This is a genomic window from Segetibacter aerophilus, assembly GCF_007991655.1.
Classification (GTDB): Bacteria; Bacteroidota; Bacteroidia; order Chitinophagales; family Chitinophagaceae; genus Segetibacter; species Segetibacter aerophilus.
Genome location: NZ_BJYT01000026.1, coordinates 1 through 57,671 on the forward strand (window position 1 = coordinate 1; position 57,671 = coordinate 57,671).

The window sequence follows — 57,671 nt, forward strand, 5'->3', positions numbered from 1 at the left end:
AGTCCCGTTGCAAGAACGAAGCCCAGCGGCTTGAGCGATAATAGGAGCTTAAACGAATTGAAAGAAACATAAACAAAACACTTCGTACGAGAAAGCCATCACAAAGAACGAAGCCCAGCGGCTTGACCAATTCAAGTTTGCTTTTCTTTTTTTTTGATAAAAAAAGAAACAAAAAAATCAAGACTGCACAGCAAAGGCTAAATATTAGGTAGACATGCTAAATGAAATAAGTCACAACAGGAGAATATAAGGCAGGCATTAGTAGGACTTACAAACTGAGAATACTGCCAAACATTCTTAACGCCTGTACACCTAATTTTCTTCATGCCTTTTCTATTAGGTCGTAGCAAAAAAAGGAGACAGTAAAGCTGAACAGATATTGTTCGCTAACTAACAACAGTTCTTGCAAAAGGGACATCAGCGGGTTTGGTGTCAAGCGAAGCGAAGGCATTTTGAAACATGCGTAGCAGTTTCAAAAAAAAGCCGGTGGAGTCGCGCAAGAACGAAGTCCCGCGGCTCGAGCGATAAATGGAGCTGAAGAGGCAACTAAAAAAATGAATCAAGATAAATTTTCAAAAAATGAAAAGTTCATTCAAAAACCTTCTAAGTATACTTCTTCTCTTTTCATCAACAGCTCACGCCCAATCCAACACAGATAATTTATTAAGAACTTTTGTTACTCCGCCCAACAGCGCCAGGCCGCGTGTGTGGTGGCATTGGATGAATGGCAACATCACTAAAACCGGTATTAGAAAAGATCTTCAATGGATGCATCGTGCAGGCATTGGCGGCTTTCAAAACTTTGATGCTGCATTTGCAACTCCTCAAATCGTAGAGAAGCGCCTCGTATATATGACACCTGATTGGAAAGAAGCCTTTCAGCTGGCAACAAAGCTTGCAGATTCGCTTCATCTTGAAATGGCTATCGCAGGTTCACCCGGATGGAGTGAAAGCGGGGGACCTTGGGTACAGCCCGAAAGTGGGATGAAAAAAATCGTATGGAGCGAAACGAGATTGAAAGGCGGTGCGTCGAATATTACGGTACCAGCGCCTCCGGCGGTAACAGGACCGTTTCAAAGTATACCAAAACAGGCAGGACTTAGTTTAACAACCGAACAAAAAGAACCTCCAGCCTTTTATAGAGACATCCTCGTGCTTGCTTATAAAGTACCGGAAACAGATGTGCCACTGACTGATTTAAAACCTGTAGTTACCTCAAGCGGGGGAAGTTTTTCATTAGGTCAATTAGTGGACGGTGATCTTTCCAAGACCTCTCTTTTACCAATTGATTCAATTAAAGGCTACGCATGGATACAGTTTGCATTTGCTCAACCGCAAACAATCAAAGCGATCACAATGGTTGGCGGCGGAGACAAAGGTCCTTTTGGACTTAACGGAGAATTGAAAGACAACCGAAGTCTTGAAGTAAGTGATGATGGACAAAATTTTACGCGGGTAAGTTATATTCCTGCCAGCAATGTTCTGCAGCAAACCATTTCAATACCTGCTACTACAGCCCGGTATTTCAGGGTAACCGTTAAAAACCCTGCTGCTGGAGGCTTTGGTGCAGCGTTTGGAGGAGCGAGGCCGAAACCTCCTATGGGAACAGAGATCGCTGAGCTTGTTTTACATACTTGTTCTCGAATCAACATGTTTGAGGAAAAGGCCGCCTTCGCACCAGCCACCGGGCTGTATACAAAAGCAACAACAGGAACTACCGAACATATAGAAACCAAAGACATCGTTGATGTAACGTCTAAGTTAAATGCAGATGGTACACTAAACTGGACTGTGCCTCCCGGCAGCTGGAAGGTTGTTCGTTTTGGTTATTCTCTTACAGGCATCACCAACCACCCGGCCTCCCCTGAAGCAACTGGCCTGGAGGTGGATAAACTAGATCCTGCTGCAGTTAAAAATTACTTTGAGAATTATTTAAACCAGTATAAAGAAGCGACCGGAGGATTGATGGGAAATAAAGGCGGATTGCAGTTTATGGTAACCGATAGTTGGGAAGCAGGGGCGCAAAACTGGACTCCAAACATGTTGCAGGAGTTTCAAAAGAGGCGCGGCTATAGCATGGTGCAATGGATGCCGGCATTAACTGGCCAGGTTGTGCAAAGTGCAGAAGCAAGTGAACGATTTCTTTGGGATTTTAGAAAGACTTTGAGTGACCTGGTGGCCGAATACCATTACGATCAGTTGACGACCTTATTGCAACAATATGGCATGAAACGCTATTCCGAGTCGCACGAAGACCGGAGGGCAATTATTGCTGATGGTATGGAAGTGAAACGTACAGCTACGATTCCTATGTCGGCTATGTGGACACCGGGACCGGGTAACCGGGCAGACCAAACAAGGTTCGTAGCAGATATTCGCGAGTCAGCATCTGTCGCACATATTTATGGTCAAAACCTGGTAGCAGCTGAGTCACTAACTGCTATTGGAGTTGGTGGTTTTGCATGGTCTTATTCGCCTGAAAATTTAAAACCCACTGCTGATCTCGAACTGGCAAGTGGAGTAAACCGTTTTGTAATACACACTTCTGTTCACCAACCAGTAGACAATAAAATACCGGGACTTGGACTAGGACCATTCGGGCAATGGTTCAACCGGCATGAAACATGGGCAGAGCAGGCAAAAGCATGGACCGATTATCTTTCGCGCAGCAGCTACCTGTTGCAACAGGGTAGGTTCGTAGCCGATGCACTTTATTATTACGGAGAAGACAACAACATCACATCATTGTATGGTAACGGCTTGCCCAATATTCCATATGGTTACAACTATGACTTTGTAAATGCAGATGCATTGGTAAATCTCTTGTCTGTAAAAGACGGAAAGATCGTTACACCATCTGGTATGAGCTATAGGGTGCTTATGTTAGATAGCAACGCAACAAAAATGTCATTACCTGTTTTACGTAAATTAAGAACGCTGGTAAAAGCAGGAGCAACTGTTACCGGTATTACACCTGTCGGTACTCCCAGCCTTGCTGATGACTCGAAAGAGTTTGAACGAATTAAAGACGAAATTTGGAATTCAGGCAATAACAGAGTTTCCTCTAATAAGGCGCTAAGTGAAGTTTTGAAAGGGCTTAATATTACGCCTGATTTTGCTTATTCTAAACGAGATGAAAGCACGAAGCTTTTGTTTGTGCACAGGAAATTATCTGACAGGGATTTGTATTGGGTGAACAATCGTAATCATAGGAAAGAAGATGTACAGGCAACTTTTCGAATAACGGGAAAAGTGCCCGAAATCTGGCATCCTGAAACAGGGAGGACCGAGCCGGCATCTTATGAAATAGCAAATGGCGTTACGAAAGTAGATATGCATCTGCAACCTGATGATGCAGTGTTTGTTATTTTTAAAATGCCTGCAACGAAAACAGCTGTAAAAGTTCCGGCACCTTCTGAAAAAGTGTTGGTAGCTGTTGATGGTGAGTGGGATGTAAGTTTCCAGCCTAATCGTGGTGCTCCCGCTAAGAGCGTTTTTAACCAATTAAATTCATGGACTGAAAACACAGATCCTGGGATTAAATATTTTTCCGGTACAGCAACTTATACAAAAACGATTAATGCGCCTGCCGCATGGTTCGGCAATAAAAAACTAGAAACATCGATTGATCTAACAGATGTAAAGAACATTGCGGAGGTTATGGTTAATGGAAAATCAGCAGGAATTGTTTGGAAACAACCCTACCGTGTAAAGATCACCAATGCACTGAAAGTTGGGGCAAATAAACTGGAAATAAAGGTTACGAACCTTTGGCCCAATCGGCTAATTGGAGATCAACAACCGGGTGTTACAAATAAGATTACTTATACTACCATGCCTTTTTATCAAGCGGGTTCACCGCTGTTGCCTTCAGGCTTACTAGGACCGGTAAAGATTATATCAGTCAATAAGAATTGAATAATTTGATACATTACAGACTTAATAAAATTCCCTTCAAAAACAATTAAAGTAAAATGAAAAACGCCCGCTTACTTCTTTGTATTCTTTTTATAGCTCACAGCTTTTCATCCTTTGCTGCGACGGTGGATTCTATTGATATCGCCAGCGCTGCAATGGGTAAAACTTATAAAGCAGCGGTTGTACTTCCTGCTTCGTATGCTAAAAATAAAACTGCTTATCCTGTCTTGTATCTACTGCATGGTGGCGGCGGTCACTTTAGAGATTGGCTTACTTCGACTCCCGATAAGATGCTGGTTAAGAACCTTGCCGATCAGTACAACCTTATCATTGTAATGCCGGAAGGCGAAACATTTGGCTGGTATTTAAACAGTCCGCTGGATAAAACAAACCAGTTCGAAACGTACATTTCTGAAGAAGTGATTTCTAAGATAGACAATACCTATAGAACTATAAAGGATCGAAAAGGAAGAGTTATTACTGGCTTATCAATGGGCGGACATGGCGCTTTATATTTATCTACCCGTCATCCAAATTTGTTTGTAGCTGCAGGCAGTATGAGTGGAGCACTGGATTTGAAAACAGCAAATTGGAAAGTTCCCGCAGAATTTATTACAAGGGTAAATACAGGATTCGAAAAACTATTAGGGCGTGATACCTTAACCACGCGCTACTATGATAACTCTGTTGTAAACATGGCTGATAAAATGAAGGCGAATAATCTACCGTTGATCATAGACATTGGTGTCGATGACTTTTTAATTGAACCCAACCGCGAGCTTCACCGCCGCCTCGTCTACAACCACACACCTCACGACTACACAGAAAGACCAGGTGGCCATACCTGGGATTATTGGGAGAACTCATTGCCTTATCATGCAGCCTTCTTTCATAAAATCTTAAAGGCAAATGGTGTTGTAGTGCAATAAAAATTTGGGCTGAATCAGCTAAATAGTGTATAAAAAGTTCAAGGGAGTGACACAACCATGTCAGGTGAAGTTGTGTGGCTCACACCCATATTTTTACTCCTTTAATTGGGTTTCAGTCTTGCGTTAGCTATTTTTTCAGCATCCTTTTTAATTTCTGTAACCTATACCACTTATCTAAAAATAGCGCCGTTCATCCTATAACATACTACTATATAATACCTAGTACTCATCTTTGTCCTGTAATCCACAATGGCAAGTACTAATAAAAATAAAAACAGTAGTATGAATACAATAATACCAATCCTGATATTCGTCCTTACAAGTCTCTCGTTAACAGGTTTTGCCCAGCAGGTTAAGGGTAAAATAAGCGGTTCAGTAATCGACGGAAATACAAAAACAATTGAGTCGGCTAACATTACTTTGCTAAGAGCAAAAGACTCGTCGCTTGTAAAGATTAGCGCTTCTGACAAAACCGGAAACTATAGTTTCGACAATATTAATGAAGGAAAATACCTTGTGTCAATTTCTGCTGTTGCACATCAACTTGCTTTTTCAAAAGTGGTTGAACTTAATGCAAATAACCTGTTGATCACTTTATCTGCTATCAGGCTCGTTCCAAAATCTAAAACGTTGAGCGAAGTTACCGTATCAGTTAAAAGACCGTTGATCGAACAAAGGCCGGGAATGACTGTACTAAATGTAGATGCTTCCCCTACAAACGCCGGACAAAACGCTCTTGAGTTGCTTGAAAAATCACCCGGAGTGTCCATCGATAACGACGGTAATATCAGCTTAAAAGGTAAGCAAGGTGTAATGGTATTGATTGATGGTAAGCCTACTTACATGAGTCCAACTGACCTTGCTGCCTTCCTAAAAAATATGCAGAGCAGTAACCTCGACCAGATAGAGATCATTACGAATCCTCCTGCTAAATATGATGCTGCCGGCAACTCCGGGATCATTAATATCAAAACAAAAAAAGGCACCATAAAAGGCATGAACGGTAGCGCCAATGCGGGCTACACCCAGGGATATTATGGACGGTTCAACGCGGGTACCAATCTTAACTACCGTAACAACAAGTTGAACTTATTTGGTGGCTTAAACGCCGGAACGTACCACGGCTATAACAGGCTTAGTATTATTCGCAAGTTTTACGGCAACGATCATAAAACGCTTGCCGGCATGGGCGACCAGGTTTCTTTGACAAATTTTAAAGGCAACTATGAAAGCTTCAAAGCAGGCCTTGATTACTATTTTTCTAAGAAAGATGTGGCTGGATTTGTAATAAACGGCAACTTCGGAATAAACAAGCAAGACCCCGGAAGCAATTCAAATGTGAGTGATGAAAGAGGATCGATCCTGTACAGGCTTAGATCAGAAGCTTTTAACAAATCGAACTCTCAAAACCTTTCGGCAAACGCCAACTATAAGCACACATTCGACTCAACTGGCCGCGAAATAACTGTAGATGCCGACTATGCTTACTACGACAACATGAGCAACAATAACCTGAACACGCAAAGTTATAATGCTGAGAATGTTAAGAACGGAGAAACAGTTAGCCTGGCAGGTACTATTCCTTCAATCATTAGAATTTATAGTGCTAAGGCCGATTATATTCATCCTTTTAAAAGCGGTATCAGGCTCGAAAGCGGGGTTAAAACAAGTTTTGTAAATACCGACAACCAGGTCGAATATCTTAGAAACAGCGGTTACGGATGGAGCATGGACAACAGGAGCAACCACTTTATTTACAAAGAAAATATTAATGCTGCTTATGCAATTCTGTCTAAAAAACTTAAAAAGTGGGACGTGACTGCAGGATTGAGAGTAGAGAACACGGTTTCGAAAGGCCGCCAGATTAAGAATGACTCAACCTTCAACCGTAGTTATACCAACTTGTTTCCAAACGTTGGAGTTGGATACGCTGCCGGCAAAAAGAATCAGATCAACATGAGCTATAGCCGTAGAATTGCACGTCCTGATTATGATGCCCTTAATCCTTTCGTTTACTTTATCGACTCGCTTACTTATTCCCAGGGTAATCCATACCTACAGCCACAGTTCACAAACAACTTCGAGTTAAGTCATACCTACAACAGGTTCCTGACTACCACTGTTAACTATACACAAACCGACGACATCATCACCCAGTTACTAAAGCAGGATACAGAGAAGAAAACTACTTACCAGACAAGGGAAAACTTTAGCAGCATGAAACAGTGGGGTGTAGCGGTAATGGCTAATATACCTGTAAGAAAATGGTGGAACACAAACTTGTATGCCAACGTCTTTAATAACCACTATTCAGGTATTTACCAAAACGATCCGATAAACATTAGTACTACTAGTTTAATGACAAATATTACTAATAGTTTCACACTCGGTAAGGGTTGGAATGCCGAAGTAAGTGGTTGGTATCGCAGTAAAGGTGTAGATGGTTTACTGGTTGCAAACCCAATGGGTGCCGTCAATTCTGCCATTACAAAACAAATGTTTAAGAAAAAAGGCAGCTTGAAATTTGGTGTCAGGGATATCTTCAGCACACAACAGTTTAGTGGTTATGCAAAGTATAGCGATGTGGATGTTATTGTAAAATCAAGAAGAGACAGCCGCCAGTACAGCCTTACCTTCACTTATCGTTTTGGTAAAACAAACATACCATCAGAGCGTAGAAAAACAGGTGGCGCTAATGATGAACAGAATAGGGTAAAAAGCGGCGGACAGTAAGCAGGCAGGGTTTAGCAATCGTTTATATACAAGTACAAATAATAGAGTTCCTCTTGCAGGAACTTTATTATTTGTATGATACTATTAATCTTTTAAAGCCTTAAATCTCAGTTCTCTCTTAAAATATTGTACGGAGCTTTTGGAGCGGGCTTCATCACTTCTTTCAGCATCGTTGTGTCACTCACTTATACTTTTAATAGTCTACTCGGCCCCACGACTAATGCCCCTGCTAACAAATTTGGAAATAACTGCCTTTGTATTCTGTCGTCATTGTGCGGCTGATTTTACTCAAATTATAGGCGTTTCTTTTTAGCTGGTAAATAACCGAATATTTAGGTAGAGGTTGCACGAATCACAACGTACTAGAAACGAATGATGTACAATTAATAACCACAACGGGTAATGTTTGGAGTATCGTTTGCAAACATAGGTAGATTTTATATATACGACGAGATGCTCAAAGTGCCATTCCTTTTTTTTGCCCTGTTTACCACAATCTATGTTATTGCGCAAGACACAACCGCAGCTAAGCTAAAAGTCTTTATTGACTGCCGGGTGGGCTGTGATATCCGCTTTTTTAAAACTGAGATCAACATCCTTGATTTTGTAAACGATAGAGATGCTGCTGATGTGCATGTTCTTATAAACGCTCAGCGACTTGGAAGTGGCGGTAACCAGTACCAGCTAAACTTTTATGGTCAAAACAATTATAAGAATTATATCGATACACTTTATTTTGCCACAAAGCCAAATGCCTCATCGGCAATAGTGCGCGAGCAGCTCGTCCGTTACCTAATGTTTGGGTTTACACCCCTGGTAGCCAAAACCGCCTATGGGAACGACATAAAGATCACTATGAAAGGTAAAAAAAGTGCAAATGAAAATGCAGAAGATACAAAAGACAAATGGAATTACTGGGTATACAATGTAGGTGTTAACGGCCAGTTGAGTGCTGACCAGGTGTATAGGACCAGGATCTTTAGTTCAAACATTTCAGCCAACAGGGTTACTGATAAATTAAAGGTTCATTTTGACGGGCATGGTGCGATCTATAATACAAGATATAGTTATCCGAGCGGTGATACTACAACCACCTACCTTGTTAAAAATAGTGATTATGGTTTCAATGTACATGTCATAAAGTCGCTTACAGCACACTGGAGTGTTGGTTCCCGGGCTAGTTTCTCAAATAATACTTTTAGCAATATTCGACGCAAGCTCTACTTCAAGCCTTCCATAGAATACAACATCTATAATTTCAAAGATGTAAACAACCGATACCTGGTCATTCGTTACGGTGTCGATATAAATAATTACAATTTTTACGACACCACACTCTATAATAAAATCAGGGAAACACTCGTAGGTCATCAGCTCTCTTTAACACTCTCGCTGAATAAAAAATGGGGTTCAATTAATACCGGGATGCATTACCGCAATTTTTTAAAGGACCGAAAGCTTAATAGTATGGGCATCAGTTCAAATGTAGATGTGAGAGTGACCGGCGCTCTTTCGTTTTATATAAACATAAACGGTAGTATCGTACATGACCAGGTAAACCTGGTAAAAGGAGGTGGAACAGAGCAGGAGATTCTAACCAGGAAGCGGCAGATCGCATCTAACTTTAATTATTATACTTCGTTCGGTGTAAACTTCCGCTTCGGAAGCATTTTGAACAATTTCGTCAACCCCCGTTTCGATGGCTACGGCGGTTTTTAAGAGATTTAAATCTGGCACTCCCGGAAGATATAATGCTAAACCACTTTTGCTTTCTTCTTTTGTAAGGTTCCGATTCTTTTTGGTACCAGCTTAATCACTTCTTTCAACATCGTTGTGTCACTCACTTGTACAGAAAATCAATTTTGAGCTTCAAAGGCAAGTGTATTTATATTTGAACCATGGAATTTGAAATGAAGCATATTGATCCGGCGACCTTACAAAAACAGGTAACTGTACATGCGCCGGGAACAGTAGCAAATTTGGTTTGTGGATTTGATGTATTGGGCATGTGCCTCAATGCTCCTTACGATATTATGGAAGTAAGGCTGTTGGATGAAAAAAAGATTACGATTATAAGCAAAGACGGATACCAGCTTCCAACAGATCCAGCACAAAATACAGCCGGCGCACCCCTGATAGAAATGCTCGAAGAGATAGATGCAATTATCGGTTTTGAAATAACGATCGAAAAATTAATCAAACCTGGAAGCGGAATAGGTTCAAGTGCGGCGAGCGCTGCAGGAGCTGTGGTCGCGGCTAATCATCTCTTAGGAAATATTTTTACAAATGAAGACTTGGTTCGGTTTGCTATGTTCGGCGAAAAAGTAGCAACCGGTGTAAAGCATGCTGATAACATTGCCCCATGTATTTATGGCGGAGTTACGTTGATCCGATCAATATTTCCTTTAGATATTATTGCCCTGCCTGCCCCTGATTTTTTCGTTACGGTCGTTCATCCTCAAATTGAAGTACGAACCTCTGATGCAAGACAGATCTTAAGAAAAGAAGTCTTACTCAAAGACGCGATCAAGCAGTGGGGAAACATTGCCGGCTTAGTTGCAGGCTTATTAAAAAAAGACGCAGCATTGGTTGGCCGGTCTCTCGAAGATGTAATCATAGAACCGGTAAGAAGCATTCTTATCCCCGGCTTTGATGAAGTAAAAAAAGGATGCAAAGAAGCAGGCGCATTGGGTGGCGGCATCTCAGGTTCCGGCCCTTCAATCTTTATGCTCAGCACAAACGAAGCAACAGCCAAAGAAGTAGAAACGGTAATGAAAAATGTCTATGAAAAAATTGGGATCAGCTACCATACGTACGTGACTACGATTAATGCAGCAGGAGTACAAGTAATAGCTGCAAGCTGTTAGCCTCAAGCTGCAAGCCTTAGAAGAACTTTAAAACAAACGCGAAAGCTAGTAGCTAACAGCTAAGAGCTAGCAGCTTTTCTAAAAACAAAACACGGAAGCTTGTTAGTAGCTAGAAGCTTCTAAAAACACGGAAGCTTGCTGCTTGTAGCTAGCGGCTTACGGCTCAAAAAAACCATGCTTTACTACAGTACCAATCAACAATCGCCAAAAGTTAGTTTTAAAGAAGCTACTATAAAAGGCCAGGCCCCCGATAAGGGTTTGTATTTTCCTGAGCGAATTCGTGAACTGCCTAAAGACTTTATAAAGAACATTGACCATTATTCTAAGGAGGAGATTGCTTTCCGCGCGATTCAACCTTTTGTTGGTGATACCATTCCAACTGAAGTTTTGCAAAGCATCGTTGCAGAAACCATCAACTTCAATTTTCCTTTGGTTAAGATAACAGACAGCATTTTCTCTCTTGAATTATTTCATGGGCCTACCCTTGCTTTCAAAGATGTAGGTGCGAGGTTTATGAGTCGTTGTTTAGGCTATTTTGTAAAAGACATCAAAAAACCTGTAACTGTACTGGTTGCAACTTCAGGAGATACTGGCGGGGCAGTAGCAAGCGGGTTTTATGAAATCGAAGGGGTAGATGTTGTTATTCTATATCCGTCAGGCAAAGTAAGTAGCGTTCAAGAATTGCAATTGACAACATTGGGCAAAAACATTACTGCAATAGAAATCGATGGCAATTTTGATGACTGCCAGCAACTGGTTAAGCAGGCATTTGCTGATGAACAATTGAACCAGGAGCTATTTCTTACTTCGGCAAACTCAATCAACGTAGCGCGCTGGTTGCCTCAGCAATTCTATTATTTCTTTGCCTATCAACAATGGACTGATAAAGGCCGGCCGCCTGTTGTTTGTGTACCTAGCGGCAACTTTGGAAATATTTGCGCAGGCATGGTTGCTCATCTTACGGGCTTGCCTGTTAAGCATTTTGTTGCTGCTGTTAACGCTAACGATTCTGTCTACAAATACCTTGAAACAGGAAGCTATCAAAGTCAGCAGGCAGTAGCTACCATATCAAATGCAATGGATGTGGGCAACCCGAGTAATTTTATAAGAATTCTGGAGTTATTCAAGCACGAGTATCCGCAAGTGAAAAACGTGGTTAGCAGCTTTAGCATTACTGATGAAGAAACGAGAACAACCCTTAAGAACATTTACAGCAAGTATGATTATTTACTCGATCCACACGGCGCAGTGGCTTTTGCCGGATTAGAAAAATACCTCCAAAAACATTTAAACGACAAAGGGATGATTCTTGAAACCGCGCACCCGGTAAAGTTTTATGATGTGGTAGAACCTATAACCGGGCAAAAAGTTGAAACGCCTGAAACCATTAAAGGCATATTGAATAAGAAAAAGGAAAGCGTGAAATTATCCCCGGATTATCATTCTTTTAAACAGTTTCTTTTGTTATAATTATCAAACTAAGAAAAGTATATGATTGATGTAAAGCAGGCCTACAATGTATGGGCTGAACAATACGATACCAACAACAATAAAACAAGGGACCTTGAAGCAAGGGTTTTAAGAAGTACTCTATCCAACATCGACTTTAAAAGCTGTCTTGAGATCGGTTGTGGTACAGGTAAGAATACGGAGTGGCTGGTTGAAAAGGCAGAGAAAGTTTTGGCGGTAGATCTTTCAGATGAAATGCTTGCAAAGGCTAAAGCAAAGATTACCTCAGATAAAGTCGAATTCAAACAAGTGAACATCTTGTCTGAATGGACTTTTAGAACAAAATTATATGACCTGGTAACTTTTAGTCTTGTTCTTGAACACATCGAAAACCTGGATCCCATTTTTCAAGAAGTATCTAATGCATTAGTTCAAGGTGGACATGTTTATATTGGAGAGCTTCATCCTTTTAAACAATACGCGGGAAGTAAAGCAAGATTTGATACAGAAGATGGAACCCAAGTGGTAGAATGTTTCAATCACCACATTTCTGATTTTGCCAATGCTGCAAAAAGACACGGACTAATACTGGAGAATATTGATGAATATTTCGATAATGACAATCGAGAAGAGCTTCCAAGGATTTTAATGCTCCTTTTTAAAAAAGCTTAATACTTAAACTAAGTGAACGATGAATTGAGTAACAACGATTATCCTGCGGTTCAATTTAGAATAGCCAGACCTACTAACAAAATTGAAGAGGTAACTGAATTTTATACAAAGGGGTTAGGGCTAAAAGTCCTTTACGAGTTTGAAGGTCACGAAGGGTATAGGGGAGTAATGATAGGACTTCCAGACCTACAATATCATTTAGAATTTACACAAGATGGTAAAGGCACTCCAGGTAAGGCACCGACTAAAGACAACCTGCTCGTTTTATATTTTAAAACTCTTGCAGAACTAAACATCATTAAAGATAAACTGACGGCTCTGGGATGTCACCCTATTGACCCAGAGAACCCATATTGGAAAGACAAAGGTTTTACTTTCGAAGATCCTGATGGATGGAGAGTAGTTTTAAATGATGGAGTATTTAATGTCTAATTACTTTTTCAACCGCACCTAAGTTTTACCTGACTTTATAATTCATCAACATCTTCTCCAACAGCAACCGCCTGTCTCTTCGTTCCGGCTGTTTGTTTTGTTTTTTGCTTCTTCAATCGGTTAAGCCACATAATAGTGCCGGTAATCGGAAATGTAACTCCAAAAATGCAAACCAGGAAAGCGACAATTTTTGATGGAAGCCCATAGATCGAACCGACGTGAACAGGCTTGAATGTTGACCTTACGCGCTGTCCCAAATTCTTGTCTTGAAACTTTAGGTTGCCGATTACTTGTCCGGAGTATTGGTCGATGTAATAATTATCTGCAGCAGATTCATGTGCACCGATTGGAAGTACAGTTGCTGAAAATATACCGGTAGAATCATTTGGAGCCCTCAAAGTATAAAACTGAACATTTGTAGCTGCTTTTTGAATAGCAACAAAAGCGGAGTCATAACTAATTCTTCGCTTGTCTGCTGTATAGATAGAACGAGGTGGCTCGACAGGTTTCATTGAAGACTTGGTAACGGTGTAGATGCCGTTATTAAACCATTTGAATGACCATGCTAATGCGGTGAAAGCAAAGATGAACAGGAAGATCGCCGAATAGAAACCAAGCACGAGGTGAAGGTCATGGTTCACTCTCTTCCAGCTTGCATCGGTTTTTATTTTTAGGCGCTGTTTTAAGATCGCTTTATTTTTTGGCCACCATAGTATTATCCCCGTTAGGAGAATAAACAGGAAAATAAAAGTAGATATACCGGTTATTGTTTTGCCAATGCTGTCATTGCCACCAAGTAGCCAGCGGTGCAATGCGAATATGGTGTAGAAAAACGTTTCGCGGTAATTGTACAATTCCAGTACTTGCCCTGTGTAAGGGTTTACAAAAGCAGTGTGCGTTTGTCTTCCTTCCCCGCCTGCTGGCGCCGCTGGTTTTCCTATTTGTCCTGCGGAAGATTTGCCACCTGCTGCTGCAGTTTCTCTTTCTTTGGCAGGTTGCTCAGTTTTTGCTTTTGATTTATTTTCTTCCTTTTTTCCTTTTTCAGGAATTGAGATGCCGACCTCAACACTTCTTTCCGAATTTGGATAAACTTTTACCGATGCTACTTTTGCAGCCGGATATTGTTGTTTTACGTTGCTTATTAATTGCTCAATCAGAAGCTTCGTGTTTTCCTGCTTTACAAAATAGCGATCGTGATTTGTCGCTTCCTGCAATTCCTTTTCAAATACTAAGATAGCGCCGGTGAAGCAGCAGGTCATAATAACAAGGCCGGCTGCAAGACTAAGATATAAGTGAATATTTCTAAAAAACGTTTTCATGTTTAAAGCCCCGGCCCTAAAGGGAGAAGAGAGATTTTGTCAGCTACAAGTAGCTGGGTTATTTAGACTTTTTTGTGTGATGAAAAGAATACCAAAAAGTACAAGAGTGCGACGCAACGATGCCTAATATTCATCCCTGAGTCGGCCCAAAAAAACTCTTTAAAACCTATATGCAATTGTTCCAACAACTTGTCTTGGTGCAATTGGGTTTACACTATAGTTTTCGTGAACATAATAATTAAAAGTGTTGGTAAGGTTCGACACTTTTGCCAGCAAAGAAATCTTGTCGATGGTGTAACCGGCAGAAATATCAATGGTAGTAAATCCGTTTACAGCAATCAGTCTTGAGTAATTCTGTACCTGGCCAATTGTGTTGTTCCATCCGCCAAAACGATTGCCGGTATAAAAGGCAGTTGCACCCACCTTTAAACCTTTTAGCCTATCATTTTTAAATACATAAAACACGCTTGCATTAGCGGTATGAGCCGGCGTGTTAACCAGGCGTTCCCCTTCAACATAGTTTCCTTTTGCATCAGGGGTTTTGGTGTAACGCATGTAGTTGTAGCTGTAGCCAGCTATCACATCAAGTCCCGCAACCGGGTGACCAGTTAAATCCAACTCAATACCATCACTGGTTGTTTCGCCGGTAAGTTCTTTAATAGCGGTGTTGTTGTTTGGTTGACCGTTAGCAGCAAACTGTGCTGTTTGTGCAAGGTTGTTATTTTTTATACGATAGGCTGTTACGTTGGCCGAAAGACGGCCTTTGAAAAAGTCATTTTTTACACCTATTTCGAACTGATCAATAATAGATGGTGAAAGGGCGTTGAAGTAAATGTCAGTGCCGGTGTTTACAGAAAACGAATTGGAGTAACTGGCAAAAATCGAAGTGCTTTCAACAGGACGGTAAACCAAGCCAACACGTGGAGAAAATGCCTGGTCCGCTTTTGTCACGCCTTTGCCCTTAGCGCCGGTAACTAGGTTGGTAGAATCTGCCGGTAGAGCTTTTTGATACGAAAAACGGATTCCGGCCAATAACTTGAGTTTGCTGGTAAGGCTAATAAGATCCTGTACATAAGTGCCCACACGGTTAGTAGGCGTATTTATCTGGCGTACCCGGTTAGCAACCGGGATATCGGTACGCCTGGTAAATTTAGATGGGTCCAGAATGTTTATAGTGTCGTAGGTCGTCGGTTGATTGTAAGCGTAGTTGGTGGTATAATAACGGTCTGCATCGATACCCGCAAGTAATGTGTGAGCAATTGAGCCAGTTTTAAATTTACCATTTAGGTCAAGTTGCGCAATGTAATAATCCTCATTAGTAAATGTCCTGTTTAATGGCCTTGCCCATTTACCTGCTGCATCAGCTTGCACACGTTCAGTAGAATAATAATCTCTTGAATAATTTTGATAAGCACCGGTAAAGTTTAATTTCCATGAGTCGTTGAACTCATGCTTTAGGGCTGTCGACGCGGTGGTTTGTTTTGTTTTTGCATACTGCCACGCAGTACCTAGAAATGTTCCTCTTTGTAACGGGGCGATCGTAGTATTGTTTATAGTGCCAATTCCGAAATCAGGTGTAAACTCATGATTGAGATAATCGGCTTGAACCAAAAGTTCGGTACGCTTTCCTAATTTAAACAACATTGAAGGATTGATATAGTATCGCTTAGATTGAACGGAGTTTCTGAAACTGTTTGCAGATTCAAAAGTTCCATTTACGCGATAAGCAATTCCCGCAGTCATTGGTCCGTAGACATCAAATGAAGGTTTGTACAAATCATAGCTTCCTGCTCTCATCGAAACTTCGCCACCAAAGTTGAACTTAGGTTGCTTGGTCACCATATTTACAATACCTCCAGGAGCAACATTACCATAAAGAATTGCGGCGCTACCTTTCAGCACTTCCACTTTTTCCAATGAACTCATTTCGGGCATTGCACCTGCGTTTACCCGTGCACCATTTCTAAACATGTTGCTGCTTGAAAAACCATATCCACGAGCAGAAAATGCTTCCTGGCTGTTGCCACGGGTGGTAGCCAAATAAACGCCGTTTACGTTTTTGATTACATCACTCAAACGCAAAGCCTGCTGGTCGCGGATCAAGCCTTGTCCCACAACAGCTATACTTTGCGGAAGGTCCATTAGGTTAATTTCAATTTTACCAACTGAGACAGTTTTCTCGTTCAGGCTTTTACGTGCAGTTACGATTACTTCTTCCAATTGTTTTGAAGTCTCCTGTAACGTGTATGATAACTCGAGTGTTTGCCCGGTGGTTACGGTTACTTCCTTTTCAATTGGCTGCAAACCAATCATGGAAATTGAAATAGTATGACTCCCAATTTTTACATTTCTCAACACAAAATTCCCATTCCCGTCAGTTACGACGAACCGGTTTATTCCCTTAATCGCAACGTTTACTTCGGTCGCCGGCTTGTTATCGGTTGTTGACACATGTCCTTTTATTGTGCCCGTTTCAGCAACGGGTGTTTCATCTATTTTTTCAACTGCTACAAATGCCTGTTCCATTTGTGCAGTTACAGTTAAGCAGCTAAAACAAAGTAAGAAGCAAAGAGCCTTAGTAAATCTATTTTTCATCAAAAGTTATTTTTTCCAGTGCAAAAGACGGTCGGGCAAAATCAAATCACTTTCAGAATCGGGAACAACAGATTACGGAATAAGGAAAAAAGAAGCGGGGTTAGTCCGAACGTTATAATTTTAGATTTGTATGAATTGGTAATAAATCAACGCTAGGATGGGAAGAAAACTTTGAGATACTTTTTTGTTGAAGAATGCAGGGAAGCAAGCGGTTTGATAAAAATTTGAACAATAAAAGAAAATTTATGACAACAATCGATAAACGCGAAGTATGGCAACGTGGCCCGGTTGAGAATGTTCCTGCCCTGTTGCAACCAGTGGCACATGCATTACTGCAGGCAAGAGAAGAGGTGGGCAGGTTAGTAAATAAATTTCCTGATAACCATTTATGGCACCAGCCCGCCGGTGTTGCTTCTATAGGTTTTCACCTGCAACATCTCGCGGGAGTTTTAGACAGGTTGTTTACATATGCCAGAGGTGAGGCGTTAACTGAAGAACAATTGAAAACGGTCGCATCTGAAGGTAGGGCTATGGAAGGTAAATCCAGTGTCGCTGAACTCGTTGAGGGTTTTAATACGCAAGTTGATAAGGCAGTTGCCGAATTGCGTGAGATAAACGAACAAGCACTTACTGAAGTAAGAATGGTAGGACGGGCTCAAATTCCATCGACTGTCATTGGACTTTTGTTTCATGCTGCTGAACATACGATGCGGCATGTTGGGCAACTGTATGTAACAGCCAAGGTGATTGAAAATAAGTTAGCCAGTGGCTTGTAATTGATATCGAAGGAATGACGGTAAAATAAATGGTGGAGTAATTGTTCAATTAGGTATATTCAAATCTTAACCCAAAACACGACCGCTGTCTCAGACGTTTTAAACACTTAAAATGAAAAAGTCATTTATTTCAAAATCATATTTTGTCTCTATCCTCCTAATCGTACTCGTTGCAGGTTTTAATAGTTGTGCAACAGCACAAAAAAATGTTAGCCAGGCAGATTGGAAACCTTTATTTAACGGTAAGGATATTAAAGATTGGGTAGTAAAAATTTATCATCACGAAGTTGGAGAAGACCCCGCAAATACTTTTAGAGTTGAAGATGGAATGGTGAAAGTGAGATACGACAAGTATGATAGTTTCAATCAGCAATATGGCCACCTGTTTTATAAACAGCCCTTTTCCTATTATCGTTTAAAATTCGAATATCGCATTACTGGCGAATGGAGAAAGGATGCACCGTCTTACACAATCAGAAATAGTGGCGTTATGTTTCATTCGCAGGATCCAAAGACTATTCTTAAAGAACAGGACTGGCCTATCTCCGTAGAGTTTCAATTGCTTGCAGGGTTAGATGATGGAAAACCGCGTCCCACGGGTAACATGTGTTCGCCCGGTACTGATGTGGTGTATAAGGGAAAAAAAGACCCACGTCATTGCATCGAATCAACATCAAAAACTTTTTCTGTCGACCAATGGGTAAGTGGTGAAATAATTGTGTTGGGCGACTCGCTGGTTACTCATATTATCAATGGTGATACTGTTCTGCAATATTCGCAACCACAAATTGGCGGCGGCGTCGCCAACAATTTTAATCCTGCAATAAAGCAGGACGGAAAACTTTTATCCTCCGGGTTTATTGCGCTTCAAAGCGAAGGGCAGCCTGTTGATTTTAGAAAAGTCGAAATCCTGGATTTAGAAGGATGTATGGATCCAAAATCAAAAAATTTTCGGTCTTATTACATTAAGTCCAATCCGCAAAAATGCAAATAAAAGCTCCATAGTACCGGAAGTTTTAGTGTAGATATTCGGCGAAGGCTAACTTTCAAAGGTTTTTAAACAATACTTTGCCCTTTGGTAGTTCGCATGTTTTTGCAAGTCTTTCCTGTTTTTTTCAAAAATTAAATCAGTCGATCTACCCGCTACAATCACTGGTACTGCACCGCAATCCTTCTGCTTCAGTAGCACCTCAAAAAAATAAAATTCCTGTTTTTAAGTCTTTGAAATATTAAACTACCCTTTCGGTAAGAATATTTAACGCTTCATGATTTCTGCTTTTTCGAAAAAATGAAAATGAGTGTACTTGCACTGTTAAAAGCTCTTTTAACAGCATTTCCTTATTTCTTTTAAACAGGTGAAAAACATGAGAAAAAATATATTCCTCTTCGTATTAATACTGCTTGCCACGTTAACTACGATGGCCCAAACGCGGCGAATAACAGGTAGGGTAGTTGACGAAGCAGGGCAACCCGTTAGCGGCGCCACTGTCTTGGTTCGCGGTTCATCAAATGGCACTTCAGCAAATGAAAATGGAGATTTTAGTATTAGCGCAAAAACCGGCGATGTGCTGGTAATATCAGGCGTCGGTATTCCGTCAACAGAAGCAAAAGTAGGCAGTAGTTCTACTATAACCGTTTCCTTATCCCGACAAGTTCAAAACCTGACTGAAGTAGTAGTATCTACTGCACAGGGTATCAAGAGAGAAAAAAGAAGCCTGGGTTACGCCGCGCCTACTGTCAGCAATGCAGATTTGACAAGGGGACAAAGTACCAGTGCACTGAATGCATTATCAGGCAAAGTTCCCGGTGTAAATATTACCGGTACCGCTGGTGCACCCGGTAGCTCTACCCGGGTAGTTATTCGCGGTGGTTCTTCTATCACTGGTAATAACCAACCGTTGATGGTTGTTGACGGTATCCCTATTGACAACACTAATATTGCAGGTGGTGCCGGTACCCGTGTAGGGGCTATTCCTACTTATTTAGCCAGCACCGATTTTGGCAACCGTGGCAATGATATCGATCCAAATGACATCGAAAGTATTACTGTGTTGAAAGGACCAGGTGCTACTGCTCTATATGGTTCCCGCGCATCCAATGGTGCCCTGATCATTACTACTAAATCCGGAAAGGGAAATCAAAACAAAAAGAACGAAGTAACATTTAGCTCAGGTATAGGTTTCTCCAGCATCCTTAAGTTGCCGGAGCTTCAAAATCAATACGGCCAGGGTTATACCGGTGGAAATGGACAACCGTACAACGACGTTATCGAAAACTGGAGTTGGGGACCAAAGTTTACCGGGGTGATGACACCGTGGGGACAGGAGATCAACGGAGTTGCACAACAACGTCCCTACAGCGCAGTTGAGAACAATGTGAAAGACTTTTTTGAAGTAGGCAAAAATTTTACAAACAGCGTTTCATTTGCCGGCGGTAGCGAGAAGTCAACTTTCTTCTTGTCACTTAATGCTTTGAACTCAGATGGTGTAATGCCTACCAACCGGGATAAGTACAATAGGTACAGTGTACGTTTTAATGGGAATACTCAACTAAGTAACAAGTTCAGAGCAGGTCTTTCGGTCAACTATAGCAGGATCACAAGTGATCTTGTTGGTGGTGGCCAGGGTAATGGATCTGTTTTTAATAATGTACTTCAAACGCCCAGGAATATTCCGCTTACTGAGTTAAAGGATTTAAGCAATCCTTACAATTCTATCGGCGGCATTTTCGATGCAAACGGAAATGAGCTTTTTGGTTACTATGGTGCGTACACAGTAAACCCCTATTACCTACTTAATAATTTCCATAATAAAAACGATGTAGATCGCATCATAGGTAATTTCACTATCAGCTACAAACCAACAGAATGGTTAGATATTACTGAGCGTTTTGGGGGTGACATTTATTCTGACAGGCGCAGAGAAATGGAGCCAAAGTATAATCTTATTGCAGCTGACAACACCAGTGGAAACTACACCGGGCAAACTAAGATTTCAGCCGGTAGATATTATGAGGCCAACTACAACATAAATGATATCACGCACGATTTGATGGTGACAGCGAGAAAGGATTTCACTAAAGATCTGAACGCTTCACTACTCGTTGGTCACAATGTTCGTTTGCGTACTGTAAACCAGTTCGACGCTGAAACAAATAGTGCCAGCGGCTTGGTTATTCCCGGCTATTACAACCTCGCCAACAGTAATGGCCCGGTAGTAACAGCCAATGATTATTCAACGCGGCGGTTAGTAGGATTATATGCTGATTTTAACTTGGGGTACAAAAACTTCCTTTTCCTTGGTGCTACTGCCCGTAACGACTGGTCATCTACTTTGCCTGTCGCTAACAACTCATTCTTTTATCCGGGCGTAAGTGGTTCATTTGTATTCTCCGAACTGCTGAAAAATACAGGCATAAACAATTGGTTGAATTATGGTAAACTAAGATCAAGTTGGGCGCAAGTTGGTAACGATGCTGCTCCTTACCAGCTGGAATCTTACTACGGCAAAACAACTATTAATGGTGGCTTCGGCACAACGGTATTTCCATTAGGAACAGTGCCCGGTTATACTCTAGGAAATCAGATAGGTAGCCCGGATCTTAAGCCTGAAATAACTACTGCTTTCGAAGTTGGAACAGAACTGGCTTTTCTAAAAAGCCGCATTTCAGTTGATTTTTCTTACTACCAGAATAATTCTAAAAACCAGATCCTTGCTGTACCTATACCAAGTTCAACCGGTTTCACATCCCGTATTTCAAACATAGGGCTGGTGAAGAACAATGGTATTGAATTAGGCGTACGCGGTACTCCTGTTAAAACTGCTTCCGGATTTACATGGGAGCTATATGGTACCTATACCAGGAACAGGAACGAGGTTTCAAACCTTGATGTAGAGCAAATTGTGATCGGAGGATTTAGCGGAATGAGCATTGTCGCAGCTAACGGAAGACCTTATGGAAATTTTTATGGAAGAGACCTTCTTCGTGATGATCTTGGAAGGGTGATTGTTAGTCGTACAACCGGCATACCCCAGCTTACACCAACTGCCATTTATCTAGGAACATACAACCCGGATTACCAGGCTTCTTTAGGAACCAATCTTTCCTACAAAGGGTTAAGTTTAGGAGTATTGTTTGATACAAGACAAGGCGGAAAATTCTACTCAAGAACAAAGGACATTTTAGATTTTGTAGGTGCTGCTGCAGAAACTGCTGACGGCGATAGAGCGGGTTATGTGTTCCCTAATTCCGTTTATACTGATGCAAGTGGAAAAATAGTAGAAAATACCGACGTCAAATTTACTCCTGAAGATTATTACCCAAACATCATAGATGGTCAACACGTATTAGACGCGTCGTACATAAAGCTTCGTGAACTCAATCTTACCTATGCTTTGCCAAGAGCTACACTGGCTCGCACTCCATTTGGTAGTGCTTCTATCAGTTTGTACGGAAATAACCTTTGGATAAAAACTGCTAAAGAAAACAGGTACGCCGATCCTGAAATAAACTCGGCCGGTGCAACCAACACGCAAGGTTTTGATTTTACAGCCCAGCCTTCAGTTCGTAATTATGGCATTAACCTAAAAGTCACTTTTTAAAATTTACAGGAATGAAATTAAGATATAGAAATACGATGGTTGCCGCACTTGCTGGAGTGTCGATGTTAGCTACAACAGGGTGCAAAAAATTCCTGGATGTAAACGAAAATCCTAACGCTCCTAAAACAGCAACAGATAATTTAATACTTCCTTCAACACAAGCTGCCATTGGTATGGTGGTAGGCAATAACCTTCAAATCTTCGGAAGTATTTATGCTCAGTATTGGACACAAAATCCCACTTCATCTCAATACAAAACAATCGAGCAATACCAGTCAAATCCTTCCACTTTCGACCGTATGTGGGGCATTATGTACAACGATGCGCTGCAGGATATCAAACTATTGGAGCAATCTAAAAACAGCAGCTACGTTGCTATTGCATTGCTTGAAAAAGCTTACGTCTACCAACTGCTTACCGATGCGTTTGGTGATGTGCCGTTAAAGGATGCTCTACAAGGCACTTCTGTACTTGCACCCCGCTACGATCCGCAACAGGAAGTATATGACAGCATCTTCGCCTGGACAAAAAGAGGCATTGCGCTTACTACGGTAGGAACAGCTAATTTCCCTGGTAATGATGACCTTGTTTTCGGAGGCGGTGCTGCTGGAATGGCTAACTGGAAACGTTTTGGGAACACTTTTTTACTGAGAGCTTATTTGCGTTTATCAGAAGTTGACCCAAATAAAGCCAAAGCTGGGATACAGGCTTTATATGCCACTAATCCTACTTTCCTGACTACCGATGCAAAAATCAGTTACCTGAATGTTGGTGGCAATCAAAACCCGTTGTATGCAGAAGGCGTAGGTCTGAGCCGTACTCAGAATGTAGTGGCCAGCTCCACTGCTGTCAACGCTTATATTGCCAATAACGATCCAAGATTAAAAGTTTTTTATAGCACTAATGCTGCCGGAAATGTTGTCGCCATTCCACAGGGAAGTTTTGCAACGCAGCCAACCGTTGCGCCAACAACTCCGGCACCTATCACCGGTGGCCGATTTGCTGCTGCAACTGGAGCAACTGCGGCTACTGCGCCCGTGAAATTAATTTCAGCCGCCGAGTCATATTTCTTGCAGGCAGAAGCGGTAGCAAGGGGATGGGCCACCACAGGTGATGTTGCCCAGCTTTTTAAAGCAGGTATAAAAGCAAGCTTCGACGCTTATGCAGTTCCTGCTGCAGATTACGAAACTTATGTTGCAACGGCTCCTGATGCTCAACTGCCCGCGGACCTCACAGGTAGGATCAAAGCAATCATTACCCAGAAGTATTATGCAATGAACGGTACGCAAGGTTTTGAAGCCTGGACCGAGTGGAGAAGAACTGGCTATCCTAATATACTGGTTGTCTCAAAAGCTTCAACGCTGGGTAATAACGAACTGCCCGCACGCCTGCTATACCCGGAAACAGAAATAACCCGGAACCAGAATTTCCCCGGGGTTAAGTTAATAACTGATAAAGTTTGGTGGGATAAGTAAATATCAATAGAAATAAAAAAGAGCCCTGGCAGAGAATTTTGCCAGGGCTCTTTTTCGTATTTATAGATGTTAGAGAAGTTGAAGACTATAGCGTTTTCAAATATTCGATTACGGCTTTTCTGTCTTCCTTATTGAGACGGTCTCCGAAAGTGTGCCCGATATTTCTATAGCCGGGCTTATCGGTGTTGTAAATTTTCCTGCTGTTGTCCTTGTCTTTTATTTCGTATTTCCATCCTATGTTTTCATAGTCGTACTCCGGCTGCTTAAAATCCCTTTGCCAATATCTTGGACGTTCTTTACTATTTAGTAGCGCTTCTAATGTAGGTACAGAGCCATTGTGCAGGTAAGGTGCAGTAATCCAAATGCCATCAAGGGGAGGAGCTATGTAACCATTAAAAGGCTGCAACCTCGCCGGGTAATTCCCATTTGCATACCAGCTTTTATTAAACCACTCTATGAACTGCGGATTCTGGTAGTTTGCTTTGAATAACAGAGAATCTGTTCTGATAATATGCTCAGGAATCAGCAGGTTAGGGTAAGTTACTTTGTCACCATAAGTTCCATGGCATTTGCTACAGTTGTTATTGAAAACTGCCTTGCCCCTTGTTGCCAGAGTATTGTCTATTGAACGGGGATATTTTGGAGGTTCAACTGATTTCAGGTAAGATAATACGTCTTTGAAATGTGTAAATGTTTCAGCCGCTTCAGAGGAGTCGCTCACGGTAAGGAGGTTGCTAAGCATCAGGAATTTTCCAAAATCTCCCCGGCCAAAGCCGTTGTAAAACATAGCATTTTTTTTCTTCAGTAACCACCACGCCGGTACGTCGGTTGGAATAACTTCCTCAGGTATTTCCAACAACGCTTTGTCACTCCATTGCAGCGTTTCAGGATTTCTGTGAGCAACCAGCAATATGGCCAGGCGATCTGCTGCGTTTATGCCTTGTGTCTCGGTTTGTAAATAAGGTGCAATAGTGCTGAAAGACCTGATCAACACCCTGGAAGATTGGTACTGGCTGGGGGAAACAAGTTGCATAATGTGCCTGGCAATTTTGCCCTTCACATCATTCTTTTTGAAAGGTTTACTAAAGTCAAGAAAAGTATTCCCGAGGCCTATAACAAGCTTTCCGTCAAATTCCTGGCCGTGGCATTGCAAGCAATTAGGTACAACAAGATTGTTGCTGTTACGGGTTTTAATAAGGTTGAAATTATATGCTACGTTTGCCGCTTTCCCTGTTCTGTTTAAATGATTTCTCTTATCTTTTCCATTTAGCAAAACATAGTAATTATAGTTCAAACCGCTTTTGAGGTAATCGCCGTTAACCAGGTAGTCAAATCCCTTTTTGATATCCCCGCTTTGTTGTTCACTAGGTTCGATATAAACCCCTTCTTTAAAAGGTTCATTCTCTATAGTAATCGCAGCAATGCCAAGCATGGCAAATGCGGTAATGATGATTATAACAACAAGTTGTTTTCTACGCCACATAAATCTTTTTCAGTATACAAAGTTGATAACAGTAACTGAAAGGATTTTGTTATAAGTAGAATAAATTTTAACGGAAAGAGTATTTGGTTCCCTTCATTTATCCGTAGAGTAGCACTGACTAAGCGGCGGCTTGTTTTAATCTTTCATACACCTGCAAACACCAATCTTCAAACAGATCTTCCGGATTGTATTTCTCAAGTGATTTAAAAATTTCTACAAAGACCTGTACTAAAATCTTTTCGGCTTCTATAGGCGTGTAGCCGTCTTTTCGAATGGCAGTATAAAGGGTAGGCGAAATCAGTTGGTAGAGTTTCTTCTGCTCTTTTCGATCCCTATTAATGCAACCTAAAATAATTCGATGATCTAAAGCAGCGGACAATTCCATTTGGTAGGTTAGGGTTTAACTGAAGTGGTAGTTAAGCTCTTCGATAAATTAATAGGGAATAAGTTTAAAGAGAAATAAGAATAATTATTCAACGGGCTGATATAATTGATTTTCTTATTATTCTTTACCGCTTTATTTGTTTAGGCTTCTCATCCAATCTATACAGCGGTCTGTCCAACTTTCTGTTTCTGGTATACCTAGTGCAAGCCCGAAGCCGTGCCCTCCTTTTGGGTAGAGGTGCATTTCAGCTGGAATGCCGTGGTCCTTCAAAGCCTGGTAAAACATCAGGCTATTCTCAACAGGTACACCATTGTCGTCCGTGGCGTGTGCAAGAAATGTGGGTGGCGTTTCTTTTGTCACGTTCAGTTCGGCAGAATAAAATTTGGCCTGCTCGCTCGACGCGTTTTGCCCTATCAGGTTATTTCTCGAACCGGAATGCATAGTAGGTTTAGACATGGTTATAACGGGGTACATCAAAATCATAAAGTCAGGTCGGCTGCTTAAACGATCAATGGGATCCGCAGCACCGGCATTCCCATTATCAAAGTGGGTACCTGCTGTAGAGGCAAGGTGACCGCCTGCCGAAAAACCCATAATTCCTACCCGGTTCATTTTTATATTCCATTTGTCTGCGTTTGCCCTTACCAACCTTATTGCCCTTTGTGCGTCCATGAGAGGAGACTTGTCAGGAACAATATTGCTTTTCGAATTCGGCAGCCGATACTTAAGAACAATAGCAGTGATGCCTTTTGAATTAAACCATTTTGCGATATCTGTTCCCTCCCAGTTGTAAGCAAGAATGCCATATCCGCCGCCCGGGCAAATAACAACAGCCTGGCCCGTTGCACTTTTTTTTGATGGGATGAACACTGCTATCTCAGGGTTTTGAACTTTGCTAATCCGTACAATATCGGTTGTGTCACTTTTCTCCGTTTCATTTGTTTTTTGATAGTTCGGCACTTTACCTGCCGGCCATAGCGGTAGCGTTATTTCTTGTGCAGTGGAGGCAATCGACATAGCAATTGAGATTATTAGTAAAGCTGTTTTTTGGAACATTGTAGGCGTATTTGAAATTTAAGGTATGGAATATTGATCAACAAACGGGTAAGCAGTAATAATGCAATTTTTGTAAATGTAGCTGAGCTTTACCAAATTTTTCCACCCCTAACGCTAATAATTCTTGCAGATTAGCTGCCCATATTTTAAACATTTTGGCTGTACGCTGAAAGGAAGCTGCGCAGGCAGAATAAAAATCTGCCCTTAATTTTGAGGGTGTGGTAAAAAAACTAACTTTATTTTTTTCTAATTTGTCCTTACACTCTAACGCTAAATGAAAAAGACTCTTCTTTTAGTTTTCACAATATCTCTTGTTATTTCCCTCAAAGCTCAAAATGCTTTTAAGGTCCTGGTAAAAGACAAGACTAGTGGGGTAAACCTGCAGGGAGTAACCCTTTCTTCAACAACAAATGCAAAGACGAATGCTACAAGTGACGCCGGCGGTATTGCTGTTGTAAGCAATCTTTCTGAGGCCGACAGCATTCTTCGTTTTAGCTATGTAGGCTATAAAACAATTGAAGTAAGGGTAATTGGTGACACTATCACCCATATTATTTTTATGGAGCAGGATGAAAATGCGCTCGAAAAAGTAACAGTTGTTTCATCCACTCGGAACAATGACCCTGTTGAAAGTGCTACTACCAAAGTTGAAGTTTTAGGCTTAGAGGAAATGAACGATGAAAGCACTTTAAAGCCCGGAAACATTGCGAGCATACTAGGTGATATGAGCGGGATACAGATCCAGCAGTCTTCCGTTACGTCGGGAAATTCTAACGTGAGAATACAAGGGCTTGAAGGAAAGTACACCCAAATACTTCGTGATGGTATGCCTTTGTATGAAGGTTATTCAGGTGGTTTTGGAATTCTGTCAATACCGCCGCTGGACTTGAAACAAATAGAATTAATAAAAGGTGCGGCATCGACCCTCTATGGCGGAGGTGCTATCGCCGGCTTAATCAATCTCGTTTCCAAAAAACCATCTTTCAGTCCTGACGCATCTTTCCTCGTTAACCAGACAACGTTGAAGGAAACAAATATCAATGTCTACTATGCGCAACGCTGGAAGCATGCAGGCTTTACTTTATTTGCAGGTCAAAATTTGCAGAAGCAGGTCGATGTAGATAAAGATGGGTTTAGCGACGTGCCGGATATAAAAAGTACCATACTTCATCCTACCTTATTTATTTATCCTACTGATAAAAGTTATATCTCGCTTAGCTGGTCAGGAAGTTTTGACAAGCGTCTAGGTGGCGACATGCTTGCTATTGAGGGCAAAAGCGATAATACTCACCGGTATTATGAGAAGAATAAATTCAGCAGAAATACTTTCACCCTCATGACCGAGAACAGGTTTAATAGCAGCCTCAGTGCAACGGTGAAAGCAAGTGTTAGCTTGTTCGACAGGGATGAGACAACAAACACTTATTTTTTTAGTGGCAAGCAAAACAATTTCTACTCCGAAGCTTCATTGGCAGCACACGTGGGCCAACACAATTTGGTTGGAGGATTAAATATCACGGGTGATGAATTTAAACCTTCATCCGCTACACCGGCACCTGTTGGCAAATTCTCAAATACTACTTTCGGTGCTTTTCTGCAGGACACCTGGAAGTTGCTCGAAAGCACTAAAATTGAAACAGGCCTTCGCGTTGATCATCATGTCGACTACGGAAATTTTGTACTTCCAAGAATTGCGTTGTTCCACCACTTCAACGAAGTGTGGGGAGCGCGTCTTGGTTTTGGTATGGGTTATAAAACGCCTAACCCTTTAACTCAGCAAATTAAAGACTACGATATCTACAGCATTCAACCGATTTCATCGGCAGTTACGGCAGAAAAATCAGTGGGAGCAAACGTTGAAGTGAACTATAAAAAAGAGTTTGGCGACGGCAATACCTTCTTTATAAATCACGCTTTCTTCATAACAAACATTACCGATCCGATTGTGGCAACTGAGGATGTATTGGGCAAAGTAAGTTTTACCAATTTCTCAAAGCCCATCGTTACTAAGGGCTTTGATACGTATGTTCAAATGGAAGTCAACCATTGGGAGTTGTATCTGGGCTATACTTATACCGATGCTAAAAGGAATTATCTACAGCAAAACAACTTTATGTTACTAACGCCAAGACATAGAGCTGCTTCGGTTATTGCTTACGAAATAGAGCACAACTGGCGTTTCGGTTTAGAAGGCTCTTATACTGGTCAGCAGTACCGGGAAGACTATAGCAAGACACCCGGGTATGCATTCCTGGCTGCAATGATTGAAAAGAAATTAGGCCCAAAATGGAGCCTGGTACTGAATTGCGAGAATTTACTCGACGAGCGCCAAAGTAAATATGAAAGACTTTATACCGGTAGTATTAGCACTCCTTCGTTTAGATCTTTATGGGCGCCAATAGATGGTAGGGTAGCTAACTTTTCAGTTCGATTTAAACCATTTGAAAAATGGTAGATGTTGGTAGGGTAAAAAATAAGCCGAAGCGCTTTTAGCTGTTTAAGATTCTTTTACAATTTACTCACCAGGGTTTGATAAGATAACTGCTATAAAACTTTAATTTTAGTGCAATGAACAAAAAGTTTGTTATAGCTTATTTTATCTGTCTTAGCCCTTTTTTTGTTTTTGCACAAAACATCTCCGGCTTCTGGAAAGGAACCCTGGATATGAACCGCGGTTGCTTTGCGGAAAATAATATCGAATTACAGTTTAGCGCAAAAGGCGATAGTCTTTCCGGAAGCTCATATCACTACCTCGACGTAAACTATTATGTCAAAAAGAAGTTTGCCGGTGTCGCTGACCCTGTCACAAAAAAATTCATTATCGAAGAACGCGTCGTAACAACTTTCAAGATTCCGTCTTTTTGTAATGTCTGCATAAAAAGGTACGAACTAACTTATAGTCGTGTTGGTAACCAGGAATTTTTAAAGGGGGGGTGGAGCAGCATACTCATCGGCAACTACACAAATTGTGATAGTGGCCCTATTACCCTTTCACGAATAGCACAATCAGCCTTTAGAGAAATTCCCGAGATCAATGTTGATACCGGCCAGATTCGATTAGATTTTTATGACAATGGTCAAATTGATAATGATTCTATCTCTGTTCGAATAAACGACCAGATGGTTTTAACGCATCAGAAACTCAGTCTTACACCCATAACAGCCATTATCAGAATTGACCTCAACAACACTTTTCAAGAGGTGGAAATGATTGCCGAGAACTTGGGTTCTATCCCTCCTAATACTGCACTTCTTATTATAACCGCGGGCAAAAAACGCTACGAACTGTTTATGTCCTCCTCTACCCAGAAGTCAGCCAAGGTTCGGTTTTTATACGAGAAACCTGACTGAGGTGTAAGGATTCTACCTCACTCCAAAATATAATAACGCAGATAAATGGATAATGTGAAAAAGGTATTGCTGGCTGTTATTGCTACATTTTCTTTAGCCCTGGCCGCAGGCGCCCAGGATAAGGCTTTGAATAACGGAACCCTGATTATTACATTAACAAGCCAGGACACTATTTGGATCGGTGCCGATAGCAGAACTTCCAGCCTCACGGATAAAGGCTATACTGTCAACAAAAAAGGGATGTGCAAGATTTATAGCACAAATGATGTTGTGTATGCGATGGCAGGTCATGTTCGTTATGTCGATAACAGCTTCAATTTCCTTGAAATCATGCAGGCGAGTATCAACGAACAACAAGACTTTGACAAGTCGATGGAAGCGTTTCAACAAAGAGCCCAAATAGAAATCAAATCAATCCTCAGAAAGTTTTCAAGAAAAAGCATCAACACACTTATTAAGACAAACGGTGGCTCTTTTTTAAGTGTAGTGGCTATTTCGTTTACCAACGGTGAAAAGAAAATGAAAGAGATGAAATTCTCTCTCCAGGCAAATAACAATAATAGTTGGAATGTTATTTACAAAACAACAGACGACAACGGTGTAGGATCGCTGAAGTTTGTTGGCCATGGCGCAACTGCATCACGGTTTGTGCGCGACAACAACCTGTATTTTGGTAACGGCAGAAATATGCCGGGAAAGATCAGCGAGCTAATCCAGCTTGAATCAAAATCCACCCTCACAGTAGGCATGCCTGCCGACGTGATTAGTATTTATAATGGAGGCTATAAACGAGTAATTAATAGTGGGCTTTGCAGCGAATAGCTTTCAACGGTTGGGATGCCCTTTTTACTTTTTCAGATATTTCCTTAAGCGGTCTTAAAATGTTCAAACCTCGCTCTTAAAAAACTGAAAGCTCCATATAAAACCAGTCCCAATCCCAGTATCCCCGTGAATACAGAACCGTAAGAAGCATGTAGAAAACTAAACGCCTCATTAGTATCTCCGGCAGCTTTTGAGTTGGAGTAAATAGCAGCTTTCAACATCAGCCACGAAATAATCAGCCAAACAATTCCTCTTGCTACATAACCAATCGTTCCTGCTTTTGCCAGGTAAGCGGTAGCAGACGAATGAAGATGCAAACCCGACACATGTTTTTTATACTTTCCGGCAAGGCCATATACCATCTGATAGATACCAATACCGGCAATAATTGCGGCAGCGAGACCGACGAGGTATTGACCAAAAGGCTTCGATAAAAGTTCGTGTATAAATTTCTGGTTCGTGTCTCCGCCATCATCATTGCTACTATGAAGCAGGATTTTGATGGCTGCAACTGCAAATGACAGGTACACGAGACCACTTAACAAGTATCGGGATCTTACAACAATTCCTTTAGTTTTAGTGCCTTTGCTTTCTGTGTCTGTAAAGCATTGTACCGCTCGCCAAAGACAATAGCATATTAGCCCTGCAATTAACAATGCAAGCAGTAGATGGCCGGCAAACTGGTGTTGTATTAATGAAATGATGCCTTTCTTGTTGGTATTATTTTCCGATTGTCCACCTATTTTAAAGGCCGCCATAAACGCCACTGCGCCCATTACACAATAAATAATCCCCTTTGCTGTAAGCCCGATCCTTGCGAGTATTGGTACCCACTTTCTCGATGTTTCCTGTGTTGATAATGTCAATGGAATAAGTTTTAATACATCGTCTCTTTCAAATAGCAAACCACGGTAGCAATAAAACTTCAGATAGAAGTTTTTGTGTAGACTTTTGTGGCCAGCGAAAGTGGTGCTATGAGGCATTGTTGTGTCACACACTTGTACCGCTATGGCTACGGGCATCAGCCATTGACGATCTACAGTCAACTGCAAAACTGAGGCAGGTCGTAGTGGATACAAAAGTAAATACCGCTAAGTCTTCGATCATACATCCACCAACCGCTACTTTTTTTTGATACTCTTATCCATGCTGCTACCAACCAAGTACCCGATGAGCGCTCCTGAGGCTGCACCAGCTATCATCCAAAAAGCATTAGCACCTTGAGTGAAAAAGGCAACTGCAAAACCAAGTATTGCAACAAGTATAGCGACGACCAAAGCAGCACTGCGCTTAGTCTTTGCCGGATGTGGAGTAGCAGATGCCGGATGATGAGGTGAATGATGATGATGTTTGTGTCTGTTCCTGCTTTCGGGCATAAAAGGAGATATTTAGATGGTTAACAAAATCGGATGCTGTAAGGTAGGCCACCTTTATCGCTAGGCTTCCTTTTTAAACAGGTCTTCATAATGGGTTGAAGGTTCAAAAATTCCCCCGCTTTCATCGTAAAAGGATTGATCGGTTACAAAAACCCCGTATTGCGTTTTTGCATAACCCGCTCCTTGTTTCGGATCATAGGTAAGCATTGTATTCCAGTTCTTATAATATTGATGGCCGTTGGTTTCCTGCAGTCCTATACCAATGTTAGCAAATGGCTGTAGACGGGCAGCAACACATTTGTTCCATTCAACTAAAATCGGGTTAACAGTGAGGTCAGCACAAAAACAGGTGATGTTCTTTTCATAAGCCAGCTGGGCAATCTTCATTGTCATGCTAAGTGTTTTTGCAATGGCTTTCACCGCAATGGCTTTATATCCCTGCTCAATTCGCTTGGCTGCATCTTCTACTGTATGCGCACTTTCGTCTGCAGCAATAGTTACTCCCATGTCGCCCACGTACATATTATTTCTTTCTTCAAACGGTTCTTCTATCACTGCAATTTGGTCAAAGGCTCCTATCTTTTTCGCATGATCCAAAAACCGTAGCAACGTATCCTTTTCGTCATACCGCTCGTTTGCATCGAAGTAATAAGGAATTTTTCCATTTTTGGTATAGGGCGTTTCATAGTGACCGATAGCTGAATGAACCGCTGTTAAAAAGGCAATGTCTTTTTCAAGCATCTCTTTCTGCGTGCCTGCCGAACCTGTCTTCAGCTTCATGATAAAATATCCTGCATCTGCCGCAGCTTTAATGTTTTCAATTTTTGCTCCCACGCTAAATGCAGGCATGCTTGCAACCTTTGTATGTTTATAAGACAGTCCCGGTTTATAAGCTGAAGGGATCAGATCGTCGAACTTATTTATCTTATTTTCTTTCGCGTATAAAAGCCAGGCAGCGTTGTCAACCGCCACGAGGGAGTTAAGGGCAAACGTCTTTCTCAAATCGGGATTGTTGGTAATCTTTTTACCATAAGCAAATACTTCCGGCAGCAACTCATCAAGCAATTGCATTGGATTGGTAAAAGAAGTTCCTCTTATTATCTCCAGCGCCCGCTCTGTCATAGCATACATAAGTGCATTACCGCCACTTTGAGAATGTGCCGCAAAAACCTTTGAATCAGACCAGAGAATATTTTGAGTGCCAAGGCCAATACTACTGGCACCGGACTCTCCTTCGATCCTGGCCGCGATCTGCCATGCCTCAGTGATAGCACTTCCCTTAAACCGGTACGGAATAAGCGGCTCTCTTTCAAAATTAGAATCAACACTTTTAATGGTGATCTTAGGCGAAGGCGAAAATGAGGTATTATCGCTTTGAAACGCACTGTGAGTGCCGGCAATACTTAGCGGTACAAAAGCTCCGGTAAGGTTGAGAAATTCCCTGCGATTTAACTTCTTAATACCTTCATTCATATTGGCGCTCTTTAAACAATTCGTTTCAGTAAGATACAATGATTGTTGAAACGAAAATCGAAAAGGACTTTGGTTTTTTGCTGCATAACGTCGCCTAGATAATGCAAGAACGACTATTCGTTTACGCTCTAACTTTGAACGATTTTCACATAAAAATCTCTTATTTCCAAAACCACAATAATTTTTATCAAAGCCAGGGCTATGATTGAAAACACTTCTTTTTACATCAAACACTTAAACCTGGAGCCACATCCCGAAGGTGGCTATTTTAAAGAAACTTATCGTGCTGCAGAAAGCATTGAGAGCAATTATTTGCCGAAACGTTTTACTGGCAGGCGTAACTTCTCTACTGCTATTTATTACCTGCTTGAGCAGGGCGACTATTCTGCTTTTCATCGTATCAAAAGCGACGAATGCTGGCATTTTTATGCGGGACAAACTTTACTTATTCATATCATAAATGAAGGCACATATTCCTGCATTCACCTCGGCAATAATCCAGGCATGGGTGAAACTTTTCAGTATGTTGTTCCTGCAAATGCGTGGTTTGCATCTGAACCTTCTACTCACAGCAATTTCTGCCTCGTTGGTTGTACGGTGGCTCCCGGGTTTGATTTTGCGGATTTTGAAATAGCAGACAAGCAGGACTTATTAAAGATGTATCCGCAGTACGAGGCTGTTGTTTCAAGACTATGCAGATAATGTAAGTAGTTGAAATGAGACGCTTGAGAACTGTCGTAGTTGCCCCCTTAAATTGCCGTTATTGCACATTCTTACAATCAACCTTTCAGGGTATGTTTGTATCGTAAAAGTTTACCACTAAAAAATTAAAAAAATGGTCACCGATCTTTGGATTAATCTACCTGTAAAAGATATTGCTAAGTCAAAAGCTTTTTTTACACAAATTGGTTTTAGCTTGAATACGCAGCATGGCAATAGCGATAATTCTGCTTGTTTACTTGTTGGCCAGAAGAATGTTGTTGTAATGCTTTTTGACGAACCTACTTTCAAAGGCTTTACAAACGGTGAAATTGCTGATACAAAACAGGCAAGCGAAGTATTGTTGTCTATAGGTGTAGAAAGTAAAAACGAGGTAGATGAAATAGTGCAGAAAGCAATTGCTGCAGGTGGTGTAAGCAAGCACACTCCGGGAGAAATGCAAGGCTGGATGTACGGTGCAGTATTTACAGATCTAGACGGCCACAAGTGGAATTTGCTGTACATGGATTATAGCAAGATGTCTGGATCTTAAGTAAGTAAACAGAAGCATTACTTGCAGGCATCATTTCAATTATCTTCAAACTCATTTTTCAGTCAATTACAAAAACCAAATATTTAACAGCTAAAACTTTAAAAATGGAAACAGAAAAAGAAACCATCACAGTGGAAGCAACAGTAAAAGCTCCCGTAGAAAAAGTATGGTCGTTCTGGTCAGAGCCTCAACACATTAAAAAGTGGAATAACGCTTCAGACGATTGGCATACTCCGCAAGCTGAAAATGATCTTAGGGTTGGCGGAAAATTTTCTGCAAGGATGGAAGCTAAAGACGGAAGCTTTGGCTTTGATTTTGGCGGAGTGTATAACGAGGTAAAAGAGAATGAGTACATAGAATATACAATTGGCGATGGAAGAAAAGTACAGGTGTCTTTCGTTCCAAATGGAAACGAAACAAAAGTTGTCGAAACATTTGAAGCTGAAAGCACACACTCGATAGAACTGCAAAGAGGAGGCTGGCAAGCCATCTTAGACAATTTTAAAAAATACACAGAAGCAAATAGCTAAGCTTATAAATGCACCGTGGCATTTCAAAAGCCTGTACCGGTATAAAACGGGTACAGGCTTTTTCATTATTTCCCTAAAAAACGTTCAAAGCTTAGTCAGCGCCCGGCATCTACTTAGGAGCAGTTGGGGCAGCTTTTACTATTACGGGCCATACACCAGGTTTAGGTACACTAACTCCTTTGTTAAGACCTCGTTTCATGCTGTCGGGACCGAAATAGTAAATCGGCCATCCTTTGTAAGTAAGCTGAGTTTTTCCGAAAACGCTAGTGGAGCCAAATAAGGTCTTATCTAAATTAGAAGGAACCACCGCTTTATTGGTTTCGTAAATAGGCCAGGTAGCGTTGTTAGAAAAGTCGGGCTTTGTATACTTATTGACATTAAAACTATCAGGCGAAAAAGCATATAAAGTAACCCCTTTCATATCTGAGAAATAAAGCGTTTTACCTGTTCCCTCTGTATAGTCGCTTTTATAACTTTTGCCATCATTACCAATCAACTGGGCGTTCACTTCCATGATGGTATAATCGGGCTTAGCTACAAACCATATGTTGTTAACTCCCTCACCTTTTGTTTCACCCGCACTCTCACGCACATTCGTTCCGTTTACCAAGGGTGCATAATAATATAACGGCCATGTTTTGTATGTAGTTTGCTTAGCTCCTGTTGCCGTAGTGATGGTACCAAAGTCAGCTATGTCGAGACCAGTTGGTAGCCTTGACTGGGTTAAATTATCACCGGCATAATAGATAGGCCAAACGCTGAGGCATCCGCCGGTACAATTGCTCTTGCCATCGAAATCGTTTGAAAAATAGTACAGGGTATTGTTAAGGCTGTCAGTGAGATAGGTGCCCAACGTGGCACTACTTGCTAATTGTATAGTCGGCGCTGGCGTCGGGCTAATTGTATCACGGGTACAAGAAGGGCTTAAGAGCATGCATATAAGGGCTGTTACAGCCATTGAATGGTTGTTCAAATACTTCATAAAAAATTTTTTTAAAGAATAAAGTGTAATGTTTTAAACAGGTGCATCACTGTTTACTGCCCGGGAGTAAGAAAACTTTTTGGTGTCTTTGTAAGTGAATACGTGAAGGTTAAAATATGGTTGCTTCAAGTTTTTAAAAGAATTAGAAAAGCAATTTTTGAATGAGGTGTAACGCTGGTAACATTCAGGGGCACTATTTTTTTGTGAAGCAGCTTACACTCTTTCAAATCTTTATATGGCCAACCGTCCTGGTATTTTTCCTACGTTCTTCATTTCGGGTTTTGAATGTTCTACTTTCTTGTGGAAGGACAGAAAACGCCGCAACCTGGTTGATGAAACGCAGCACAATAAGTACGTCGCCGAGGATTACCAAATATTGCATTCGCTTGGGATTGCTGTTTCGCGCGAAGGAATACCATGGCCTATGGTAGAAAAAAATGGTACCTATGATTTTTCCTGTATTGATCCAATGATTGATGCAATGAAGGCAAACAAAATTCTACCTATTTGGGATCTTTGTCATTACGGCTATCCTGATGATATCGATCCTTACTCTGAAGCTTTTTGCACCCGATTTTCTGCTTATTGTAAAGCCGCTGCTGAATATGTAATCCCTAAAATAAACGGCCCATACTTTTTCACGCCTATTAATGAGATCACTTTTTTTTCATTTTGTGGTGGAGAATGGGGATGGGTAGCGCCGTATAATAATACGCGTGACGAACGATACAAGTTGCGTTACAACTTATGCAAAGCTGCCATCTGTGGGGTAAAGGCTATACGCGAAGTAGAAGCCGGAGCCAGGATGATACATATTGATCCGTTGGTGCAAGTGGTAGCGCCAAGAGACAAGCCATACCAACAGCCTTTGGCAGATCATGAAACCTATGTAGATACTTTTTTAGGATGGGATATTATTTCGGGTAAAGCACACCCTGAGTTGGGAGGATCGCTTGAAATACTCGATATAGTCGGAGCTAACAATTATTCGTTCGGACAAATGGAATATCGCGAGAGCGGACCTCATGCTGCTTTACCTCCCGACGACGATCGTGTAAAGCCATTATGTGATTTAATTAAGCGGGTTTGGGATAGATATCAAAGGCCGATCATAATTGCAGAAACAAGCGGCATGAATGAAGGAAGAACAGCCTGGTTGAAAGATGTGATGGAAGAAGCGCTTGCGGCAGTTGACGCCGGAATTGACCTGCATGGAATTTGCCTTTTTCCTGCTGTTACCATGCCTGATTGGCACACCGGAGAATGGTTGCAAAATGGATTGTATGACGTGCAAAAAGTAGGCGAAGATTTACGCAGGGTGCCTTGTCAGGATTACATTGATGAATTAAGACGTTGGCAAAAAGAACTGAACCGAACTACAGAAGTAGATGAAGATCCTTTCAGTGATCCTGTAGAATTGCAGGATGTAATTGACGCGGCAAAAAGACTCCAACAAAAACCCGATAAAAATTGGAGCTAAATACAACAGATTTAAATAGAGTTTCTCAGCTGAGCACTTGCTTAACTTATTTCTATTTTTACGCCTCAAACTATTAAGCTAATTGAATGTTCGAGGTTCTGTTTAAGGCTATCAATGAAAAAGTAACGCTTACTCAAGAAGAGGAGGAATTATGTAAAGCTTTTTTTATTCCGAAAAAGTTACGCAAGAAACAATACCTGTTGCAACAAGACGACGTTTGTAAGTATACAGCGTTTGTTGAGAAAGGTGCCATGCGGGCATATACTACCGATGATAAAGGATCTGAACACATCGTGCAATTTGCACTGGAAGGTTGGTGGATCTCAGACATCTACAGCTTTCTCACTGGCGAGCCTTCTATCTATAACATAGAAGCGCTCGAAGATGTTGAGCTCTTGCTGTTAACCCGTCCCAAGGATGAGGAGATGCTTCAAAAGGTTCCGAAAATGGAGCGCTACTTCAGGATACTTTCACAAAAATCATTGGTTGCAATGCAGCGACGATTAATTGGTTCATTGAGCCAATCAGCCGAAGAGAAATATACGCGGCTCGTTACTACCTATCCCGATATTATTCAACGGGTACCTCAGCATATGATTGCATCTTACCTTGGAATCACTCCCGAAACGTTAAGCCGCATAAGAAAGCAAATGTCAACGAGAAAATAAGTGCTCTTGATATAGATCAACAGTATTTCTTATTATACCTCAATGGCGACTGATGTGTGGCAGCGTAGGTTTGCATTATAATTAAATCAAAAATGAAAAAAGTATTTTTAGTAGCGGTTATAGCCCTAATTCAGACAGCAGTATTTGCTCAAACAAAATGGAACGTAGACAACGCTCACTCTTCTGTTAAATTTTCAGTTAGCCATCTTGTAATATCTGAAGTTGAAGGTGGGTTTAAAAAATTTACAGGTAACGTTGTATCAACTAATCCTGATTTTACTGATGCAAAAGTTGATTTTGCTATAGACGTAAATAGCATCAACACCGATAATGATATGCGCGATAAGCATTTGAAAAGCGACGATTTTTTCAATGCCGAGCAATATCCTAACATGACTTTTAAAAGCACATCTTTCAAAAAAGTGTCTGGTAACAAATATGCTTTGACAGGTAACCTTACTATTCGTAATGTAACCAAGCCTGTAAAGTTTGATGTTGTTTATGGCGGTACAGCAAAGGATGGTTATGGTAATACAAAAGCCGGTTTTAAGGCCACCGCGGTAATCAATCGTTTTGACTATAACTTGAAGTGGAACAACTTAACAGAAGCCGGTGGAGCTACAGTTGGTAAAGACATAACGCTGGATCTCAAAATGGAAATGGCGCAAGCGAAGGCATAAGTTGGACAAACAATTTTGTAAAAAAAAGCTGGAGAAATTCCGGCTTTTTTTGTGCTTATTCATGAACCCCCTGCCCGGTTTAATTACGTAACTGGTTATCTTTATTTCAAATAATTCCTTATGAAAAAATGCCTGACTTTTCTCTTGTCTGTGAGGTTGGTTTCATGCACTGTCCACCAACCTATCGCTACTGACCCTGCTTACAATAACCAAACTTATAAGATCGATTACCTTTTCGAGCACGATGGGTGCAAAGTTTACAGGTTTTACGACCGCGGTCACTACGTTTACTTCACTAACTGCAGGGGAGAAGCTATTAACACGGAAGACAGCTTAGAAACAAGAAACTCAACACAGATTATTCGGAACAAAAAGTAAGCTAGAAAGGGTTTAAGCCCGGCAGGCCATCGCTTTTCAGGCCCGTTTGCTTTGAACATTTTTTGAATGAATAATAAGAATAGCGAAAATTATACTGCAAGTTTTAGCTGGCCTGTAATTGATAAGACATCACTCTTGCTCCTGAAACAGTATTGCGATAAGTACTATTGCCGAATGTAGAAAAAAAGTACAAGAGTGCGACGCAACAGCTGCAGCATAGTAGTACAACGTTCACCTCCCGAAAACTTATTGCATCACCTCTTCAATCACGTGCCCGATGTTTCCACTTGGCATTTGTATGTGAAGCAAAGCCGAAAGAGTTGCAGAAATATCGGTCATATAAGTTTCACGATTTGTCTTTCCTTTTTTAATTCCCCAGCCGTACCAAAGTAAAGGAATGTGCGAGTCATAAGGGTTCCATGAACCGTGAGTAGTGCCGGTTCTGCCGCCGGAAAAATACTGTGGCTTGAATACAAATTGTATGTCGCCACTCAATTTTTGGTTGTACCCATTGGTTACCATGTTTTTTATCATAGCAGGGAGAAGGACTGTATTTGTGTTTTTCAAGTCAAAAGCCATTACAATAGCAGGGTTTTCTAACAAGCGTTCTATGATGGCCTCCTTAATCTTCTGTTCGTCTTCACCAACAACGCTGCGGTTCAAATACACCTGGAAGTTCATTACAGAAGAAACTGCATTTTTTATTTTGAAGCGACTATCTATCAAATCATTTAAAGTCCCCAACAACCCTACTTCATTTAAAGTTCCTGCAGGTATTTTGTTTTCTCTTAGTTGTTCGGGAACGTGGGCAGCAGCATGGTCTGCGGTAATAAAAACAGTATACTGACCTTTACCGACTTTGCCATCGAGGTAGTTTAGAAACTGCCCCAGCTCGTTGTCGAGACGCAAATAGTTGTCCTCCGCTTCGATAGAGTTTGGCCCAAAAGTGTGACCAATATAATCAGGAGAAGAAAAGCTGACAGCAAGGAAATCTGTATTTCCAGTTTGGCCAAGACGTTCGCCTTCAACTGCAGCTTTTGCCATCTCAAAAGTCAACGTGTTTCCGAAAGGTGTAATGCGAACAGCATTGTACTTGTCCCTTGTAATGTTTGCGGTTATATGCGGAAAAGTATTGTCCTCCAGGCTTCCCTCGTAGCTTTTATCATCCGCCGTACTTTGCACGTAAGTGTTGATAGGGTAGAGCGTGTTCCAATTTTGCTGCAGGTATTGGTCGGGCAATTTTCTGCTGTTAAATTGTTTCAACCAGTCAGGCAAGTCTTTCATATAATAGCTACTGGTAATGAAAGCTCCATTCGCATTATCAAACCAATAAGCGCCATTAGCCGAATGTCCCGCAGGTAAAATTGCTCCCCTGTCTTTCAATGCAATACCAATAACTTTTGATCGATAATTGGTAGCCATTCTAAGCTCATCTGTTACAGTAGTCGTCAACATACTTGAGGGTGACATTTCTCCGGCATCAGAGGTGCTGCCCACACTTTTAAAGGTTGTATCCTCGGTACAATACCAGCTTCTTTTTAAATCTCTACGGTACCAATTGTTACCCATGATGCCATGTATGGCAGGTACTGAGCCTGTATACACACACGTGTGACCGGCAGCAGTTACGGTAGGAGTGTAGGGAATGAAAGTGTTTTCGCAAGTATAACCTTCATTCAATATCCGCTTAAATCCATTTGAGGAATAACGATCTGAATAGCGATACAGATAGTCCCAACGCATCTGGTCTATCACAATTCCCACAACCAATTTTGGTCTTGGTAAACTTGTAGTATTGGTAGTTTTCTTTTGGGCATTTGACGCTAGTGACACCAGCAAAACAATCACAAAAACAATATTTCTCATCTGCTAATCAATTAATTCTGACAAATGTATTTTAAACATAAATACAAGAGAATTAAATAATGAGAGAACGAAATCACAATAATACAGGAGGTTGATTATTGTGAACTGCTACAATTATATTTGCACGAGATTTAAAAAAAGTGTACTAATGAAAGTAATGAAGTTTGGTGGTACTAGTGTTGGCAAGCCAGAGAGGATGCACCAGGTGGCGGAACTTATAACAAGCGATGATGAACCAAAAATTGTAGTACTAAGTGCGCTTAGCGGAACTACAAACGCATTGGTTGAGATAAGTAATGGTTTATCTAATCGTGACCGTAATTTTTCGAAACAGGCGATAGATAAATTGGAGCAGCACTATAAACAATTTATAGGCACATTATTAAAAACTGAAGAAGCACAACAGAAGGCTTTAAAAATAATATCCGAGCATTTTGAATTTTTAAACATCATTCTCAAGATCTCTTTCAGTGAGGCGTTGAATAAAGATATTCTCGCACAAGGCGAGTTGATGAGCACAAAATTATTTTCGGCTTATTTGTCAGAAGTAGGTATTGATCATGAGTTGTTGCCCGCGCTTGAGTTCATGCAAATAGATGCTTATGAAGAGCCGTTGATAGGCAACATAAGAGTAAAGCTTGCCCAACAAATTAAACAGCACCAGGACAAGAAGATTTTTGTAACGCAGGGTTATATCTGCCGGAATAGCAAAGGTGAAGTTGACAACCTGAAGCGTGGGGGAAGCGACTACAGTGCGTCGTTAATAGCTGCGGCAATAAACGCCGAAGTATGTGAGATCTGGACGGACATTGATGGGATGCATAACAATGACCCGCGTGTGGTTGATAAAACGATAGCAGTTGAGCAGATGAGTTTTGATGAAGCTGCAGAGCTAGCTTATTTCGGTGCGAAGATTTTGCACCCGGCTTCTATTTGGCCTGCTCAGCATTATAATATCCCGGTTAGGTTGCTTAATACAATGGAACCCTCAGCAAAAGGTACTTTGATTGTAGAAGATGCCGGTAGTGTAGGAGTAAAAGCAGTGGCCGCTAAGGATGGTATTGTGGCAATCAAAATCAAGAGCAGTCGCATGTTGCTGGCTTACGGTTTTTTAAGAAAGGTTTTTGAAGTTTTCGAAAAGTATCGCACTTCCATAGATATGATTACGACCTCCGAGGTCGCTGTTTCGCTAACTATTGATAACAAGGAAAACCTGCCTGATATCATCCAGGAACTGGAAGCATTTGGAACTGTTGAAATAGACGAAAATCAAACGATTGTGTCTATCGTAGGAAACCAAATTGTTCAGACTCCCCAGGTAATGATGCGACTGTTTGAGGCTATAAATGATGTTCCGGTTCGAATGGTAAGTTATGGTGGCAGCAAGCACAATGTTTCTCTGCTAATTCCTGCTGAGTATAAAACAACTACTTTGCAAGTATTGAATAAAGGGTTATTTAATCTTTAAACTATGGCAGCAAAACTAATATTAACACGTAAGGGAAGTGTTGTAAATCGTCGCCAGCGATTTAAAGTGTTAATAGACGGAGTTGAGGCAGGACAGATTAAGAACGACGATACCGAAGAATTTACAGTAGAACCGGGCGAGCATACCTTGCAGTGTATACTAGGCTGGATGACAAGCCCGGTAGAAACCTTTACAGTAAGTGATAGTGCAAATACATACCGAAGTGTGAGTAGTGGATTAACATTTATCGTACCCCTATATTTCATGATGCTTGTAGGGGTATTGCTTCCATTTTATTTTCGATTTGCAAAATTGCCCGAGCCGGATTATATCAACACCCTGAAAATAGTATTGATACTGCCAGCTATCCTCTACTATGTTTTCTACATCTCTTTTTTCAGAAAAAAATACCTCGTGATTGGAGAAGACAAGAGTAATCCGTTTAAGTAATTGATAGGGCAATAAACTCTTTACCGGTGTTGAATTAGCCTTGAAATTTCTACGCTACCTAAATCTTTTGCGTCAGCTTCGCAAGGTATTGGTCAAACTCATCCTCGAAAAGTATTTCTGTTGTCCATCCTTCTTCTTCAGCAATCTGTGACAATAATTGTTGATCTATGTAGAGCCATTTGAACCAATCTGTTTTTTGTTTTTTGTATTCATAGCGATACATGATTTCTCCATAATAATGATCCATCTCCGGTATATCATGCTCATGCAAATAGGCAACGTCAGATGAGTCGAAAATTAACTGCCCGGAGGGTTTAAGCAGTTTTTTGGAATGAGACAAAAACTGCCTTAAATGTTCAATACTTCCAGTTAATCCGATCCCGTTCATTAATAAAAGTAAAGTATCAAAAGGATCAGCTGCGTAAGAAAAGACATCCTGATGAATTGCTTTTTTTACTCCGCGAAGCCTCATTACATCCACTGCTTTTTCCGAAATTTCGAGAGCTGTTACCTCCAAGCCTTTCTCTTGCAATAGCAGTGTATGGCTACCGGCACCTGCGCCTATGTCCAGCACTTTTCCTTTGCACTTTTCTAGAGCGATTAATTCTAAGTCGGGCATTTCTGCTCTCCCTCTGAAATAGGTTGCTATCGGCATCTCTTCCTTTTTGCCATATTTATTATGGATCCAAAGTTTACCAGGAAGTTGTCGGCTGTAGAACTCAGAGATCGCCTGCCCTAACACATCATTCATCGCTACTTATTTTAGAAATTTGCACATCAATTAAAATCCTAGTAATCACTCTTTCAGCTTTAGCTCCTTCAAAATGTCGTCGAGGTAATCTGCCTGTATTTGTTGGATCTCCATCAGTCTTTTGTTTTGATGAATAATCAGGTGATCTACCTTTTCATTCAAAAGTTGGATCTCCAATTCTGCCTTCAAATTTATTTTGTAGTCATGTTCGCTTCGTATACGGTCTTTGTGCTCCTGCCGGTTTTGGCTCATCATAATAATGGGTGCTTGAATAGCTGCAAGACAACTTAAAATGAGGTTTAATAAAATGAACGGATAAGGGTCGAAGGGTTTGTTTGAAAGCATCCAGATATTAATGCCCATCCAAACAACTATGAAACAAAAGAATGAAATAATAAAAGTCCAGCTTCCACCAAACGTGGCAATATGATCGGCAATGCGTTGGCCAAAGGTTAGTTTTTCTTCGAGCTCGTCTTCGATGTTTTCGGACAAGATTTTGTTTGACGATACAGCTTGCACAACTTCTTTTTCCAACGAATTCAATTCGCCGTTTTCCTGGTTGATCAAAGATGAGAGTTGCTTTTTGCGAAACACGTTTAGCTCTTCATTGCTGATATAGCTGGCACTTGTAAAATTGGGATGTTCTTGTTTGATAAGATCGAAAAGGGAAGCTCTTAAAGTGTCACCTTTATGCGCTTCATTTTCGTTAATGACTTGGTTTGAAATACTGCAGGTAACTTTTTGCATGAGGCTTGAATTCGTAAGTGTACAAGTTGAAAAAAGTAGAAAGACAGCCAAAAGTACAAGAGTGCTACGCAACGAATGGTTAATAGTTATTCGAAGCCGGCTCACAAAAATAGCTTCAATAAAAAAGAGCTTCCAGGTATGAAGCTCTTTGATAGTAATTTTTGGTTTAGTTATAAAACCAACATTGCGTCCCCATAGCTGAAGAAGCGGTATTTGTCTTTAATTGCTTTTTTGTAAGCTTCCATCGCCAGCTCGTAGCCAGCAAAAGCGCATGTCATTATAAGGAGGCTCGACTTAGGTAAATTGAAATTGGTGACAAGGCTATCAGCAACATTAAAGTCATATGGCGGGTGGATAAAAGTACTTGTCCAGCCCTCGCCCGGCTTCAATAGTTTCTGCGCAGTAAAACTTGTTTCCATTGCACGCATCGTAGTGGTGCCAATCGAACAGACACGATGCCCTGTTTCTTTCGCCTTGTTTACAATTTTGCAAGCAGCTTCGTCAACGTTATAATATTCGGCATCCATTTTATGCTTGCTCAAATCTTCCACTTCTATGGGGCGAAAAGTACCGAGACCCGTGTGCAAAGTGACTTCCGCAAAACGAATTCCTTTGATTTCGCAACGTTTGATCAGTTCCCTGCTAAAGTGCAAACCGGCAGTTGGAGCAGCTACCGCGCCCTCATGTTTCGCATAAACAGTCTGGTATCTTTCGCGGTCTTCTTCATCGGGTTTGCGCTTGATGTATTTTGGTAAAGGTGTTTTTCCCAACGCCTCTAGCTGCGTTTTAAATTCTTCTTCTGCTCCTTCCCATATAAACTTGATGGTGCGTCCGCGGCTGGTTGTATTGTCTATAACTTCAGCTATCAGCTCATCAGAATCTCCAAAGTATAGCTTGTTACCAACGCGGATTTTTCTTGCCGGTTCTACGATCACATCCCACAAACGGTTGGGTTTGTTCAATTCTCTAAGGAGGAAGACTTCTATTTTTGCCCCCGTTTTTTCCTTACGTCCGTACATCCGCGCCGGAAACACTTTCGTGTTGTTCACAACGAAAACATCTTTATCGTCAAAATACTCAAGTATATCGCGAAAGTATTTGTCTTCAATCTGCCCGGTCTTACGATGAACAACCATCATCCGGCTGTCTTCACGTTTTTTAGTAGGTTGTTGCGCAATAAGATTCAGGGGGAGGTCAAATACAAACTGAGATAATTTCATTTGCTATTGGTTCATTTTTTCCCGGTTTCGTACAACTGCTTAGGCCATTAACTAAGTGGAAGGGAAGCGGTGATTTTAAAGGTGGCTAAGGTAAGATAAAAGGTTTTTACTATTTGAATTTTACTTTTCATAAACCTTTTTCTGGTCGTGTAAATTCTTTTAAAGTTTTCGTTTTTAAGAGCTTAAATCATCCAAACTATTTATTCGAAATTTTTAATTTTTCAAACACCTATTAAATTTTTTTTCGGTATTTATTTGATAACTTACATATTCTATTTAAGACTTTGATGAGAAGATTTTTACTTTCCCCTTTTTTATTATTCCTACTTTTTTTTTCTGCTTCCTCCGCACAAAAACGGCCAGTTATTAAGAAATACCCAAGCCTGTTTTGGGAGATAACAGGAAATGGGTTAAAAAAACCTTCATACCTGTTTGGAACAATGCATGTGAGCAGCAAGATGGTTTTTCACCTAAGTGACTCGTTTTATTATGCTATGCGTAGCACCGACGCCGTCGCTCTCGAACTTAACCCCGAAGTTTGGCAGGATGAAATGTTCAGGTTGCAAAAAGCCCAAATGAATTTGGCCCATTTCTCTTTGGGAAAAATGAACGATTATCTAAAAGAAAGTTCTTTTGCTTTAGACAAGTATGAAGACAATGTAAAAAGAGCCTTGGTTGAAGAGCCTACTGTAGTCAACAATTTGTTGTACCGGTCGTACCAGTCCTCTGCAGACTTTGAAGAGAATACTTACCTCGATTTGTACATCTATCAAACGGGCCGTAAGCTTGGTAAGCAGGCTGCAGGTGTAGAAAATTATGTCGAGTCTGAACGCCTGATGATGGAGGCATACCAGGATATGGCAAGGGATAAAAATAAAAGGCGTTTCGATAACGACGGAGAGTCTATGTATGATATACAGAAGAAGATTCAACAGGCTTACAGAAACGGTGACCTCGACTTGATGGATTCGCTTCAGAATATGACGAGTAGCTCAGCAGCTTTCGCAGAGAAATTTCTGTATGTAAGAAATGTTATCCAGGCAAATTCAATAGATACGATTTTAAAAAAGCGAAGCCTTTTTGTTGGTGTCGGCGCTGCTCATTTGCCGGGCCCAAGGGGTGTTATAGAACTGCTGCGTAAGAAGGGATATAAGCTCAGGCCCATCTTTATGCAGGACAGGGACGCTTCGCAAAAAGAGGAAATCGATAAATTGAAAGTGCCTGTTACATTTAGACCAGAGACAACCCAGGACGGAAAGATTGAACTGCAGTTGCCCGGGAAATTGTACAAGCGCGAAGACGCAAGAGGGAATGAGAGCTGGCAATATGCTGACATGAATAATGGTTCGTATTACATGCTGACAAGGGTTAGAACGCATGCTGCAATGTTGGGCCATAATGAAAAGATTGTGCTTGCCAAGGTTGACAGTATGCTGTACGAGAATATCCCCGGCAGAATTTTAAAGAAGACCGCTATAAGTAAGAACGGTTACCAGGGATTCGATATTACCAACCGTACGAGGCGTGGCGATCTTCAACGGTATCAATTATTGGTTACCCCGTTTGAAGTGTTAGTTTTTAAGATGAGCGGGAGTGATAATTACGTAGAAGGTAAGGAAGCCGAATTGTTTTTTAGCTCCATTAAAGTAAGGTCTGTGCCGGCTAATAAATGGTCAACATTCGAACCTGCGCAAGGAGGTTTTACAGTTGATTTTCCTAAGACAGCAAATGAGGCTTATAATAAAAATTCAGGCGATGGAACCGGAAGATGGGAGTACGAGTCAATCGATAATACAACCGGTAACGCCTACATGCTTTGGAAGAAAAGCTTGCACAATTTCAATTTTATCGAAGAGGACACTTTTGATCTTGCCCTGATCACCGAAAGTTTTAAAACCTCCACCATTGTCGACAAGCAGTTATCTCGCCACGCAGGTGCAGAAAAAAATAATCGATTTTTAAAGAGCAAATTTTCTTTAAAGGACGGTTCATATATTACTTCAAAAGCATTTATTAAAGGACCTCATTATTATTTGCTGGCCGTTAAAAGCAAGGATAAAAAGAATGAGTTTGAAAAGTTCTTCAAGTCCTTCAGATTTACCGATTTCAAATATTCAAAACCGGAACATTACATTGATTCTACTTTAAAGCTCGAGGTAGTTACTCCTGTTAAACCTAATGTCGATAACGTGCTTAGGTCATGGATGGAAAAAGCTGGAAGCGAAATGCCCGGCGGATCAGAGGCATCTTATACAGGCTGGCCAAAAAATAAAACGGGGGTGTTTAAAAGTGACTCAACAGGAGAAAGCATTTTAGTGACAGTGCAGAGTTTCCCCAAATATTATTACAGCCGCGACTCATCGAAGTTCTGGCGTGAAAAACTGGACGAGAAAGAAACCGGCAAAGACATGGTTTTTAGAAAGAAGGAATTTTTTAAAGTAAACGAATCTTCGTGTGGTTATCATGTCGTTTTAACTGATACCAATTCTTCCCGGTGTATAAAATCAACTTATTATTTAAAAGGAACCAATCTATATAAATTCTCTACTTTATCAGACACTACGTCTACGGAAAGTGAATTTGTAAAAACATTTTTTGCGACCGCAAAACCCATTGATAAGAAAACAGGAACTTCTGTTTTCAATACTAAAGTCGACATGTTCTTCGCCGATTATTCAAGTAAAGACTCTGCGATTACCAAATATGCAAACCAGGCGATATCAAGCATTTATTTTGGTAAAGATGGCGTCGAAAGAATAATGTCTGCAATCAAAAATTTGAAGTTTGGAGACAAAGATTATTTCGAAACCAAGGCTAAGTTCATAACGGAGCTAGGGTACATCGACGATGCTACAACAAGCAAGCAAGTGACGAGTTATCTAAAAGAGCTGTATGATAAAAGCTCTGATACCAGTTATTTTCAAAATCCTATCTTGGTAGCGTTGGCCAGGTTGCAGACAAAAGACTCTTACAGCTTGCTCAAAAAATTATTGGTGCAAGATCCGCCTGTCTTCGATGACTCTTATGAATACAGTCGCATTTTTTCGCAATTTGCTGATACGCTTTTATTAGCGAAAACACTTTTTCCTGATATACTGCAATTGGCTTCTTTAGAAGATTATAGGCCGTTAATCAACAGGCTACTGAAAACAATGGTCGATAGTGGTTATATGAAAGGTGCAGACTATGAAGGTTATTTTAGCAAATTATATTTTGATGCAAAAATTGAATTGAAGAAGCAACAGAATAAAGATGAAAAGCTGTTGGAAATAGATGACGATAATTTTGAAATGGAAGACGATGAGGCCGATTATAAGGCGATTTATACAAGAAATGGTAGCAGACAGACCGCTTCTTCGCTTGAAGATTTCGCTGTGCTACTAATGCCTTTTTATGATAAAGTTCCTACTGTGCCCAAATACTTTGAGAAGCTGTTATTATCAAAAGACGTCAGCGTTCAGTTGCTGGCAGCTCGCTTGATGACCGAAAAAAATAAGAAGCTACCTGACACTCTTTTTTCTTCGCTCGCGGCGCAGGACAAGTACCGGGCTAAGTTGTATTCAATGTTAAAGAAGATAAACAGAACGGATCTTTTTCCGCAGAAATATAAAAATCAGGAGACCATTGCAAGGGCATTATTGCTACGGGATAAAAAATACAAGGACTTTGCTGCTATAAAAATGGTTGACAAAAAAGTGTTGCAGTCAAAGGGTGTACAAGGAAACGTCTACCTGTTCAAGTATAAGATAAAGCCCGACGATGATTGGAGGATAGGCATCAGCGGGTTTCAGCCGCTAAACACAAAGGAGGTTAGCACAACCGGGGATTTGGTAAAGCTTACCGATAAAAAGTTGAAGCCTTACGAAGACGAAACAGAGCAGTTTGATCAGCAGGTTAAACGAGTGCTTTTTGCGCAACACAAAAGTGGCCGCAGGTTTTTTGAGCGGTCAAATGCATGGGGTTTCGGTTATAACAATTTTGAAGAATAGTGCTATTTTCATTCAAACCTCTTCAATTCAATAAATCACGGACTTTGGATACAAGCTTTTGTTTTTTATAGCATCAGGGTTGCGTCGCAAGCACTTCAGCTGCTTATCTCTGGGCATCAGCAATGCACATCCATTATAGCATCAATAGTGGTGGGTTGCGATCGTGTATTCAACTTAAGCAACAATACCTTTCGGTATACTTGCTATTAAATTTTGAGTGTAAGTCGATGTAGGATGAAGGTAAAGTTCTTCAGCACCGCCTGTTTCCACGATCTCTCCTTTGTTCATCACCATTATGCGATCGCTTATGTACCGAACCACAGAGAGGTCGTGCGAAATAAATATCGAAGTAAACTTGAATTCTTTTTTGAGGTCATTCAATAAATTCAGGACTTGGGCTTGTACACTTACATCGAGCGCAGATACACTTTCATCACAAATAACAAATGCAGGATGAAGGGCAAGTGCTCTTGCGATCACTATTCTTTGTCGCTGGCCTCCGCTGAACTCGTGCGGGTAGCGGTTATAATGTTCGGGCCGCAGATGAACCTTTTCAAGTAATTCTATCACTTTTTCTTTTTTCTGCCGGTTGTTAGCGGCAAGTCCGTGAACTTTAATTGGCTCGCCAATCGCCTCTCCAACTGTCATTCTCGGATTTAACGAAGAGTAAGGATCCTGGAAAATGATTTGCATATCCTTTCGCATACTCCTCAATAAATCTTTGGGTGCTTTTGCTAAATCCTGCCCTTTAAAAAGTATGCTTCCTGCTGTAGGTCTTATCAATTGCAGTATACTTCGTCCTAATGTGCTTTTTCCGCACCCTGACTCGCCCACAAGCCCAACCGTTTCTCCTTCAAATACATCAAAGCTTACATCGTTAACTGCTTTAGTGAACTCGGTCTGTTTTCCAAATAATTTTGTCTTTCCGGGAAACCAAACCTTTAGTTTTTGTACTAACAGCAAGGGATGCGTCTTGACTACAATTGCAGCTTCCTTGGGCAGTTCCTGTATTTGCAGCTTGTCATGTACGCCTGTAAGTTTTCCATCAATAAAATCACTTACGATTGGAAGCCTTTCGCCTTTTACATGCAAAGCAGGTCTGCAAGCAAGCAGTGCCTTTGTGTACGGGTGTGTGGGATTTTTATAAAGTTCGCCTACCGCTCCTTCTTCGACTATCTGGCCTTTGTACATCACAATCACCTTGTCTGCTACTTCTGCAACAACACCCAGGTCATGAGAGATAAAAATAACTCCCATGTTTTTTTGTTGTTGTAGATTTTTAATCAGCTGAAGTATTGTTTTCTGTACCGTTACATCCAGCGCAGTGGTAGGTTCATCGCAAATAAGCAAGGATGGATTACAGCTCATTGCCATTGCGATCATAACCCGTTGCTTTTGTCCGCCGCTTAGTTGATGGGGGTATCGGTTATAAATGAGCGGAGGATTGGGAAGCTGCACACTTTCAAATAATTCAATCGTTTTTTTCTTTGCTTCAGCCCCTGATATTTTTTGATGCAGGACGATCGCTTCCATTACCTGGTGACCACAAGTATGCACAGGATTTAATGAAGTCATAGGCTCCTGGAAAATCATAGCAATTTCGTTTCCCCTGATTTTCCGGATCGTTTCATTAGAAGCTTTTAGCAAATCTATTTTTCTGCCATCTTCTTCAGTAAACCAAATTTCCCCTTTCGAAAAGACCGCGGGCGGCGAAGGAAGTAGTTGAAGAATGGAGAGGGCGGTAACAGATTTCCCTGAGCCTGACTCTCCAACAATGGCTACTATCTCACCTCTTTGTACCTCAACAGATACATCCTGCACAGCATTGGAGGTAACCCCGTCGGAAGTGAAATCGATTTGAAGATTTTGTATGGAGAGAAGTTCGCTCATTTAAAAATTGAAAATGCCTGGTAATAATGTTCAAAGTAAAGAAGCTGTTTGGCGTGGTGTGTGCCCAAAACTGAACCGCAAGTACAAGTGAGTGACACAACGATGCTGAATAGAATTGATTCGTTCAGTCCCAAAATCTGCCTTGAAAACATTCAAAGCTTGCGGCTAAAACCTCAGGTGCCTTACAGTCAACCCGCCGTGTTGCAATTGCTTCAACGACGAGATGCCAATATTAAGATGTTTGTCTACAAAGTTTTGAGTTACTGAAGCATCGCTTTTTTCAGTCTTTACGCCTTCGGGCACCATAGGCTGATCGCTTACAAGCAATAATGCGCCGGTAGGAATTCTATTGTAAAAACCAACGGTAAAAATCGTAGCAGTTTCCATATCAATCGCATATGCCCGAATGCGTTGCAGGTATTCTTTAAACTCTGTATCGTGTTCCCAGACGCGGCGGTTCATCGTGTAAACCGTACCGGTCCAGTAATCCACTTCGTACTCTCTTATTGTAGTTGAGATAGCTTTTTGCAGCGCAAACGCAGGTAAGGCCGGAACCTCCTTAGGAAAGTAATCATCCGAAGTACCCTCGCCACGAATAGCGGCAATTGGCAAAATCAAATCGCCAATTTTGTTTCTTTTTTTCAGTCCTCCGCACTTGCCCAAAAATAGAACAGCCTCAGGTGAAACGGCAGAAAGCAGGTCCATTACAGTTGCAGCCCCGGGGCTACCCATACCGAAGTTTATGATTGTGATGCCGTTAGCAGTTGCACATTGCATTGGGCGGTCTTCGCCAACTACCTGCACATCGTGCAAAAAAGCAAACATCTTTACGTAGTTCGAAAAATTTGTCAGCAAAATATACTTTCCAAAATTCTCCAGCTTTTCGCCTGTGTACCGGGGTAGCCAATTCTCTACAATTTCTTGTTTAGTCTTCATATTTAATTTCTTTTCGTTTTCATTCTTTACTCATTCCAAGGCAAGTAACCGGATTCTGTAAATTTAGCGAATACTTTTGTTTGATGATTGCGATAACTTATCCAACCCACCCTTTTAAAATAAAAAAAGAACAGGGTAAAGAAATCATATTTGACGAGTGCCGAAAGCAGTGGGTTTTGATAACACCGGAGGAATGGGTTCGCCAGAATTTCTTGCAGTATTTGATGCAGGTAAAAAAATACCCTTGTTCGCTTATTGCGGTAGAACGGGAGATAATGCTGGGGGATACGAAAAAGCGTTTTGATATTGTTGTGTTTAAAAATGCGGTACCATGGATGATAGTAGAATGTAAAGAAATGAACGTTGAGTTGAACGAGGCGGTGATAAAGCAGATACTGAATTACAACATAAAACTGCAGGTAGAATATCTAGTTGTCACAAATGGAAAATCGACTTTTGGATTGTATATTCAACAGGGAAAATTTGAATGGCTAAATGAACTTCCGGATTTTTAAAAGCGAAACGAATGACTGAGCTGGAACGGCAAATAGAAGAGTTAACGATGCAGTTGCAGGAACTAAGAAGCCGGCAGATGCAAATGAACAGCGAAATGGTTTCGGCTGAAATGAAATTGCAGGCGTTGAAGTTAGCAATTGTTGAAAACACAGAAAGTCAACAGCATACTGAGTTGTTTGAGGAAACTCCAATTGTGGAGGCACGGCAGGCCATCCCATACATACAACAGGTGAAACATAATATTGAGGAAAGGAAGGTTCTGAAGCAAAAGAAGTCCTATCACGTAAACCGCGAAATGGAGGACTTCATCGGAACGAATGTTATCAGCAAAGTCGGCATCCTGGTAACTATTGTGGGTGTTTTTATTGGTGCTAAGTATGCTATCGATAACGAGCTGATCAGTCCATTAATGCGGATTATCGCCGGGTATCTTTCTGCCGCCGTATTAATATTCATTGCCTTCCGGCTGAAGACAAAATATGAATATTTCAGTTCAATTCTAATTGGTGGTGGACTAGCTGTTACCTATTTTATTACTTACATAGCTTATAGCTTTTATGCATTGTTTTCATTGGCAATTGCTTTTGCATTAATGGTAATTACAACTGGCGCAGCTGTTGCGATTGCCTTATGGTATAACCAGCGGGTAATAGCGTTATTGGGCCAGGTAGCTGCTTATGCGATTCCGTTTTTACTGAGTAGTGGTAATGGTAATATCTACGTTCTATTTAGCTATATCTCGATTATAAATTTTGGCCTTTTGGTATTATCATTTAAAAAAGACTGGAAGCTACTTTACCACATCGCCTTTTTTTTAACCTGGCTCATTTACCTGTTTTCAATGATCGCAACCAATAAGGGCACGGCTAACTTTTCTGCAGGCTTAACTTTTTTGGTCATTAACTTTTTTACTTTTTATGGCGCCTTTCTTTCCTACAAGATTTTAAAAAAGGAATTATACAGGTTAGGCGAGATAGGCGTATTGCTGTTAAATGCGTTGCTTTTTTTCTTTCTCGGGGCATATTTAGTAGGTCAGGAGTTTCACAATTTTCACATCCTCACCTGGTTTACTATTGCCAATGCGGCAATACACTTTGCAGTTGGGTATTTTATTTACCGGCTGCGTTTGGTTGATGAAACTGTTTTTCAATTTATTTTGGGTCTCGGTCTTTTATTTATTACAGTTGCCATTCCAATAGAGTTAGATGGTAATTGGGTAACAATTTTATGGACGTTTGAAGCCACTGCTTTGATTTTTGTTGCCACCAAAACCAATCGTGACCTGTACCTGGAAATAGCTTTGCCCTTAATTATTATTTCAGTAATTAGTTTGTTTCAGGACTGGTCCCTAAATTATCCTTTTATCCAAACCTCTCTTGCCAACAGCGCGAGTTATAACAAAACTCCTTTTGTAAATGTAAACTTTGCGCTTTCTCTCTTTGTTTGTGGTTGTTTCGGTTTTATGAGTGCCAGAATTGGTAGGTCTAAGCCCAGTGCAAAAGCCTATACCAGCAGTTTCTTTTCAAAAGCCTTACCGCTAGCTTTTTTGGCTATTCTTTATTTCACTTTGTACAATGAAATTCATTTTGCCTGGGATAGGGAAATTCGGGTTGATAATAGTGCTCTCCTGCTTTATCAATCTATTTCTCTTATCATGTTTACGTGCCTCTATCTTGCCAGTTGGAATTTCATAAATAGCTGGAAAATAAAAAGACCAGATTTCCACAACCTGTTAATTGTGCTTGGACTGTTTGCCACTGCTGCCTTTCTTTTTAGTGGACTTTATACGATCGCTGAGCTTCGACAGCTTTATATCGGAAGTAATCAAAATGCTTCCAAAATGCTTCTTACTACCAGGTATTTTTCGTTTGCTTGTTTGGCCCTTTTATGGTTAAGTGTAGCAAATGCCTTTAAAGTCTTCAAACCTTCAGAAGGTCTCCATCGCAGTGTTTCGATTGTTTTTAATATAACAGCACTGGCCATTATTTCAAACGAGTTTATTCATTGGATGGATTTATCCGGGTATCAAAATCAATACAAGTTGGGATTAAGCTTAATCTGTGGAGGTTACGCTCTTGCACTGCTTTTTGTAGGTATGATTAAAAAGAAGAAACATTTGCGTATTTCTGCTATGGTCTTGTTCGCAGCTACATTATTGAAATTATTTTTTTACGATCTCGCATCCTTATCCACCATCTCAAAAACGATTGTCTTAGTGTTTTTGGGAATACTACTTTTACTTGCTTCCTTCCTATATAACAAGTATAAAGATTTGCTGTTTGCAAACGAGGAAAGCAGTCATTAGCTTTCCTGAAGTCGGTAATTCTGTTCGTTTTCTAATTGGGGAAGCAATATAATAAGGATGAAATCCGTTGTTTCTTACTTGCGTGCCCTCGCTTGAATGTAACACGGCAGGTTTACTGATAACTGAAAAAAAGGGAGATTAAAATTTATTCTGAAGCAGCGATATCGGGATATATTTGCTCTTTACCTAACCATTGTTTCGATTTCAACTCAGAATGTTGGTTTGTTGTAAGGCCTCTTTGCGGCCTGTTTTTAGTTTGAATGTTTAGATAACGAATTAAGAGAAGTATGTAATAGAAGGTTACTCAAGATTTTATTTTAAAGAAGCGATTGTGTGTTTTTATGGCATTGGCATACAAGCACATTTATTTCAACGTTTAAAATATTCTTCTATTTTTACAATTAATAATTTAAACATTCTGTGGGGATGAAACCAAACACGCTTAGAATTTCTGTTGTTCTGCTACTTGCTCTTTCCTTAGCTACCAAAGCAAAGTCTCAAACTGATAATACAATTAATGTAGTTACTTCAGCGGTACCTTTTTTACGTATTTCTCCTGATGCACGTGCAGGCGGTATGGGCGATGTAGGCATTGCAACTACACCTGACGCTAATTCGGCTTTCTGGAACCTTGCGAAAACTCCTTTCGCTGCAAGCCGCACAAGTATTTCTACCACCTACACTCCATGGTTAAAAGACCTCGGGTTAAATGACGTATACCTTGCATCACTTGCGGGTTACCATAAACTCGACGAAGAACAGGCCGTATCTGCCTCCATCCGGTATTTTAGTTTGGGTAATATACAATTCACCGATTTCGCTGGTAACGATCTACAGTCTTTTCGTCCGCGGGAGTTTTCGGTTGATTTGGGTTATAGCCGCAGGCTGAGTGAGAAGTTAGGAATTGGTATTGCGTTGCGCTATATCAACAGCAATCTTGCGGGTGGTCAGGCAGTAAATGGTGTTTCTTACAAAACAGGCACTGCTGTAGCAGCGGACTTTTCATTATTCCACAATGGACTAAATGCTGCCGGTCAAGGTCTAAACTGGGGTGTTACTTTAAGTAATCTCGGTTCTAAAATTTCCTATACCAGCGATGCACAGCAGAAAGATTATATACCTGCTAATCTTGGAGTCGGTGCTGCTTATACATGGATTCTGGATGAAACGAGCAGGTTTACGGCAGGTCTTGATATCAATAAATTAATGGTGCCTACGCCGCCTCAAGCTTCTAATAACCCTGATAGCTCTTTACAGATTTATAGGAATAAGGGGGTGCTTACAAGTTGGTTCAGCAGCTTTGGAGATGCCGGAGGTTTTAGTAACGAATTGAAAGAATACCAGATTTCTGTTGGTGGAGAATATACTTACAATGAGCAGTTTTCCTTGCGCGCAGGTTATTTCTACGAGGACAAACTCAAAGGAAACCGTAAATACTTTACACTTGGTGCTGGTCTTAAATACAATGTTTTCGGGCTGAATTTCTCTTATCTCGTACCTTCTGGTAATGGTGTTAATCGTAACCCATTGTCGAACACATTGCGTTTTAGCCTTGTATTTGATCTTGATAATAATACAAACGGAAGCACAACTACAACGGGTCAATAGCTCAATAGATAAAATCGTAACATAAAAGCGAGGGTACATTACCTTCGCTTTTTTTGTTTGCACTAATGGTAAAGGCTTTTTTGAAAGGCTATTAAGGATAAAAAGTACAAGAGTGCGACGCAACTAAAGCTTAATAGCGGGTAATAGCCAGGGCCCAAAAGTAAATTTTACTTTCAATGATTTTAGCTGAAAAAATCAGATTAGGTGAATTTTAAAATTTAGAAAAATGTTTAGAATAGGATC

General features: G+C 40.9%; 44 protein-coding genes (1 of these 44 running past the window's edge). 29 read left to right on the forward strand and 15 right to left on the reverse strand.

From position 1 onward, the window contains the following. The first annotated feature begins 579 nt into the window (after nucleotides 1-579). From SAE01_RS20850 to SAE01_RS20885, 8 genes are all read left to right on the forward strand, one after another. Nucleotides 580-3,918 (forward strand): glycosyl hydrolase, encoded by a 3,339-nt coding sequence (locus SAE01_RS20850; protein WP_147205749.1) that lies wholly within the window; start codon nucleotides 580-582, stop codon nucleotides 3,916-3,918. Nucleotides 3,919-3,974: 56 nt separating this feature from the next. Next, complete coding sequence (locus SAE01_RS20855) at nucleotides 3,975-4,847, forward strand: alpha/beta hydrolase (RefSeq protein ID WP_147205750.1); 873 nt, start codon at nucleotides 3,975-3,977, stop codon at nucleotides 4,845-4,847. 282 nt (nucleotides 4,848-5,129) lie between these two features. Next, a complete protein-coding gene (locus SAE01_RS20860; RefSeq protein WP_147205751.1) occupies nucleotides 5,130-7,580 on the forward strand; it encodes an outer membrane beta-barrel family protein in 2,451 nt (816 codons plus the stop codon). Nucleotides 7,581-7,982: 402 nt separating this feature from the next. After that, complete coding sequence (locus SAE01_RS20865) at nucleotides 7,983-9,299, forward strand: hypothetical protein (protein ID WP_147205752.1); 1,317 nt, start codon at nucleotides 7,983-7,985, stop codon at nucleotides 9,297-9,299. 179 nt (nucleotides 9,300-9,478) lie between these two features. After that, nucleotides 9,479-10,447 (forward strand): homoserine kinase, encoded by a 969-nt coding sequence (locus tag SAE01_RS20870; RefSeq protein ID WP_147205753.1) that lies wholly within the window; start codon nucleotides 9,479-9,481, stop codon nucleotides 10,445-10,447. A 174-nt stretch (nucleotides 10,448-10,621) separates the two neighbouring features. Further along, nucleotides 10,622-11,917, forward strand: coding sequence for a threonine synthase (gene thrC / locus SAE01_RS20875; RefSeq protein ID WP_147205754.1), 1,296 nt, complete (start codon nucleotides 10,622-10,624; stop codon nucleotides 11,915-11,917). A 21-nt stretch (nucleotides 11,918-11,938) separates the two neighbouring features. After that, entirely contained in the window at nucleotides 11,939-12,568 is a 630-nt protein-coding gene (locus SAE01_RS20880) for a class I SAM-dependent DNA methyltransferase (RefSeq protein WP_246113294.1), read from the forward strand. A gap of 12 nt (nucleotides 12,569-12,580) precedes the next feature. After that, a complete protein-coding gene (locus tag SAE01_RS20885; protein ID WP_218029212.1) occupies nucleotides 12,581-13,000 on the forward strand; it encodes a VOC family protein in 420 nt (139 codons plus the stop codon). A 35-nt stretch (nucleotides 13,001-13,035) separates the two neighbouring features. Here the strand turns inward: SAE01_RS20885 and SAE01_RS20890 are convergent, their stop codons facing one another. Further along, nucleotides 13,036-14,319, reverse strand: coding sequence for a PepSY-associated TM helix domain-containing protein (locus tag SAE01_RS20890; protein WP_147205755.1), 1,284 nt, complete (start codon nucleotides 14,317-14,319; stop codon nucleotides 13,036-13,038). A 159-nt stretch (nucleotides 14,320-14,478) separates the two neighbouring features. Continuing rightward, nucleotides 14,479-16,914 carry a TonB-dependent receptor gene (locus SAE01_RS20895; RefSeq protein WP_147205756.1) on the reverse strand — a complete coding sequence of 812 codons (2,436 nt, stop codon included), beginning with the start codon at nucleotides 16,912-16,914 and terminating at the stop codon, nucleotides 14,479-14,481. A gap of 245 nt (nucleotides 16,915-17,159) precedes the next feature. Between SAE01_RS20895 and SAE01_RS20900 the strand changes: the two genes are divergently transcribed. The 4 genes from SAE01_RS20900 to SAE01_RS20915 all read left to right on the forward strand — a co-directional run bounded on the left by SAE01_RS20900 (nucleotide 17,160) and on the right by SAE01_RS20915 (nucleotide 23,766). Further along, nucleotides 17,160-17,690: a DinB family protein gene (locus SAE01_RS20900; RefSeq protein ID WP_147205757.1), complete on the forward strand. Its 531-nt coding sequence runs from the start codon at nucleotides 17,160-17,162 to the stop codon at nucleotides 17,688-17,690. A gap of 112 nt (nucleotides 17,691-17,802) precedes the next feature. Beyond that, nucleotides 17,803-18,684, forward strand: coding sequence for a 3-keto-disaccharide hydrolase (locus SAE01_RS20905; protein ID WP_147205758.1), 882 nt, complete (start codon nucleotides 17,803-17,805; stop codon nucleotides 18,682-18,684). Between the two features lie 370 nt (nucleotides 18,685-19,054). After that, nucleotides 19,055-22,291, forward strand: a complete 3,237-nt coding sequence (locus SAE01_RS20910) for a SusC/RagA family TonB-linked outer membrane protein (RefSeq protein ID WP_147205759.1) — start codon at nucleotides 19,055-19,057, stop codon at nucleotides 22,289-22,291. A gap of 11 nt (nucleotides 22,292-22,302) precedes the next feature. After that, on the forward strand, nucleotides 22,303-23,766 hold the full coding sequence (locus tag SAE01_RS20915) for a SusD/RagB family nutrient-binding outer membrane lipoprotein (protein WP_147205760.1): 1,464 nt from the start codon (nucleotides 22,303-22,305) through the stop codon (nucleotides 23,764-23,766). A gap of 85 nt (nucleotides 23,767-23,851) precedes the next feature. Here SAE01_RS20915 and SAE01_RS20920 read toward each other — a convergent pair whose 3' ends face one another. The 3 genes from SAE01_RS20920 to SAE01_RS20930 all read right to left on the reverse strand — a co-directional run bounded on the left by SAE01_RS20920 (nucleotide 23,852) and on the right by SAE01_RS20930 (nucleotide 26,690). Further along, nucleotides 23,852-25,249, reverse strand: coding sequence for a c-type cytochrome (locus SAE01_RS20920; protein ID WP_147205761.1), 1,398 nt, complete (start codon nucleotides 25,247-25,249; stop codon nucleotides 23,852-23,854). Between the two features lie 118 nt (nucleotides 25,250-25,367). Next, nucleotides 25,368-25,634, reverse strand: coding sequence for an RNA polymerase sigma factor (locus tag SAE01_RS20925; protein WP_147205762.1), 267 nt, complete (start codon nucleotides 25,632-25,634; stop codon nucleotides 25,368-25,370). A 132-nt stretch (nucleotides 25,635-25,766) separates the two neighbouring features. Then, nucleotides 25,767-26,690 carry an alpha/beta hydrolase gene (locus tag SAE01_RS20930; RefSeq protein WP_147205763.1) on the reverse strand — a complete coding sequence of 308 codons (924 nt, stop codon included), beginning with the start codon at nucleotides 26,688-26,690 and terminating at the stop codon, nucleotides 25,767-25,769. Between the two features lie 274 nt (nucleotides 26,691-26,964). Between SAE01_RS20930 and SAE01_RS20935 the strand changes: the two genes are divergently transcribed. From SAE01_RS20935 to SAE01_RS20945, 3 genes are all read left to right on the forward strand, one after another. Further along, on the forward strand, nucleotides 26,965-29,145 hold the full coding sequence (locus SAE01_RS20935) for a TonB-dependent receptor (RefSeq protein ID WP_147205764.1): 2,181 nt from the start codon (nucleotides 26,965-26,967) through the stop codon (nucleotides 29,143-29,145). 113 nt (nucleotides 29,146-29,258) lie between these two features. Continuing rightward, a complete protein-coding gene (locus SAE01_RS20940; protein ID WP_147205765.1) occupies nucleotides 29,259-30,041 on the forward strand; it encodes a hypothetical protein in 783 nt (260 codons plus the stop codon). 45 nt (nucleotides 30,042-30,086) lie between these two features. Further along, the gene (locus SAE01_RS20945; RefSeq protein ID WP_147205766.1) at nucleotides 30,087-30,863 is read left to right on the forward strand and encodes a hypothetical protein; all 777 of its coding nucleotides are present in this window, start codon (nucleotides 30,087-30,089) and stop codon (nucleotides 30,861-30,863) included. A 44-nt stretch (nucleotides 30,864-30,907) separates the two neighbouring features. Here SAE01_RS20945 and SAE01_RS20950 read toward each other — a convergent pair whose 3' ends face one another. The 3 genes from SAE01_RS20950 to SAE01_RS20960 are packed head-to-tail and all read right to left on the reverse strand — an operon-like array spanning nucleotide 30,908 to nucleotide 33,712. Further along, complete coding sequence (locus SAE01_RS20950; RefSeq protein ID WP_147205767.1) at nucleotides 30,908-31,942, reverse strand: DUF1206 domain-containing protein; 1,035 nt, start codon at nucleotides 31,940-31,942, stop codon at nucleotides 30,908-30,910. A 42-nt stretch (nucleotides 31,943-31,984) separates the two neighbouring features. Continuing rightward, nucleotides 31,985-32,239, reverse strand: coding sequence for a hypothetical protein (locus SAE01_RS20955; protein ID WP_147205768.1), 255 nt, complete (start codon nucleotides 32,237-32,239; stop codon nucleotides 31,985-31,987). 60 nt (nucleotides 32,240-32,299) lie between these two features. Next, nucleotides 32,300-33,712: a mandelate racemase/muconate lactonizing enzyme family protein gene (locus SAE01_RS20960; protein WP_147205769.1), complete on the reverse strand. Its 1,413-nt coding sequence runs from the start codon at nucleotides 33,710-33,712 to the stop codon at nucleotides 32,300-32,302. 201 nt (nucleotides 33,713-33,913) lie between these two features. Here SAE01_RS20960 and SAE01_RS20965 point away from each other — a divergent pair, with 201 nt between their 5' ends. From SAE01_RS20965 to SAE01_RS20975, 3 genes are all read left to right on the forward strand, one after another. Further along, nucleotides 33,914-34,414: a cupin domain-containing protein gene (locus SAE01_RS20965; RefSeq protein WP_147205770.1), complete on the forward strand. Its 501-nt coding sequence runs from the start codon at nucleotides 33,914-33,916 to the stop codon at nucleotides 34,412-34,414. A gap of 133 nt (nucleotides 34,415-34,547) precedes the next feature. Then, entirely contained in the window at nucleotides 34,548-34,964 is a 417-nt protein-coding gene (locus tag SAE01_RS20970) for a VOC family protein (protein WP_147205771.1), read from the forward strand. Nucleotides 34,965-35,068: 104 nt separating this feature from the next. Next, a complete protein-coding gene (locus SAE01_RS20975; protein ID WP_147205772.1) occupies nucleotides 35,069-35,494 on the forward strand; it encodes an SRPBCC family protein in 426 nt (141 codons plus the stop codon). A 109-nt stretch (nucleotides 35,495-35,603) separates the two neighbouring features. Here SAE01_RS20975 and SAE01_RS20980 read toward each other — a convergent pair whose 3' ends face one another. Then, nucleotides 35,604-36,476: a hypothetical protein gene (locus tag SAE01_RS20980; protein WP_218029213.1), complete on the reverse strand. Its 873-nt coding sequence runs from the start codon at nucleotides 36,474-36,476 to the stop codon at nucleotides 35,604-35,606. A gap of 235 nt (nucleotides 36,477-36,711) precedes the next feature. Here SAE01_RS20980 and SAE01_RS20985 point away from each other — a divergent pair, with 235 nt between their 5' ends. The 4 genes from SAE01_RS20985 (at nucleotide 36,712) to SAE01_RS21000 (ending at nucleotide 39,682) form a co-directional block, all read left to right on the forward strand. After that, nucleotides 36,712-37,956 carry a glycoside hydrolase family 1 protein gene (locus SAE01_RS20985; RefSeq protein ID WP_147205773.1) on the forward strand — a complete coding sequence of 415 codons (1,245 nt, stop codon included), beginning with the start codon at nucleotides 36,712-36,714 and terminating at the stop codon, nucleotides 37,954-37,956. An 86-nt stretch (nucleotides 37,957-38,042) separates the two neighbouring features. After that, nucleotides 38,043-38,624 carry a Crp/Fnr family transcriptional regulator gene (locus tag SAE01_RS20990; RefSeq protein WP_147205774.1) on the forward strand — a complete coding sequence of 194 codons (582 nt, stop codon included), beginning with the start codon at nucleotides 38,043-38,045 and terminating at the stop codon, nucleotides 38,622-38,624. A gap of 92 nt (nucleotides 38,625-38,716) precedes the next feature. After that, nucleotides 38,717-39,304 (forward strand): YceI family protein, encoded by a 588-nt coding sequence (locus SAE01_RS20995; protein WP_147205775.1) that lies wholly within the window; start codon nucleotides 38,717-38,719, stop codon nucleotides 39,302-39,304. A 120-nt stretch (nucleotides 39,305-39,424) separates the two neighbouring features. Continuing rightward, entirely contained in the window at nucleotides 39,425-39,682 is a 258-nt protein-coding gene (locus SAE01_RS21000) for a DUF4884 domain-containing protein (RefSeq protein ID WP_147205776.1), read from the forward strand. Nucleotides 39,683-39,928: 246 nt separating this feature from the next. Here the strand turns inward: SAE01_RS21000 and pafA are convergent, their stop codons facing one another. Then, a complete protein-coding gene (pafA, locus tag SAE01_RS21005; RefSeq protein WP_147205777.1) occupies nucleotides 39,929-41,548 on the reverse strand; it encodes an alkaline phosphatase PafA in 1,620 nt (539 codons plus the stop codon). A 148-nt stretch (nucleotides 41,549-41,696) separates the two neighbouring features. On the opposite strand from pafA, the gene SAE01_RS21010 reads away from it, so the two are divergent. Continuing rightward, nucleotides 41,697-43,016: an aspartate kinase gene (locus tag SAE01_RS21010; RefSeq protein ID WP_147205778.1), complete on the forward strand. Its 1,320-nt coding sequence runs from the start codon at nucleotides 41,697-41,699 to the stop codon at nucleotides 43,014-43,016. Between the two features lie 3 nt (nucleotides 43,017-43,019). Next, nucleotides 43,020-43,466, forward strand: coding sequence for a hypothetical protein (locus SAE01_RS21015; protein ID WP_147205779.1), 447 nt, complete (start codon nucleotides 43,020-43,022; stop codon nucleotides 43,464-43,466). A gap of 58 nt (nucleotides 43,467-43,524) precedes the next feature. Here the strand turns inward: SAE01_RS21015 and SAE01_RS21020 are convergent, their stop codons facing one another. The 3 genes from SAE01_RS21020 to queA form a co-directional block, all read right to left on the reverse strand. Then, nucleotides 43,525-44,217 carry a class I SAM-dependent methyltransferase gene (locus tag SAE01_RS21020; RefSeq protein WP_147205780.1) on the reverse strand — a complete coding sequence of 231 codons (693 nt, stop codon included), beginning with the start codon at nucleotides 44,215-44,217 and terminating at the stop codon, nucleotides 43,525-43,527. 45 nt (nucleotides 44,218-44,262) lie between these two features. After that, entirely contained in the window at nucleotides 44,263-44,964 is a 702-nt protein-coding gene (locus SAE01_RS21025) for a DUF1003 domain-containing protein (protein ID WP_147205781.1), read from the reverse strand. A gap of 170 nt (nucleotides 44,965-45,134) precedes the next feature. Continuing rightward, a complete protein-coding gene (queA, locus tag SAE01_RS21030; protein ID WP_147205782.1) occupies nucleotides 45,135-46,184 on the reverse strand; it encodes a tRNA preQ1(34) S-adenosylmethionine ribosyltransferase-isomerase QueA in 1,050 nt (349 codons plus the stop codon). Between the two features lie 287 nt (nucleotides 46,185-46,471). Between queA and SAE01_RS21035 the strand changes: the two genes are divergently transcribed. Beyond that, nucleotides 46,472-50,173 (forward strand): TraB/GumN family protein, encoded by a 3,702-nt coding sequence (locus SAE01_RS21035; RefSeq protein WP_147205783.1) that lies wholly within the window; start codon nucleotides 46,472-46,474, stop codon nucleotides 50,171-50,173. 174 nt (nucleotides 50,174-50,347) lie between these two features. Here the strand turns inward: SAE01_RS21035 and SAE01_RS21040 are convergent, their stop codons facing one another. Then, a complete protein-coding gene (locus tag SAE01_RS21040; RefSeq protein ID WP_147205784.1) occupies nucleotides 50,348-52,063 on the reverse strand; it encodes an ABC transporter ATP-binding protein in 1,716 nt (571 codons plus the stop codon). A 165-nt stretch (nucleotides 52,064-52,228) separates the two neighbouring features. Next, entirely contained in the window at nucleotides 52,229-52,999 is a 771-nt protein-coding gene (locus SAE01_RS21045; protein ID WP_147205785.1) for an AMP nucleosidase, read from the reverse strand. Nucleotides 53,000-53,082: 83 nt separating this feature from the next. On the opposite strand from SAE01_RS21045, the gene SAE01_RS21050 reads away from it, so the two are divergent. The 4 genes from SAE01_RS21050 to ispF form a co-directional block, all read left to right on the forward strand. After that, nucleotides 53,083-53,514 (forward strand): type I restriction enzyme HsdR N-terminal domain-containing protein, encoded by a 432-nt coding sequence (locus SAE01_RS21050; protein ID WP_147205786.1) that lies wholly within the window; start codon nucleotides 53,083-53,085, stop codon nucleotides 53,512-53,514. 11 nt (nucleotides 53,515-53,525) lie between these two features. After that, nucleotides 53,526-55,820 carry a DUF2339 domain-containing protein gene (locus SAE01_RS21055; protein WP_147205787.1) on the forward strand — a complete coding sequence of 765 codons (2,295 nt, stop codon included), beginning with the start codon at nucleotides 53,526-53,528 and terminating at the stop codon, nucleotides 55,818-55,820. 426 nt (nucleotides 55,821-56,246) lie between these two features. Then, complete coding sequence (gene porV / locus SAE01_RS21060) at nucleotides 56,247-57,428, forward strand: type IX secretion system outer membrane channel protein PorV (protein ID WP_147205788.1); 1,182 nt, start codon at nucleotides 56,247-56,249, stop codon at nucleotides 57,426-57,428. Nucleotides 57,429-57,654: 226 nt separating this feature from the next. After that, nucleotides 57,655-57,671, forward strand: the start of a protein-coding gene (gene ispF / locus SAE01_RS21065) for a 2-C-methyl-D-erythritol 2,4-cyclodiphosphate synthase (protein ID WP_147205789.1). Its footprint extends 466 nt past the window's final position; only the first 17 of its 483 coding nucleotides appear in the window; the start codon lies at nucleotides 57,655-57,657; its stop codon lies beyond the right edge, outside the window.

What these genes read in the sequence shown, in the direction of transcription:
- SAE01_RS21045 (WP_147205785.1), bottom strand. Translation starts at nt 52,999, where the DNA reads ATGAAGACTAAACAAGAAATTGTAGAGAATTGGCTACCCCGGTACACA.
- SAE01_RS20960 (WP_147205769.1), bottom strand. Translation starts at nt 33,712, where the DNA reads ATGAATGAAGGTATTAAGAAGTTAAATCGCAGGGAATTTCTCAACCTT.
- SAE01_RS20850 (WP_147205749.1), top strand. Translation starts at nt 580, where the DNA reads ATGAAAAGTTCATTCAAAAACCTTCTAAGTATACTTCTTCTCTTTTCA.
- SAE01_RS21020 (WP_147205780.1), bottom strand. Translation starts at nt 44,217, where the DNA reads ATGAATGATGTGTTAGGGCAGGCGATCTCTGAGTTCTACAGCCGACAA.
- porV (WP_147205788.1), top strand. Translation starts at nt 56,247, where the DNA reads ATGAAACCAAACACGCTTAGAATTTCTGTTGTTCTGCTACTTGCTCTT.
- SAE01_RS20995 (WP_147205775.1), top strand. Translation starts at nt 38,717, where the DNA reads ATGAAAAAAGTATTTTTAGTAGCGGTTATAGCCCTAATTCAGACAGCA.
- pafA (WP_147205777.1), bottom strand. Translation starts at nt 41,548, where the DNA reads ATGAGAAATATTGTTTTTGTGATTGTTTTGCTGGTGTCACTAGCGTCA.
- SAE01_RS20865 (WP_147205752.1), top strand. Translation starts at nt 7,983, where the DNA reads ATGTTTGGAGTATCGTTTGCAAACATAGGTAGATTTTATATATACGAC.
- SAE01_RS20890 (WP_147205755.1), bottom strand. Translation starts at nt 14,319, where the DNA reads ATGAAAACGTTTTTTAGAAATATTCACTTATATCTTAGTCTTGCAGCC.
- SAE01_RS20980 (WP_218029213.1), bottom strand. Translation starts at nt 36,476, where the DNA reads ATGAAGTATTTGAACAACCATTCAATGGCTGTAACAGCCCTTATATGC.
- SAE01_RS20970 (WP_147205771.1), top strand. Translation starts at nt 34,548, where the DNA reads ATGGTCACCGATCTTTGGATTAATCTACCTGTAAAAGATATTGCTAAG.
- SAE01_RS20860 (WP_147205751.1), top strand. Translation starts at nt 5,130, where the DNA reads ATGAATACAATAATACCAATCCTGATATTCGTCCTTACAAGTCTCTCG.
- SAE01_RS21000 (WP_147205776.1), top strand. Translation starts at nt 39,425, where the DNA reads ATGAAAAAATGCCTGACTTTTCTCTTGTCTGTGAGGTTGGTTTCATGC.
- SAE01_RS20900 (WP_147205757.1), top strand. Translation starts at nt 17,160, where the DNA reads ATGACAACAATCGATAAACGCGAAGTATGGCAACGTGGCCCGGTTGAG.
- SAE01_RS20905 (WP_147205758.1), top strand. Translation starts at nt 17,803, where the DNA reads ATGAAAAAGTCATTTATTTCAAAATCATATTTTGTCTCTATCCTCCTA.
- SAE01_RS20940 (WP_147205765.1), top strand. Translation starts at nt 29,259, where the DNA reads ATGAACAAAAAGTTTGTTATAGCTTATTTTATCTGTCTTAGCCCTTTT.
- SAE01_RS20985 (WP_147205773.1), top strand. Translation starts at nt 36,712, where the DNA reads ATGGCCAACCGTCCTGGTATTTTTCCTACGTTCTTCATTTCGGGTTTT.
- queA (WP_147205782.1), bottom strand. Translation starts at nt 46,184, where the DNA reads ATGAAATTATCTCAGTTTGTATTTGACCTCCCCCTGAATCTTATTGCG.
- SAE01_RS21010 (WP_147205778.1), top strand. Translation starts at nt 41,697, where the DNA reads ATGAAAGTAATGAAGTTTGGTGGTACTAGTGTTGGCAAGCCAGAGAGG.
- SAE01_RS21050 (WP_147205786.1), top strand. Translation starts at nt 53,083, where the DNA reads ATGATTGCGATAACTTATCCAACCCACCCTTTTAAAATAAAAAAAGAA.
- SAE01_RS20920 (WP_147205761.1), bottom strand. Translation starts at nt 25,249, where the DNA reads ATGTGGCGTAGAAAACAACTTGTTGTTATAATCATCATTACCGCATTT.
- SAE01_RS20855 (WP_147205750.1), top strand. Translation starts at nt 3,975, where the DNA reads ATGAAAAACGCCCGCTTACTTCTTTGTATTCTTTTTATAGCTCACAGC.
- SAE01_RS21055 (WP_147205787.1), top strand. Translation starts at nt 53,526, where the DNA reads ATGACTGAGCTGGAACGGCAAATAGAAGAGTTAACGATGCAGTTGCAG.
- SAE01_RS21025 (WP_147205781.1), bottom strand. Translation starts at nt 44,964, where the DNA reads ATGCAAAAAGTTACCTGCAGTATTTCAAACCAAGTCATTAACGAAAAT.
- SAE01_RS20915 (WP_147205760.1), top strand. Translation starts at nt 22,303, where the DNA reads ATGAAATTAAGATATAGAAATACGATGGTTGCCGCACTTGCTGGAGTG.
- SAE01_RS20975 (WP_147205772.1), top strand. Translation starts at nt 35,069, where the DNA reads ATGGAAACAGAAAAAGAAACCATCACAGTGGAAGCAACAGTAAAAGCT.
- SAE01_RS20870 (WP_147205753.1), top strand. Translation starts at nt 9,479, where the DNA reads ATGGAATTTGAAATGAAGCATATTGATCCGGCGACCTTACAAAAACAG.
- SAE01_RS20925 (WP_147205762.1), bottom strand. Translation starts at nt 25,634, where the DNA reads ATGGAATTGTCCGCTGCTTTAGATCATCGAATTATTTTAGGTTGCATT.
- SAE01_RS21040 (WP_147205784.1), bottom strand. Translation starts at nt 52,063, where the DNA reads ATGAGCGAACTTCTCTCCATACAAAATCTTCAAATCGATTTCACTTCC.
- SAE01_RS21035 (WP_147205783.1), top strand. Translation starts at nt 46,472, where the DNA reads ATGAGAAGATTTTTACTTTCCCCTTTTTTATTATTCCTACTTTTTTTT.
- SAE01_RS21015 (WP_147205779.1), top strand. Translation starts at nt 43,020, where the DNA reads ATGGCAGCAAAACTAATATTAACACGTAAGGGAAGTGTTGTAAATCGT.
- SAE01_RS20880 (WP_246113294.1), top strand. Translation starts at nt 11,939, where the DNA reads ATGATTGATGTAAAGCAGGCCTACAATGTATGGGCTGAACAATACGAT.
- SAE01_RS20935 (WP_147205764.1), top strand. Translation starts at nt 26,965, where the DNA reads ATGAAAAAGACTCTTCTTTTAGTTTTCACAATATCTCTTGTTATTTCC.
- thrC (WP_147205754.1), top strand. Translation starts at nt 10,622, where the DNA reads ATGCTTTACTACAGTACCAATCAACAATCGCCAAAAGTTAGTTTTAAA.
- SAE01_RS20895 (WP_147205756.1), bottom strand. Translation starts at nt 16,914, where the DNA reads ATGAAAAATAGATTTACTAAGGCTCTTTGCTTCTTACTTTGTTTTAGC.
- SAE01_RS20910 (WP_147205759.1), top strand. Translation starts at nt 19,055, where the DNA reads ATGAGAAAAAATATATTCCTCTTCGTATTAATACTGCTTGCCACGTTA.
- SAE01_RS20945 (WP_147205766.1), top strand. Translation starts at nt 30,087, where the DNA reads ATGGATAATGTGAAAAAGGTATTGCTGGCTGTTATTGCTACATTTTCT.
- SAE01_RS20990 (WP_147205774.1), top strand. Translation starts at nt 38,043, where the DNA reads ATGTTCGAGGTTCTGTTTAAGGCTATCAATGAAAAAGTAACGCTTACT.
- SAE01_RS20930 (WP_147205763.1), bottom strand. Translation starts at nt 26,690, where the DNA reads ATGTTCCAAAAAACAGCTTTACTAATAATCTCAATTGCTATGTCGATT.
- SAE01_RS20965 (WP_147205770.1), top strand. Translation starts at nt 33,914, where the DNA reads ATGATTGAAAACACTTCTTTTTACATCAAACACTTAAACCTGGAGCCA.
- SAE01_RS20955 (WP_147205768.1), bottom strand. Translation starts at nt 32,239, where the DNA reads ATGCCCGAAAGCAGGAACAGACACAAACATCATCATCATTCACCTCAT.